Below are 57671 nucleotides of genomic sequence, written 5' to 3' on the forward strand. Positions count from 1 at the left end.
TTTTCTGGGAAAATGGGCATTTCTCCCGTGATCATTTCATACATCATCACTCCCAAACTGTAGATGTCAGAACGACTATCAAGTTCTTTGCCTTCAATTTGTTCTGGAGAACAATAAGCCAAGGTTCCCATAAATGACTGGGTTTGAGCTTCCCCTGACTGAATTAATTTAGCAATTCCAAAATCTAAAACTTTGACTAACTCACCTAAAGCCGGATCTTGAACTAAAAAAACATTACTAGGTTTAATATCTCTATGAATAATAGGACACATTTCTCCTTCAAACATAATGCCTTTATGGGCACATTCAAGACCAAAACAAATTTGCCGAGTGATCTTTAAAAATCTTAATAGAGGTAGAGGACGAAATTTGATCACCTCGCTGAGACTTTCCCCTTTGAGAAATTCCATTACATAAAAGGGTATCTCTTTTTCGTCCACGCCGTAGTCTCGTACTCTTACAATATGATTACTTTTTTCCCCTAATAACGCAGAAACTGTGGCCTCTCGTTCAAACCGCTCTCGCATTTTACTATTAAGTAAAGCTTGAGATAAAAATTTAACCGCAACGGTGACACCACCCAGCAGTTTATCTTCAGCACGATAGACTTGACCCATCGCACCACTGCCAGCAATATCGACGAGTTGATAGCGGTTTGCCAATAAACGACGTTGATGAGGTTCTTTCATGGTAACTGGGGGATTCATAATGGTTCATTAATGGTCGGAATATCAATAAAAAATTAAGGCTTAGGAACAATAAATTTGAGAATAGAAAATAATAATCATAATTGACGTTCAAAAATAGCTTCCATGGTGCTAGTGAGGTAATGGCCACTGAGCAAACCTCCAGAGAAATGATAGGTATTGTTGTTAAGACGGTAAAAGGTTTCAAAACCACTGCGTCTCTGACGATCGCCAAGGACCCAATAACGTTGAATAATCGAGTCGGGTCCGATCCATCCTTCCCCTTCTACTTTCCCTAAAACGCTTTGCTGGAGAACATAGGTATATTCTCGTTCTTCCCCACTGAGATGACCTCGATATTGAAAGGCAATTTCGGGACGATCGCTTCGGGGAAATACCAATTTAGTCACCATAGTGAACCAATTATCATTACTCCAAGCCACGAGACTCTTCCCTTTGACAGGTTGGGGCATTTCATTGCGTTCGAGCCAATTTCCCTCAATTGTCCAGCGTCCGGCTTCGATTAAAAAGCTATGAGCCAAAATACCACTCCTTAATCTCTTTAACTATAAAATTTAAGATCCTAGGTGGGACAAAGTTAGAGTTCAAGTCAGAAATGACTCTGACCTTCGGGTTGGCCAGTTGACGAGGGACATCGGCGAGGTTGCAACCAATCTATGGGGGACGCAGGTTACGCACCCACGCCTCCTTTAATTGGGGAGACCCCAAGTGGAGCAACTGCACTCACCGTATAATGACGGAGTCGGCTCTGACCATTGGTCAAAAATCAAGGAAAAGGCTATGTTTGCACTAACTCATTATTAATAAATGGGTGTGTTTTCCTTTTTATACTCTGACTCTTATCACTCTTAGGTTTCTCTACTTTAGATTTCCCTAAATTTACAGAAAACTAACAGGTCTTTATATTTTTTATGTGTTTGTTTCTGGCTCACTGGTTGATCAATATTTCCCCACCCCATCACCACAGAAATAACTTTAATGTTACCTATTACTTTGAAAGAGGAAGATGAATATCACCAAGTAACCTGGCTCCTTTTGCTCCAGTTACCTGGGGTAAATTGCCTGGTATGTTACTGACATATCGCCAATAGGCTAAGACAGCAAAAGCGATCGCTTCTTTAAAATCACTGTTCATTCCCACGTCGTCAGTGGTTTTCACTATAGTTGTAGACGGCCAATAAGATTGAATGCGTTCCTTTAAGTGTAAATTATGAGACCCTCCACCACATAATAAAATTTCGTCAATGGGGTCTTTTAAAAATTGTTGATAACTATGGGCAATTGACGCAGCAGTTAACTCGGTTAGGGTGGCTAAAAAATCTGCTTCTGATAAGTTATAGATTTGTGCATCTTGCCAACATTGTTGTAAATACTCTTCTCCAAATAATTCTCTTCCCGTTGATTTAGGAGGAATTTCTTGAAAAAAGTCTTGAGTTAACCATTTTTCAATTAAGAGTACATTAGGAGTTCCTTGGGCTGCCCATTCTCCGTTTTTATCATAGGTTTTTTCCCCTTTAGTTAATTGTTTAACTGCTCGATCAATTAATATATTTCCTGGCCCTGTGTCCCACCCCACAATTCTATTTTCCCAGTTTTTTTTGGTTCTCGGCGGTAAATAGGTGACATTACCAATGCCTCCTAGATTTTGCACACAACGATGATATTGAGGATGACTTAATAGATGAGCATCAATTTTAGACACTAAAGGCGCACCTTGTCCGCCGGCTGCTATATCAGCCACGCGAAAATTATTAACGGTGGGAATGTCTGTTAAATTAGCAATTATTTCTCCCCTGCCTAACTGTAGGGTATAACCTAATTTTTCTTTGAGAGGAGGACGATGATAAATTGTTTGTCCGTGAGAACCAATTAATGCTATTTTAGGATACTCTTGTTTGATTTTATTAACGGCTTCTGCAAAACATAAGGCAATTTCTTCATCCAATTTAGCTATTTCTTCAACGGATAAGGGTTGTCCATCAGCCACTTCTAAAATGGTTTGTCTTAATTGTTCTGGATAATAATGATTGATTCCAGACAATAGTTCAATCTCTAAATTGACGTTTTCCCCTGTAATTTTCACCAGTGCAGCATCGATACTGTCCACAGAGGTGCCACTCATTAATCCCAGACAATACATATTTATGCCCTATTTAATTTTGAACAATTTTTAGTTATAGTTATTAAGGTCAAAGTCTTTATTATAACACCCCTAGACTTATGGTATCTAGGGGTTTATGATTTAGGTAAATTTAGTCAGATCAACCACAAAAAAACTATTGGGAAACGCCAAAATGTCTGTCCCTGAAGAACTCACTACTGAGGTCTCACAACCCGTTGAATCCGAAGAAACTTCAACCAACAATATTGAAGTTGAGGAAAACCCTATTCTTTTTCAAGCCATTGGAACCCTTAAAGGGAAACCAGAACAAGATGAAGAGGGTAACTTTTTTATTCGTTTAGGGGGAAAACGCTATAAATTATTTATTGCGGGCTATCGCTATCAAGCTTGGCTAAAGCAGATGGCCGCTAATCCTGATCAAACCTTATTTTTGCGAGTATATCCCAAATGTTTAATGATTCCTCGCAAAGATCCTCAAATTTACTTTCAAGTGGCCGCTTGGGAAGAGGAAAACCCTTGGGAAGAAGACCCAGGAATGTTTAAATTTAGAGGCGTTTGGCAATTTGTACCTCAAGTACGAACTCCAGTGATTTCAGTCTATCGTAATCAAAATGCTAATGATCCCAAAGGCAAATTTAAAGCTTCCCATCTTCCTGTGTTAATGAGGCGAGAGGACGAAGCTAAACCTTTTCGTTTTAACCCTAAAATAGCAAAGGAAGATTTACCCCCTCGTTGGTTCATTCAAGGTAATTTTAAATTTATACCGTCTCGTAACTGTTGGGGATGGGACAAAGACTTAGAACCCCCGACAAAAAAAATTCCAAGATATAAAAAACCAGTTAAAGCAACCACTGACGGTAAGTTACCCCCGAAAAAACCCTCTAGAAAAATAGAGAAACCTAAAAAGCCTCAATCAGACGATTAAAGCATTGAATCATTGTTTTACTTGACGATAATTGTTCTCTAACCTTAATTTTATCTATAATAAACTGTCTAATTACATTTGGAGAAAAGCCCTATATATACACCCCCTTTAGCACGCTTAATTGAACAATTGCAACGGTTACCAGGAGTTGGGCCAAAAACAGCCCAACGTCTTGCCTTACATATTCTTAAACGTCCTGATAATGAAATTCAAGCCCTTGCTAAAGCTTTAATTGATGCCAAAAAGCGCGTGGGGTTATGTAAAGTTTGTTTTCATTTTTCTGAACAACCCATTTGTGATATTTGTCGTAACCCTAACCGCGACTCCCAAACCGTCTGTGTGGTAGCAGATTCCCGTGATGTTATTGCTTTAGAAAAAACTAGAGAATATCGAGGAAAATATCATGTTTTAGGAGGAGTGATGTCCCCTATGGATGGTATTGGCCCTGAACAACTCTATATTCAAGCATTAGTGAGACGAGTGACTCAAGAGGGGATTAAAGAAATTATTTTAGCTATTAGTCCCACAGTAGAAGGAGAAACCACAACCCTATATATTGGTCAACTGCTCAAACCCTTTACTAAAGTGACTCGTATTGCCTTTGGTTTACCCATGGGAGGAGATTTAGAATATGCTGACGAAGTAACCCTAGCCAGAGCGTTAGAAGGAAGAAGAGAATTAGAATAATTAAGAATATAAGTAAGATGTTTTGATGATCGAATTGCCTAGAGGATACTGTTTACGCCAAGCAACTTCCCAGAATATTTGGATAATTCGCTGGTTAGTGCTGAGGGAATTTCTTGATCCGACCCAGTTGCGACCCGAACAATTTTGGATTATTGAATTAGATAGACAAATTATTGCTTGTGGTCAATTGAGAACGTTTGCCCAAGCTCAAGAATTAGGGAGTATTGTCGTTCAAAAATCCTATCGCAACCAAGGATTAGGGACTTATTTAACGGAACATCTCATAAAAATAAGTCATTATCCACTTTATTTGGAATGTTTAGGGGATCAATTAAAAGATTTTTATCAACGTTTAGGATTTGTTGAGGTAGATTTTGACACAATTTCCTCCTCATTACAGCAAAAATTTAGAGTAACTTCCACCATTGCCAAGTGGTTTCGACTCCCGTTATACATTATGGTTTTGAAAAAGGATGAGTGAGAAATAGCATTCTTCATAATCTCCTATCGACCAGCCAAAATCAAAGATGACGACTCGTACAAGGAACCTTCTACGTAGGTCATAATTTTAAAGGCTTTTTGTTATTCTTACTTAAAATTTGGGAATAGTATAAATAGCGGATCACCATTTAGATATTTTCTGGTACTTATTATCTCTATCAAAAATTGCTAAAGATGCTCAGGGTTAAATTGAACCCTTGAAGTCATTAGTTTTTCATGGGTAGGGAGTTAATTCTGCTATCAATATTTGCATTATAATTTATAGGGTAGGTTGTATGGACAGCAAGCAAAACCGCGAATCTAACTCCATTGCTTCAAATAATGGTCATGATAATAACCAAAATGAAATTATTAATGATCAACAAGACAAGGAGAAAATAATTATTGGTGGATATTCCCAAGTTAATGAGTATCAATCTAATGAAACTGATACCTTAGAAAGGGATGAAAATTTAAGCTCAAACCAGAAAAACATCCCTTTTTGGCAACGATTTAACTTAAAAACAAAAGCCACTTTACTAGCAATTGCTCTGGGTACTGTTCCAGTCCTAGCTATTGGTGGAATTAATTACTATTTAACTGAACAATCGTTAACTAAACAAGAATTAAAGTACCAAAAAACAAGAGCTGTTACTGTTAGTAACGATCTCACACAATTTGCTAAAACTAATTATCAGCAAGTTATTGATTTATCTAATTTGCCTCTTTTAACCAATCCTGAACTTTCCCAAGCACTAACCAAACAAGAAAAGGAGAAAGCCTTAGAAAGCTTTCTAAAAAATGGAATCAATAGCATTGTAGTTATCGATGCTAAGACAGGAAATACACTTTTAGAAGGTAGAGAAAAGGATAGAGAAGAAACTATTCCTAATTATAGTAAGATTGATTATTGGCAAGAAGTTGTTAAAACTAAAGAACCAGTTATCAATCCCTTACGAATATCAAAAGCTAATAATTTATCTTCATTTTTCGTGGCTGCTCCAGTCTTTCATGAAAGAACCGGAGAACTGCTTTATGTTATTCGCACAAGAACCGATGCCAGTTATATTGATAATTTAATTCGCTCAAGCATTAAAAGTCGGTCTCAAGAAGTTGGCGATAAAGACGATCCTAAATACTTAGTTGCTGATAACAACAATAAAGTATTTGTCTCTGAAAATTCCAAAGAAATTGATCAAGAAATTAACAAATTTTTTCCTGAATTTTCTACCTTAAAAACGGATCAAAAAACACAAGTCACTTTTGATGTTAGTACCATTGACAAAGAAAAATATGTGGTGGCTTATTCACCTTTACAAAATATTGACGGTTTACCCACTCAAGACTGGAGTATTATCGTAGCGGATAAAGTGAGTACCGCTTTTGCACCTCAACGTTACCTATTATTAACCTTCACCGCAGGAACTTTATTAACAGCTTTAGGGGTTGCTATCTTAGCAGCCTATTTAGCCAACCGATTCACTCAACCTATTATTAATGCAGCTCAAGCCGTTGAACAAATTGGAGATGGAGAATTAGACACTCGTATTGAAGTTAAAGGAAACGATGAACTTGCTAAATTAGGATCTAATATCAATCGCATGGTTCAACAGATTCAAACCCTATTAGTTGAACAAGAAGAAGCGACCCGTCAACGATTAGAAGCTCAACAAGATAGTCAACAACAACAATTAATCGCTGAACAAGAACGACAACAACAACAACAACTGCAAAATGAATTAATACGCTTGTTAAGCGATATTGAGGAAGCAACCAATGGAAACTTAACCGTTCGGGCCGAAATTTCTGACGGACAAATAGGTATTGTCGCCGACTTTTTCAACGCCATTATTGAAAATTTACGAGACATTGTTACCCAGGTAAAACAAACTACCCAACAAGTGAACTCATCGTTGAGTGGGGATGAAAAATCCATCCAAGAATTGGCCCAACAATCTCAAGGACAAGCCCAACAAATTCAACAGGTGTTAAACTCCGTTGAAGCCATGGCCCAATCCATTCAACAAGTGTCAGCCAATGCTCAAGAAGCAGCCCAAGCAGCTAGAGAGTCCTCCCAAACTGCTGAACTGAGTGGAGACGCGATGGATAATACCGTTAATAGTATTCTTCAATTACGGGATACAGTTGGGGAAACCACCAAAAAAGTTAAACGATTAGGGGAATCATCCCAACAGATTTCTAAAGTTATTTCCTTAATTAACCAAATTGCCCTACAAACTAACCTACTCGCCATTAATGCCAGTATTGAAGCAGCTCGCGCAGGAGAAGAAGGACGAGGTTTTGCGGTAGTTGCAGAAGAAGTCGGACAGTTGGCAGCCCAGTCAGCAGCAGCAACCAAAGAAATTGAGAAAATTGTCGAAACCATTCAACGGGAAACCACCGCAGTGGTTGAAGCAATGGAAGTCGGTACTGCCCAAGTGGTAGAAGGAACCAATTTAGCCGAAAGTACCAAAAAAAGTTTAGGGAAAATTGTGACCGTTTCTCGTCACATTGATGAACTATTACAGTCAATTTCTCAAACAACAGTATCTCAAGCAGATACCTCTCAATCGGTTACTCAATTAATGGAAGAAGTTGCCCAAGTCTCCCAGAAAACCTCCTGTTCTTCTATCGAAGTCTCCCAATCTCTACAAAAAACAGCCAAAATGGCTAATCAATTACAAGACTCCGTTGATACCTTCAAACTGAGTTAGACCACATTAAAAATATCTATAACAGTTAGGAAGGAGATCATGACACAGGATAAGGAAAAAAAAGTCAGGTTACAATTTCTCACAGAAGCCCAAGATTACTTGAACACCCTTGAATCAGGGTTATTGGGGTTAGGGACTCATGGCATTAACCGTCAAGAAATTGACCACCTATTAAGGGCTGCCCATTCCATTAAAGGCGGAGCAGCTATGATGGGTTTCCAAACCCTTTCAAACATCGCTCATCGTTTAGAAGATTTCTTCAAAGTTCTCAAAGCCGGGAAAAATGACAACCTCGATGAACAGCTAGAAGGGCTATTTTTGAGTAGTGTGGATCGTCTACGACAAATTGCTCAATGGAACCGTCAAGACATTGATATCGAAACCACTTGGTTAGAAAAAGAGGTTAATCCTCTCATCGATGCCCTCTACCAACGTCTGGGTGATCCTCAAGCCGAAGATGCGGTTAACCTTCTCTCAGAAGAAGCCGAGGAAGACATGGTGGTAATCATGTTTGAATCGGAAGTCGAAAGCTGTTTACGACGGTTAGAGTCGGTGTTTGCTGATCCCCAGCAGCCTTGTTTACGAGAAGAATTTTTGATTGCAGCACAAGAATTAGAAGGGTTGGGGCAAATGTTAGAATTGCCTCCCTTTTCAGCCCTGTGTCAGTCTATTGTTGAGGGCATCGAAACCTATCCCCAGGATATGCCAACGATCGCTAATTTAGCCCTACAAGCATGGCGAAGATCCCATGCTATGGTTATGGTTGGACAACGGACGATGATACCGACAGAAATTGATTTATCGAGTTTGAGGGTCGCAGAGTTATCAGAAACGTGGGAAGATGAATTCCATGAGTTAGATGATTCGCCTTTATCTTTTGGGATTCCTTCTAATACAGATTCCTCATCCTCATTGACCGAAGGATTAATTCTGTTTAGTGATATGTCCCTAGAGGTAGGCGCAGCCTCGGAGTTAGAAGAACAAGGGGAAACCCCTGAGATTATTATGACTCCAGAGACCTTAAAATCATATCTCACCACTCAAGACTTTACCCAAGAAGCTCAAGACTTTTTAGCGAACTTAAATGATGTAACGCCTCAAACGCCAGAGGATTTGATTATTACCTCTTCTTCTACCGATACAGGAGAGGACAATCAACCCGATACCATTCGCGTTCCTGTAGAACAATTAGAAATCCTTAGCGATCGCTTTGGAGAACTGACCATTGAACGAAACGGCTTAAATTTACAAGTTAAACGCCTTCGTCATCTCATTGAATTATTAAGTGATCGTGTTCAAACCCTAGAACAATCGAATCAACGGTTACGCAATAATTATGATCAGATAACACCTCGAATTCAAAGTAAGGAGTCAGTTTACACTGCACTAAGGGGTAATGGACTGAGAAAAAACTTTACATCAAATTTAGTCGAAGGGAAACAAGGAGAAATTAATGCACTCCTAGAAACGTTTGATTCATTAGAAATGGATCGTTATAGCGATGCTCATCTTGTTTCCCAAGAGATCATGGATACTGTAGTACAACTCCAAGAAGTTACCAACGATCTACAACTGAATTTAGAAGAAACCGAAAGTTCTTCACGGGCTTTTTCTCGAACCTCTCAATTAATGCAGAATACCATCACTCAACTGCGAATGCGTCCTATTTCTGATGTAGTGGGGCGATTTCGTAGGGGGTTACGAGCAATGGAAGTCCAATATGGCAAACAGGTCAATTTTAAGATTAAAGGGGGTGCAACGTTACTTGATCGTACAGTATTAGAAGCCCTCAATGATCCTTTATTACATCTATTACGCAACGCCTTTGATCACGGGATTGAATCCCCAGAAATCCGTCAAACTATGGGGAAACCCCCTACGGGAACTATTTCTATTACAGCAGGATATCGCGGTAATAAAACCATAATCACCCTGCAAGATGATGGCGCAGGCATTGATATAGAAAAAATTCGTCTCAAAGCTTTAGAAATGGGATTACAAGAAGCGGATCTTCAACAGGCCAGCGATCAAGACTTATTAGACTTGATTTTTGAACCTGGGTTTAGTACCGCAGCCAAAGTAACGGACTTATCCGGCCGTGGGGTAGGAATGGATGTGGTTCGCACCAATTTGCGTCAAATTCAAGGGGATATTCATGTTAATACCCAACCTAATAAAGGGACAACCTTTACCATTACGGTTCCTTTTACTCTTTCAGTGGTACGAGTATTGTTAGTAGAAAGTGCCGGAATGTTATTAGCGTTTCCCCATACTGTCATTGAAGAAATCGTTCCTCTTCATCCAGAAATGTTTGTCACTGGTGGGGGTCAAGAAATGATTCACTGGGATGGATCTTTGGTTCCTCTGATTCGTTTAAAACAGTGGTTTGATTTTCCGCGATCGCCTCAAATGATTTCTACTGATGTCACTCCTATCATTAATCAGCCAACAGTTTTAATGATTTCTCATGGTAATCATTATGTAGCTATTGAGATTGATCGTTACTGGGGAGAACAAGAAGTGGCGATTCGCCAAGTTGAAGGGAACTTCGGACTGCCTAAAGGGTTTGGGGGTTGCACTATTTTAGGAGATGGCAGAGTGGTTCCTCTGGTGGATGTGATGGCATTATTGCAATGGCTTAATGATGATCCTACTCAATCTTCTTTTACTCCGAAATTGTCCCTAACCATGAATGATTTGGACGCACAATTTATAGACCATCAGGCTAAAACTATCATGATTGTAGAAGACTCAATTAATGTGCGTCGCTTCTTAGCATTAACTCTAGAAAAAGCGGGTTATCGTGTCGAACAAGCTAAAGATGGTCAAGATGCTTTAGAAAAGTTACAAGATGGTTTAGCAGCGACTGTTAAATTAGTTATTAGTGATATTGAAATGCCCCGTCTTGATGGTTATGGTTTACTTTCTCATCTCAAATCTAATCTTACTTTTCAACAATTACCTGTGATTATGTTAACCTCTCGCAGTGGAGATAAACATCGTCAGTTAGCCATGAATTTAGGAGCTTCTGCTTATTTTTCTAAGCCATTTAAAGAGACTAATTTATTAACTACTATTCAACAGTTAATTAAACCTTAATTAATTTTGATTATTATCGATTATGACTATTTATTCTCATCGTCCTTCCCGTCGTTCCCCAGGAAAAACAACGCAAAACACACAACAAATTATTACTTTTCTCTTAGGGGAAGAATGGTTCGCGTTAGCCATTGATGCCATTCAAAAAGTTCTACAATTAGGTAAAGTGTATGGTGATCCTCAAAGAAAAGGTGTCAGTTTAACTCATTATCAAGGTCAAGAATTATTGGTTATTGATGTGGCTCGTCGTATTTTCGGCACAGAAACGCTTTCCTCCCATCAAAATACAGATCAAACTCGTTTTTTACTAATTATTCACAATAACAATAATGAGATAGTTGGATTACCTATTGATTCATCTCCCTCTATTCTTAGGGTTTCTGAATCAGCTTTTATTCCTCTACCAGATACTTATTTAACTCAGGGTAATATTCATTGTATTAGCTCTACTATTATTCAAGTTAATGAGCAACAATCTTTCTTTTTATTAGATGTTAATCAGTTAATGTCTGTCAACAGTAAGCAGTTATCATTGATTGATTAAATCTGTTAAAGTCGTTAGCATCAAACTCAAACTACTTTTATTGTGTAAACTGGGGTGCTAGGATTCGAACCTAGGGAATGGCGAGACCAAAACCCGCTGCCTTACCGCTTGGCTACACCCCAATATTTTTTATTGCCTCTGTAATTATAACAATAGGCATTGGTGGTTTGTCAAGTATTTTTTTATTAATTTTTTACCAATAGTCTCTGAAACTGGTATGTTGAGTGCTTTTCAATTAAATAGTCAAGAAAAGAATGGTATTCTAGCGGAAGATTCTCTCGATAGTCAGATTCCGTTAAGAGTTCAATAATTAAAGCAGAATGAATGTTATCTATATTAATTTCCTTAGAAGCAAAAGGAATATTATCTAACTCATGAAAAAGCTCTTTCAATTCATATAAAATGGGATTAATACTAATTTTCATATTATTGATGGCTTCTTGAAAAGTAGTATTTTTGTTATCCAACTCAGCTTCAAGTTTTTTCTGTTCTGATTTTAGGTTATCTTCATTGCCAGAAATTTCGGAAGCAATCTTCCAATACTTAATCCCTTTAGCAAGTCCATCAATCCCTGTAAAAATTGCTAAACTAAAAAATATAAAAGAAAGGATTAGCAACAAGAAACATAGTTAGTAATCCTACACCTATATATAATTAGCTACATTTTGGATAGTCAGGAAACAGGAGACTTCAAAGCGGTGCAGCCGCACTCGCTCCCGCGAGACCGCCAAGCGTCCTCCTAAAAATAATCGCAAAATTCAAGATTTAGAGAGATTCAAACAGTTTGTCAGACAACATAAAGATAAAACACAGCAACAAATAGCCGAGAAATGGGGAGAGAATGTCACACAGCAAAACGTGAGTGATGGAATTAAAAAGTTAGGTATAACTAGAAAAAAAACTTAAGGAAAAATATTTGCTCCATTAACTTTTGAGGGGTCGTGTAATCGAGATTTATTTGAAACATGGCTGGAAAAAAGTTTGATTCCTCAACTTCAACCAGGGAATATAATTATTATTGATAACCCTGCTTCAACTCGCTGAAAACCTATCTCCATTGTTTGTTAAAGATGACCTAAAGATTTTTGAATTTGATGGAGTTTAAACCCTGACTTTTACTTCTTCCCCACATTTTATACTAGATCCGTTTTAGATAGTATAGTATTAAGTCTTGAAGCAGGGAGCAGGGAGCAGGGAGCAGGGAGCAGGGAGTAGGGAGTGGGGAGAAAAAACGTTACTCTACTAAAATAAGCGGATTTGGTATGAGTAGAAGAATGAATATAATCCCAGGGTATTTTAATCCCTGGAGAACTCAAATCAAACCTTATCGCATTTGTTTTTCTTTCTTACTTGGAGAAACTTGATAAGATTTTTCTAACAACATTAGTTGCTTAGCTTTTTGGTTAAAAGCTTGACTATCTAACCAGTTCAAGATCAAAGCATCGGTAGAAAATAAACCGGCACCATTAACTAAAAAGAAGAGAAAACAAGCTGCATAAATAGCAGATAGTTCGAGATAAGGAATACTAAATCCTGCTACTAAAACATGATGGTACATAGCAACGATCATCGTTGAAAGTAACCCTAATGCAGCAGGACGAGTAAATAAACCAATGGCAACTAAAGGCGCACCGATTAATTCAGTAAAAGCAGCCACATAGCTAAAGAAAATGGGGAAAGGCAATCCAATATAAGACACATAAGCTTCTGCAAAACTTTCGATATTGCCTAATTTATCGAGTCCATTATGGATCATCATTAAACCGACAACCACCCGAAAAATTGCCCAAGCAGTTTGGGACGCAATGCTAGGGTTAACATTGGGTTTGAAGAGTAAACTAAGTATTGATGTATTCATGATGACAAGACGTGAAAAGATTGAAAAAATTAAGGATTTTACAAAAATTCATTGAGTTTTGTAGATCAATGTTTAGAAATAATCCAGTCGCGTTATGACCCTAATCCCTTAAACGTCCTTGTTTAGGGAACTAAAGCGATAAGGCTCTAGACAATGCTGATGAGTATAGCATTAACATTTCTTAATATCTTAACAAGTTTCTTAAATATTTCAACGTCAGTGGTCAGTAAACAGTTACCAGTGAACAGTTGTCCGCAGACGGTAGGGGCTTAATATTATTAAGTCTCTGTAAGACTCAAGAGGTTGGGTTACTTTTTGAATTGTCCTAAGCTATTATTTTGAAGCCATTTACCGAGTTGATATTGTTGATAGAAATAATCAGAAGACTTTGGAGGTTCAGCCGTAGAATTTTTAGTTGACTCAGCAAAATGATATTTGATCAGATCCTCAAACATTTTTAAAGGTAATAAAACAGCTTCGGTAATCAATCCATCTTCAAATTCAAGTTCTTCAAATTTAAAAGTATAACCCACCCACCAAATTGTAGGTAATCTATTATTAATCATTATTTCACAATTTTTGATTACACAATTATGGATGGGATCTGGATTTTTTCTATTATGAATAATATACCAATATAAATTATGTCGAACATAATATTTATTATTTTCATCTTTACAGATTTCTACTTCAACCTCTTCTATATGTACTAACCAGCGTGTCATCTTTTTAGGTAAAGAAGGTGTCATTAATTCTTGAGATTGGTTTTGTAATTCTTGTTGGTTGTTTGTATTCATGGTGTTTTCTAATAAAGGTAATTTATTTTTTAATTTTTCTTCTATGACTAAATTAGATAAAGTCAGAATTTTTAGGTCTGTTAGCATCAAAACGTTAACGTCTAGAATAGTCTCTTTTTGAAGATAATGACTTCGTTCATCTCTATGAGTTTCTAAATAATTAATAACTTCTAACCCCCCATAAAACTCAAACTGATATCCAGGCATTTTATAAATAGGAGTATCTATCCAAACAACTGTACGATTAGAATGTCGATACAGTCCAGACCAAGTGTTTCTAATTAAACCTCCGTGTTTTTTAGTTGCTGAATTTTGCAATATGTCATAGTCATTCGTAATTGTATATCCTTCGCTTGTCCTACATACCAAACACAATCATCTTTATCTGCAACGATATAGATACCCGAATAGGAGGGAAGACAATCTTTTAACTTGAAGGATGTATGCTGCCATTTTTTCCATTCCATAGAACTAAATCAATGTATCTCATTTGGTACTTTTAAGTAATATGCCCTAATCCTTTAAATAAGTTTTAAACTGCAAATTAAAATCACTAAAATGACATGATTTGGCTCAAATCTGGGTATCCTGTTCATAATCCTATATTGTTGACTCAGAGAAAAGAGAACTTGTGATCTGAGTGAACCCGCTTTTTATTTTTATTTTATTAATTCAACAAAGATGAAGAAAATTATTAGAGTAAACCTTATGTTTTAAGGTTGATATTATCATGCTTTTTTTCAAGATTTTAGTTTCTCTTTATTTATCGAAAGTACCCATTAGTAGTCAAAAAGCAAAAAATTCTGCTCAAGGATTTACTTTACTAGAATTATTAATTTCAGGAATAATTGTTGGAATTTTATCTACTATTGCTACACCTGCTTATATTGCCACTATTGACAAATTTCATTATGGAGAAGCTAAACTTCATATGGGTTGTATTAAACGAGAATTAGAAGCCTTTAGATTGGAAAAAGGCAATTTTCCAGAAGATGTAAGTTCTGATCAAGTACCAGTGGGCATTGAATGTTTTATCAGAAGTAATACCACCTTAACCCCCTATAATTCCAGGTATGATTATGAAAATTGGTCATCTAGTGGAGGTTGTGTGGTGAAAATTAGCTTTTTTGGCAAAGACAAAATAAGACAGTCCCCAGTTAACGGTAGTTTACATCATCAACCAGGTTTTTATAACGACAGAGAGAGAGATAGAAATAGTGATGACTTAATTTTGAGTTTAGGATGGCAACCCCGTGAAGTCTGCAACCACTGAGATAAGAGTAATATCGTTAAAATTGAAAATTAAGGTAATAATATAAGTAAAAGATACTAGGAATAAAGACTAGAATGATTCGCAGGATTTTAAGTTTACTGATTATCTTAGTTATATGGGTAGGGGTCACTCCCATAGGATTAGCACAAACTCAAGAGAATCCTACTATAACAGAAGAACAGCTACAAAAAGGAGAAGCGACCGCTAAAAAGGCTATAGAAGCCACAGAAAATGGAGATTTTGTTCAAGCCGAAGCCTACTGGACCGAGTTAGTTGAAGCGTTTCCCAGTAATCCGGCAGTGTGGAGTAATCGAGGTAATGCCCGTGTGAGTCAAAATAAACTAGAAGCAGCGATCGCAGATTTCAATGAAGCTATTGAACTCGCCCCAGATGCTCCTGATCCTTATCTGAATCGAGGAACAGCGTTAGAAGGTCAAGGAAAGTATGAAGCAGCGATCGCAGATTACAACAGAGTCTTAGAGCTTAACCCTAATGATGCTATGGCTTATAATAATCGTGGTAATGCCGAAAGTGGTCAGGGTGACTGGGAAAAAGCCTTAACCGATTATCAAAAAGCTGTAGAAATTGCCCCTAATTTTGCTTTTGCTCGTGCTAATGCAGCCCTAGTTTCCTATCAAATAGGTAAAAAGGGAGAAGCCATTACAGAAATGCGTAATTTAGTGCGTAAATATCCTATGTTTCCCGATATGAGGGCAGCGTTAACTGCTGTTTTATGGAATATGGGACAACAGGGGGAAGCGGAAAGTCATTGGGTTGCTGCAGTTGGTATGGATAACCGATATCAAGACCTTGACTGGGTTAAAAATATTCGTCGTTGGCCACCGCAAATGGTTGCAGCTTTAGATAAGTTTCTTAACCTCAAATAAAATAAGACAGGAGTTCAATTTTTGAACTCCTGACCAATGCAAATAACTGATTAATGGAAATTCTGACCACTGAGTTTATTATGCAGCTTCTAAACGATAATCAGGTTCAACCCAACAACGGGGAAGTGGTTCACCAGAGGGAAATGTTAATTCTGATTTTGTAAAAGGTTCCGGATCTTGCATTTCTTCTCCGTTATGATATCTTCCCGTAATTTTACTTTCGCAAGGGTCGTAAAGATGGTCAAAATTAAGGACTTCAACCACATCTCCACTAGGTTTATGTTGTAAAAACATAGATTATACCCTCCATATATTTGTTTGTCTTAATTCTGGTATAACATAAATTACATTAGATCCGTATACACTATAGGAATACATTACAAAAAGCTGTTACAAAATACAAAACTTTTTTGACCTGTTAGAAATTAAAACATCATGAGTTTAGATCGTTCTGTTTTTCGTATTTCCCCTTTAATTCGTATTACTTTACTTAGTCTATACATTGCCTTAACTGTTCCTTTGCCCTTTCTAGCGGAAGTAACCAATGCGCCTATTCCTTCTGGATTATTATGGATAGGAATGTTTTTAGGTTTATTAGTTTTAATTGGGGCATTAAGTGAACGAGTTATTATCAATGAAAGTCAGATTAAAGTTGTTTATCCTGTGTGGTTTCCTTCTTTTTTTCGCAAAGGATGGTCATTAAATTGGTCAGATATTAAGGATTTAAAATTACGAACGACAGGACAAGGAGGTTTAGTTTATTATTTTATTAGTGAAAATTCTGAACAAGCTTATTTACTGCCGATGCGTATTGCTGGATTTTCCTATTTAGTTCAGATTGTTACTGAAAAAACAGGGATTGATACCACGGATATTCGTCCCCTATCTCAACCTTGGATGTATTTAATTTTATTGGTTTGTACAGTTTTTTTATTATTAATAGATAGTTGGACAATTTGGACAGCAATGACTGTTTAGTTATTTTAATAGAAAGTTGGATATTTTTATTGATTTTATCCAACTAATCAGCTTTTTTGTATGAAAAAAACTAATTTTACTTTTCAACTTTTATCCCTTTCCAAAAAGCAACATAGTTTTTGATATTTTGTGCTTTTTCTTTAGGTGTAGGATAATACCAGGCTGCATCTTTGTTTTCCTCGCCATTGACTTCGATGGTATAGTAACTTGCTTCTCCTTTCCAAAAACAATTTGTATGAGTATCACTTTCTTTAAAATACTCTTTTTTAATTGAATCATGAGGAAAATAATAATTTCCTTCTACAATTTCACATTGATCACTTTCCGCTAAGATCACATTATTCCAAGTTGCTTTTGTCATATTTTACTCTTCAATTGTTTCATTGTTTATCATAGAGGAAATTAGTTTTGTTGACAAGATTAAAAAATAAAATATTAACCTTACTGAAAAAGATTTCCCATGCTTTTGTTATCTGTAACAGTATCAGTTTATTTTTACTAATTTTGATAATCTTCTATGCTCAAAAATTTGAGCCATCAGTAGAAGGTTTATTTATTCCTCCTCCTACTCCCCCCTATCCCACAGCAGCGTTTTTAACTCATACCTTTGAAATATTATGCTCTATTTCTCCAGTAATTTGTGGGTTTACTTTTGTCATTCTTAGACGTATTAACCCTAATAATAGTAATAATTTTTTCTTATTAGGTTCTACTATTTTAACGGCTGGATTTTTGTTAAATGAAATTTATCGTATTCATATTATTTTACAATATTTCGATATTCCTAAACTAACAACTATTAAGACTTACGGTTTCATTTTATTATTATATCTATTGTTGTTTTGGAAAAATTTAAAATTAACTCCTTATGGGATTATAATAACTTCCTTTTTGTTAATTATCATAGCGGTTTTAATAGACACTTTCTATGAACAGTTTTCCATCAAATCTTTATTAATTGAAGGGATACCTAAGCTTTTAGGCATGATTAATTTTACCCTTTACTTTTGTCTTGTTTGCTATCAAGAAATAATTAAAGAATTTAGCAAGAAATAATTAGTAATAACTAATTATCAATCAAGAAAATTTTTAACTTTTTGCTTCTGACTTTTGAGAATTATCAAGGGTATTTATAGAAGACTCAGACGAAGAATTATCAACGGGATCAGCTAAGGGTACTTCTTCGACTTCTGGTAACCGTTCAGCGGTCAATTCTTTAGACGTTTGACTACCTCCTGAAAGACGCTTGAGTAATTTTGGACGAGGATCATGAAATAGATAAGTTACCTCATCCCCTTCTTGCCAATTTTGACTGGCTTGAACTACTTGTAAACTACCCTTTCGCTTGATCAGAAGGGGTAAAACTTCCCCTTCTCGAATTAAGGCTTGAAAGTGAGCTTGTTTAAAAGAAAGTCCTGGTTCTTGAAAATCTGTAATCCCTAACTTAAATTGACCTTCAGTTAAATATTGATTCCACATTTTAATTAACTGTTGATCCACAAAGGCAGGACTAATATGAGTTTTACTGCCTTTATTAGAGTTGTTGTCTTGAGGCGCATTACTGGGGAAGATAGCAAAGACTCTAGGGGGTTTAAATTCTTCTGTGGCCCGTTGGGCTAAGACTAAATTAACTTGACCATTGCTAGTCAAAGCCATAAATGTCCCCATCGACTCAATGCCGGCTTCTTCTAAGACATCGGGATCAAGCGCACTACTTTGAAACACGGATAAGCCTTCGGCTTCGGCTTGCTGACAGGCTTCTGGATCTGTATCAATTAATACCACTGATTCCCCACGCTGCTCAAATAATCGTCCCATGAGTCGGCCTAAGGCATTACAGCCCACAATAACAGCCCCTGTCGCTTCGACTGCTGTTATTTTTAATCCTTTAGCTACCCAACGGGCCGATAAACCTTGAACAAATACCGTCATCATAATTGTTAAGAAGACCAAGGCTTTGATAGAATCACCACCATTAATCCCTTTTTCAGTCAGTAAAATGGCAAATAAAGAAGCAACAGAAGCTGAAACAATTCCTCTTGGGGCAATCCATCCTAAAAAGAACTTTTGTCGCCAATTGAGGTCACTATTGATGGTACAAAAAGCAATACTAATGGGTCGTACTACCCACATTAAAGCTAGAACTGTTAAAACGCTACCCCATCCCAGAGCAAAAATACTGTCAATGGAGAGATCCGCAGCTAAGAGGATAAATAAGACTGACACACATAAAACCGTAAGTTGTCCCTTAAACCGCCTTAATAGTCGTTCATCGGGAATGGATGAAGCCCTTAACACAATACCGGCAACCACGGTGGCCATTAATCCAGATTCACTACGACTAAGTTGGGCTAAGCCAAATAACCCCCAAACCCCGGCTAATACCACTAAGTTTCTTAAATCCTCTGAAAGAAACGGGGTATTTTTGAGAATAAAACCTAGTAGTCCCCCACTAATGCCCCCAATGATCGCACCGATGGCAAATCTGAGTAGTAAACCGCTAAAAATCTCCACAGGGGTCGCACTACTGTTTAAAATGGTATCGAGAACCACCACCGCTAAAATAGCCCCCACAGGGTCAATGAGAACCCCTTCGCTTTCGAGGAGGGTAGCCAGTTTACGATCAACTTCCACTTGTTTGAGAAGAGGACTAATAACGGTTGGTCCTGTAACAACTACTAAGGCTGCGTAGAGAAAAGCAATAGACCAAGGAAATTCTGCTAACCAATGGGCTGCCATGCCCCCTCCCACTAGGGTAATTAAGGTCCCAAAGGTGACTAAGTTACGGAGACTGCCTGAAACTCGTCCTAAGTCCCGTAATTCTAGATTTAATCCCCCTTCAAAGAGAATAATGGCTACAGAAAGGGCGACTAATACTTCTAAGCCCACTCCTAGTTCATGGGGATGAAGAAAATTGAGGCCATCGGCTCCGAGTATAATACCAAACAGAAGCAGAAAGACAATGCTAGGAACCTTAAAAAATTCGGCAATGACTTGCGCGCTAATGCCTGCAAGGACAGCCAAGACGATTTGCAGGGTGAGTTCAAAGGATGCTTCCATAGGCTTATTGATGGCAAATAACTTTCATAGGATGTGTTAACCAATAACCTCCACAATGAGTTAGTCGAAAATTTGGGTTAGTAGTGGTGGATAGATACAAGGTTATTAAAAATATAGTCTCCCTATGGTAAACATTTTAGTAAAATAGAGAACCCATAGGATAAGTGTACCTATGGGTTAATGCTGATCATAATAATAATTTATTTTATGTTAATTCATCAACTCATAGATTATTGATTATATCTTTCAGTTATCTTATGCTCAGCGCATTCTTGTTCTTTTGATACGGCTTTCTTTGACAGTGTTTCTTGTCATCAAGGTTGTAAGGTACGATATAAGCTTGACCCCTACAATTATTGTTAATTTCAATCTGTCTTAACATAGAATAAAACGAGACCATATTAACTGATTCGATTTAGTCTTTCTGCTTTGGTTTTTCCTTATTCCAACCAATCAAAAATCTTTTCTAATTGAGTCATGTTAATTAAACCATATTTCCATAGTTGCATTGGCACTTGACAGGGAATGGCCTGAGTATCTCGTAAGGCCAAATTGACTTGATCAGCAGGGATATCTAATTCATCTTGTAAAAAAACAATTAACTTTTCTAACATCATTTAACTTTTCCTTATTTCATCATTAACAGGCACTCGAATCATCACGGACTCACTTTTGTTCTGGGATTGATTACTTATAGCGGTCATGACGATGACAGCAACAGTAAGAAGTTCGATGATAATATTACTCATATTTTTGAGCCTCTCGTAAAGTTATGTAAACTATTCTAATCATTTTGTAAAGAAATTGCAAGGAACCTTGCCAGACTCCTTGCGGTATGTTAAGGATTTTTTAATATTTTAGGCAGCCAATAGTTCGGGTTCTACCGGTTGAGATCGCAATAACCGTTCAATAATGGCCTGGGGTTGACGGCCATTAGCGACGATGAGACGATGAGCTAACACATGAGGGGCGACATATTTAACGTCATCCGGGGTTGCATAGTCTCGTTCTTGCAGAAATGCCATTGCTTGGGTGGCCCGTTGTAAAGCGACGGTACCGCGAGGACTTACCCCTAAGCTAATGTCATCATCGGTACGGGTTGCTCGTACAATAGTGAGCATATATTGCTGTAAAGATGGGGTTACTTTTACCAAGCTAGTTAACCGTTGTAACTCTCGTACATCTTCTAAGGAGATACAAGCCTCTAGTTCATCAACCTGAACCCGTTGCAGTTGTTTTTGCAACATTTGCAATTCTTCGGCTTCACTAGGATAACCCATACTTAAAGAAATAGTAAAGCGATCCATTTGTGCTTCTGGTAGGGGGAAAGTTCCCTGGTATTCTACGGGGTTTTGGGTAGCGATAACAAAGAAGGGTTTAGGAACTTGACGCGCTTCTCCATCAACAGTTACCTGTTTCTCTTCCATCACTTCTAAGAGTGCAGACTGGGTTCTAGGGGTAGCGCGGTTAATTTCGTCGGCCAATAAGACGTTTGCGAATACAGGGCCAGGTAAAAATTCAAATTCTCGACTATCGGGGTTCCAGATGTTGGTTCCGGTGACATCAGTGGGGAGTAAGTCGGGGGTACATTGAACCCGTTGAAAGCGTCCGTTAATAGAACGAGCTAATGATTTAGCTAAGAGGGTTTTACCCACACCGGGAACGTCTTCTAGTAATGCGTGTCCCCCACTCAATAAAGCCACCATAACGAGACGAATGGGCTTTTCTTTACCAACAATTGTACGACTTAAATTATCTGTGAGGGCAACAATTTTATCTCTCATAGGAAGTATTGGGGATAACTGAGTTTATGATCCATGCTTAAGTTGCCCATTTTTGTTGTAATACTTTACATTAACCTCTATTTTGAATTTAACAATGCTCATCCTCATTAGTTGTTATAGCTTCAATTAATTCTAGTAATACCAATTTCCGAAACTTAGGCTACACTTGTAGAAATAATTGATTTCAGGCAATCGCAGACAATGTCAGGTAGAGTAAAAATTGAGATAAGTGAATCAGCAGAGTTCCTCAAAATACTTTTAAAAAAGGCGAAAGATCCACAAGAAAAAGAGAGGATTCAAACTCTTTACTGGCTAAAAACTAAAACGGTTACAACGGTTAAGCAAATTGCTATAATGTTGGGGCGTAATCGTGTGACAGTCCAAAAATGGTTACGTAAATATCGTACTGGAGGACTGGATCATCTCCTAGAACCAAAAACAAATTTAGGAGGAAGACCAAGGTCAATTCCTGGATCGATAATCGAGAAATTAAAAGAAGAATTAGAAAAACCAGAAGGATTTCACAGTTATGGCGAAATTCAACAGTGGTTAGCCACTTGTTTTGATATTAATGTGCCTTATAGGACAGTCCACGGATTAGTAAGATATAAATGAAAGAGTAAGTTAAAAGTTCCACGCCCTCAGCATATCAAACAAAATTCTGAACTTAGAGACAACTTTAAAAAAGCGCACCGCCCGCGCTGAGGTTTCCTCAGCGTATAGGACGGAGCAAGAAAACTGTCAGACCTCATAAAAGAAAAAATTAATTACCTCAATAAATATTGCCAAAAGCCTTCTAAAATATGTTATTGGTGTCAAGATGAAACTAGAATTGGACTGACCCTGATAATATTGTTCTACTATTTCAACTGCCGACCCACCTCGAATTCAATTCGAGGTGGAAAGCGGCAGTGCATTCCGCACCCCCTTATTGTCTAGAAGTTAATCCCATTGAAAGATTGTGGAAAGAGGTCAAAAAATTCTTGAAAAACAGAGTCTTTAATTCATTAGATTTCTTACGAAGAATTCTAGCAAATATATTGGCTGGTTTTAGTCAAAAAGATATCGCTTCTATTACAGGATATGATTTTATTCTTGAGGCTTTATCTGTAGTCGGACTTTAGGAAATTGGTATAACTCAGGGATATCTTGTTTAATAACATCCCATAAAGTATTCAAATTAACTCGATTTCTCCAATGATAATAACTTGATAGAGAATAGCTGATTGTTTTTCTTCATTAATAGCTAAGGTTTTTTGATCCATTCCTTCAGAAAATTTTCAAATCTTCTTTCCAGCTTGAATAATATCCAGTAATGAAGCTTTATCTTTGTTCATAAATAATCTGTGCAGTATTTAAAATTTCCTCTTTACGAATCCAATTTTCACTATTTTCGACTGACTCTTGTACAACAATATCGACTGATCTTTGAGTCATATCTTCTAGGTGGTGTTTCAACTTTGCTAAAGTTAATAAACCTTGTCTAGCATAAGGAGCAAATTGAATCAATATGTCAATATCACTATTGTGATTAAAGTCCTCCCGTAAAATTGAACCAAATAAAGACATTTTTTTAATTTTCCACTGTTCACAAATATTAGTAATATCTATTGGTGAAAGCTTAAGTCTTTGCTGAATAAAATTAGAGGATTTTTTTTGTATGTTCATTGATTTTAGATTTAAAATGTTTACTGTTTATCAATTTTCAACCAACTAAAAAATTGATTAAGGGTTAAATTTATGTTAATATTATCGATTAAGGCAATAATGCGATCGCTTCTATAAATATCGGGTTCTTGTTGGGGGAAGAAAACAACAATAGAAGCATCATATATCAGTCATCAGTCATCAGTTTTATAATTCTAAAATTTTAAGCTATCTATTCTGGTAAAAAGCTGGCGTGGGGACAGAATAAACTACAAGCTAGAGTTAATCAGGGATATAGCCCGTCGTTCTTGTCGATAATAGGCACATTTTCCAGGGCTTATTTGCATCAATGCCTGAGATTCAACGGCAAACAAATCGCAATTTACAACCCAATCTTTTCCATGTAGCCCGATATAGAAGTTACTGTGTCTCCGTCGCATTTTCTTATTTTTTCTAACTCTCCCCACATATTTAGCTAATCTTTTATCTTTAATGATTTTTCCCAAAAATGTTGCCATTGAATAGGCTAAAATTATTAATATAATTAAGGAAGTAAGTGGAAAGGGGCGGTGCATTCCGCACTAAGAAGATTTTATAGATTCGGAAAAAATTTTAAAATTGTTAAACGTCTTTTTCAACTTTTTGTTGATTTGAAACTGTTTAATCTTCCTAATTTTAAAAACTACGATGCTTTTTCACAATTCAGTTAGACTGGCTATATTGCAATAGCACCAAGTAACTGAATACATTTTAATAAACCTTCTAAAAATTCATTGATTTGTTTCATTATTTTAAATTCAACTAATTTATAATGGTTATATTAAGATAATTGATTTAGCTTAATTCTGCTACAATTTGATTCTCAACTAAACTGTTTTGAGTCAATAAATCTTTAACTGTTACCCTCAAAAATCGCTGCTCATCTACCCAAAATTGTAACTTAATTCTATCACTTCCCGGCATCCCTAAAGGCTCTAATTTTGCTAAAGTTCTCGCCCCATCTTTATCATTTAAAGCTTGGACATTACTTTGTTCATTTCCTAAAGAACGAGTCACTAATCTATCCCCATCAAAATACACTTCTGTTCCCCCAGTTTCTGACCCTAATTCCCCTATAATTAATTCGATACTCGGTTGATTTTCAATAGATGCACCTAACTTAATTTCAATCGGTTCATTCATCGGGTAAGATTGCCCTGATTTAATGATAGAATGCCAACTATGGCACTTTTTACGACGGTTCCAATATCGCACACCATAACTATGATACAAAAAGTCCTTAACCTCAAATCCTTCGGCTAATTTTAAGGCACCTTCAGCAATAGCAGAAAAGGGGCGATCGCATTTAATCTTTGACTCATCAAAGTATTGTTTCACCCAAGTTCGTACGGCAGGAATTTGTACCGTTCCCCCGACTAATAGAATACCATCAATATCTTTTTTTTCAATACCATTTCGTCTTGCTTGTTGCAAAACTTGAGTCATTAAATCGTCTAATTTAGCAAAAAACTGTTCTTTTTTTAAGATACTTTCAAACTCTTCTCTGTCTAATGCTAATTCGTAACTGTTTAAGGTTTCATCGTTAAAATAAACTTCGTTAGCTTTTGCTTGAGATGATAACTTGATTTTGACTCTTTCTGCTAACCTTAACGTTAAAGAAGAAACGGGTATATTTTTGGTTTTTGTAAAATAATTAATTAGCCAATTATCAATATCTGAACCTCCCAAATTAGCCCCTGCTTTAGCTAAAACACGAGCTATTTTAGGCTTTTGACTTTTACTTTCTCCTAAAAATTTTTGACCCCATTTTAAAATAAAACCTTGATTTTTCTGGAGATTTTCTTTCCCTAATTTAACCAAAGATAAATCTACTGTTCCCCCACCAAAATCTAAGACTAATAATAATTTCTCTTCTGTTGTTCCATATCCTAATGCAGCAGCCGTCGGTTCATCTAATAGTCTAACTTGGTCAATATTCCACCCTTGACAAACATTACCCAACCAGTGGCGGTAAGTTTCAAAACTATCTACAGGAACAGTTAAAACTAATGAATCTAAAGGCATTATTGATTCATTTTTTAACTGTTCAATAACGCGATTTAAAAACCATTCTCCTATTTTTTCAAAGGTAACAAATGTACCATCTAATTCGGGCAAAAATCCTTGAATATTTGCCCCGATTCCCCGTTTAAACTGTCGAAAAAATCTTGAATTATTGGATAAATCTAAACCGTGATCGCGTACGGCTTGGCCTACTAAAATATTAGTATCTTTGGCATTTTCAATATAAACTAAACTAGGAATTAAAGGAGGATTATTCCCTAGTTTTTGAGACAATCCTGGAAGTTTTATGATTTCTGATCGTTGTGTCACTGGGTTGACACGGGTAATGACTGTATTGCTGGTACCAAAGTCAAGGGCGTAAGACACTTTTATTTAAAAGGGATTCTGTAAATAATAGTTAATCCTTTTAAAATAGCAAACACCCTTAACTCATGACAAGAGAACGGTTAAAAAAATTATTAATTAACCTAACTTTCTCAAAACGATTTTTAAACAAGAACGGTTGTAAAAACAAGAAAAATCTTAATAAAGACGACTCAAAACATAATCAACCAGATCTGTTAGGGACTGAGAATATTGAGAAGACTTTAAACAATCTAACTGTTTAAGGGCAAGTTGTGCATGATAAGAGGCTAATTCCCTGGCTCTGGCAATGCCTTGACTTTCATTAATAATAGATAAAGCCTTTTCGATGTCCTCCTCTTCGCTAAACTCTCGTTCAATTAATGTTTTTAAATAGGGGGTTTCTTCGATGGCAAATAAAGCAGGAGCGGTAATATTGCCACTGACTAAATCTGAGCCGGCAGGCTTACCTAAAACTTCTGTAGGTGAGGTAAAATCAAGGATATCATCGACGATTTGAAAGGCTAATCCAAGATACCTTCCGTAAGCGTAGAGACTATCAATCACTTCAGTAGAAGAATCGCTCAAGATAGCAGCAGATTTAGCACTATTAGCGATTAAAGAAGCAGTTTTGTAGTAACTTTTGTCTAAATAAGCATCTAAAGTCAAAGTGGTATCAAAGCGATTAATCCCTTGAAAAATCTCTCCCTCAGCAAAATCACGAATAACTTCTGAGAGTAACTTAACCACTTCTAAATTATCTAGATTAGCTAAGTACCAAGAAGATTGAGCAAATAAAAAGTCTCCTGCTAAAACAGCAATGCGGTTATCAAATAAACTGTTGACCGTGGGTACATTGCGTCGTAAAGCTGCTTCATCCACCACATCGTCATGAACTAAACTGGCAGTGTGGATCATCTCAGTAATTTCTGCTAGTCTGCGATGACGAGGAGTGAGCTCACGATCCAACATAGTGGCCCGTGACACTAATAAAACGATCGCTGGACGAATGCGTTTACCCCCCGCATCAAATAAGTGTTCGGCCGCTGCTCCCAGAATCGGATGGCGCGCCCCAACTAAGCGTTTAAGGTTATCTGTCAAAAGGCGTAAGTCGTCTTCTACAGGGGAAAAGAAAGAAGTTGTTGAGATCATGCGGTTAGTCAAACCTAGTTATTCAGTTACGAAAGTTTACATATTGTTGTATTTATTTTAAGCTAACCTTCCAGACAAGGAAACTTAATTGACCATTTTCTTGCAAACAAGTTGTTAAACTCCGGTAAAATCCCGAAAAAAATTATCCATTTCGGAATTCTTGTGTTAAGTTAATAATAAGGGTTTTAAGAATTTCCCCCTCTGTCCTAAAAGGCTGATAGATAAGCCATTGTTCTTAAGCGAATTTTAGGGATGAGGGAAGGGTTAGCTAGTTATAGCTAACAGCTTATGCAATCACCTGACAGAGAAATTGCTCTGTTTGAATAGAACTAACAGATGTAGAAAACGACTGGCGTTGATCAAAGGTCGAAGTCTGTTATAGTTCTGTTAAAGTGAAATCTTTTAGTTGCAAGTTCATCCAAGACCTTGGTTGTTTCTTGCGAGCTTAGGGCGGTAGGTGTCGTGAAACTGCTGCTACTTTGAGCTACCTGAAAAAAATCTCAACCCCTTTATTATAACACAATGTCCACCTTAGCCATAATAACTTGAAGACAAGAAGATGCCTGTGATCACACTGTTTCTCGCTGCTCTCTATTTGTTAATGATCTACGGATTGTTAATACTTGCTAAACGTACGGGTAAGTGGTTATCCCCACCTCCTCGTGATCTCGGATAGACAATTGTTTAATCAAAATCTAACGATCATAACAACTGTATAATTGACAAGGATAAAGGATTGGTAACGGTGTGAGGAGATTCAGATCAAAACCAATCCTTCTGCTTATTCAAGCACTTCTATTTGTTCCCAGGCAAGGGTAGGACTAAAACTAACGGGTAAAGATACTGACTCAACGAAAGGACAATAACCCAGCCATTGCTGGGAGAGTCTTGAGAAACTCTCTGAGCAACCACTGACAGCAAAGCGAGTCGGTGAAGCAGGAGAAATTTTACTTAATCCCATCAATTCTAACTCTTTTTTAGCAGCTTGTACTACATAACTAGCAGGATCAATCAGTTTGATTGTCCCAGGGATAATGGTTTTAATAAGGGCTTCTAAATGACGGTAATGAGTGCAACCGTAAACCAAAGTATCGATATCGTGGGCAAGTAAGGGGCTAAGATATTCTTGGGCGACTTGCTTGGTATAAACATCCCAAATTCGATTTTGCTCAATTAGAGGAACAAACTGAGGACACCCCACTTGCCAAACTTGAGCCTCAGGATTAATTTCTTGAATAGCTTGACGATAGGCTTGACTTTTAGCCGTTGCTGGAGTAGAGATGACTCCAATGCGCTTACCTTGTTTAACGGCAGCTTTTGCTCCAGGTAAGATCACTCCTAGAATAGGAAGATCAAACTCTTGGCGCACTGCTTCGAGGGCTAAAGCAGAACTGGTATTACAAGCCATGATAACCATTTTGACATTTTGCCCGGTCATCCAAGCCAGAATTTCTCGAACAAACTGTAAAATTTCGGACGCTTCACGATTACCATAAGGAAGTCGCGCTGTATCAGCAAAATATAGGATGGATTCTTGGGGTAACTGTCGGTAAAGTTCCCGTAAAACAGTCAATCCTCCCACACCACTATCAAACACACCAATAGGACTGTTTTGAATCTCTCTCATGTTGTGATTAAGTCAATAAAGGAAAAGTTAACAATTGAACCATGATTTTATAGGTTAGTAACTATATTGTAGAAACAGAAACGAATTTAGAGACCTTTTTGCCGAATATAATCTAAAATTCCTTGAGCGATCGCCCTGGCCATTTGACTACGATAAGCTGGATCACGTAATCTAGCGTTATCGATCGTCCCAGTTACAAATCCTGTTTCTACTAAAGCAGCCGGCATTCTAGAGGTTCTCAGGACGTAAAAACGAGAACTCTTGACCCCGCGATCGTTGGCGATGGTAACATTTCGTAAAATACTACGATGGATTGCCTCAGCTAACTCTCGATTTCCCGTATAAAACGTTTCCATCCCATTGACATTAGACCGTCCACCCCCCACTGCATTGGCATGGATACTGACAAAAATATCAGCCCTTGCTCGATTGGCCATAGAAGTGCGCCCCTGAAGACTGACAAAATAGTCAGCATTTCTCGTGAGCATCACCTCCACCCCTTGCTGTTTAAGCAGTTGACTCACTTCTAAAGAGATAGGGAGAATCACATCGACTTCCCTGAGTCCCCCTAACCCAACCGCCCCTGGATCTTTTCCCCCGTGGCCAGGATCAATGACCACCAGAACCCTTCCCCTAGGGGTTTGATTACCAGGGGGAAGGGGTGTGGGTTGAGACGGGGTGTTCGGGGCAGAAGGAACTGGGATAGCAGTGGGATTATTGGTGATAGGGGGACTACTGGTTTGTAAAGAACGCACTTCGAGGGATAAGGTTTGAGCATTGGGTTGCCGTAACCCCCCAAAACGCACCCCCAATGAAGGGCGAACTTGAATCACCACGGTATCCGTATTTACCTGACTCACCTTCAACTGATAAATAGGACTATTGCGCCCCAGTTGAGGACCTTGGATCGGGTCTGCCAATTGAGCTTGAGGAATACGAATTTCAAAAACCCCTGTTCTGCGATCAATCGTCCCTTGACCTTTGATAGGCCCGTTGGACTGAATCAACAGTTGACTATTGTTATTGGTTAATTCAATGGTGGAAATAGTCGGATTTTGATTTTTGACAGGGCTAACGCTGACCTCTGGGGAAGGCTCAGGGGAAGTTAAATCTTCTACGGCCGATAAACCCCCTTGGGGTAATAAAACCAGTCCTCCTAAACGGGAATAATAAGCTTGCCATCCTGGACTATCTTTGGCTACTCGGAGGGTGAGACGGCCTTGAGAGGGTGATGGTTGTTCAAACTTAACGTCACTGACCCCGTATTTATTAACCGCAAGGGTTTGATCAATTAAAGATTGGGGGAAGGATGCTCCAGGTAAGGTAAATTGTATGGTTTTGACCTCTTCTTGTTCGCGATCTTCTACCTGAATATCCCGATTTTGTCCTTGTTTGTCCAGACGAACAAATAAACCATTACGGGTGACTTGAAAATTATTATTTTCTTGAGAGGAAGAAGGAGACGGATTAAGAGGCCGCTGAGGTAAGGGGTTACTGGTAGGGGGATTGGGACGAGGATTCGGTCTAGAGGTTGTAGAATTACTAATCCGTTGGGGATTTGGCAGTTCTACAGTCCATTGGGTCGGAGAAAGACCCCTAACCTTTACCTGGGTGGGATCAACGGTGTATCCAGGGGCTAATTCAATCACCAAACGAGTGGTTTGAGAATTAAACTGACCCACACGCACACTTTTAATGGTTCCCCCAATCGTTTGATCGACGGTGGAACGGCCTAAGGTGATTCCTGGCAAGTCTAGAACGATACGAGTGGGGTTAGGGATCAACTGGGCCCGAGGTTGAACCCGTGAATCAGTGGTAAAAATTAGGCGATTTTGATTATTTTCATATCGCCAAAAGAGGAGTCTGCCGGCTTGTGCTGGCAGGGCAAACAAAAGGGTGCTGAGGATAGTTAATAGTAGCCAGTGAAATCTCACAATAGTTACTCCTATGGAGAATAACGGTTCTAATACTGATACAGGTTAATAGGAACCGTCTTACTCATCAACTCCAAAAGACGAAAAAATAGGGTTAAGGTTTCGAGAATGCTTCTTTATTGTCAGCAAAGCTTTATTTTTGATGCTGAGCAAAACAGGTGATTCTCATTAGGTACTTTCTTGTTCTTGTGGACTGACAGCCGGTTCTTTAAAGACCATTCGTAACCAGGGGGGAGCTAAAAAAGTGGTCAGGATAACCATCATAATAATGGCTGCTTCGGTGGACTGGGATAAAGCACCACTGGCTGAACCCACACCAGCAAACACTAAACCCACTTCCCCCCTGGGAATCATGCCGACACCGATCGCCAATTTATTAAGGTCAGGTTTTCCTAAAATTGTAAAGCCAGTGACTACTTTACCAATAATCGCTACAACGATTAAAAACAGAGCTAATATTAAGCCTTCTCGGTTACTGGGAACGGTAGGGTTCAGAACACTTAAATCGGTTTTTGCCCCTACACAAACAAAGAAAATGGGGACGAAAATATCAGAAATAGGAGCGATAAGTTCTTCAAGTTCGTGACGTTTCGTTGTTTCTGCTAAAACTAAACCCGCAGCAAAAGAACCGAGAATGCCTTCTAATTGAATAATTTGGGCAATATAGGACAGGACAAAGGCAAAACAGATAGACACCAGTAAAAGTTGCCCTCTGGTCTTCATTTCATCGACTAATTTGACGTACAAAGGACTCAATAGACGACCTAAAAGAATCGCACCGATGAGAAAAATGGCTGCACTGACAATGAGATAAAGAATATTGAAAACTTGAATTTCTCCTGTTTTTACTAAACTGGCTACGACTGCTAAGACAATAATGCCTAAAATATCATCGAGAACCGCAGCCCCAATAATAATTTGTCCTTCTGAGGAACTTAAACGACCCAATTCTGCTAAGACTTTAGCGGTAATACCGATACTGGTGGCGGTTAAAGCAGCCCCTGCAAACACAGCAGGAACGATAGGGACATTGAAACCATAAACTAATCCCAGGGTTCCTAAGGCGAAGGGAGTTACCACTCCTACCACTGCAACGATCGCTGCTTGGGGCCCGACACGGATTAACTCTTTTAAGTCAGATTCTAAGCCAATTTCAAATAGGAGGATAATTACGCCCAATTCTGAGAGAACAGAAACCACTTCCCCTTGAGAGGAAAACACCGCTTCTAAGCCCTCTGGGGTAACTTCGGTGGTTAATTGCAAAAACTGCATCAGAAGGGAGTCTGTGGCACTAAAACCTCCCTCTGGGAAGACTAATAGACCTAAGGCCGATACTCCAACGGCAACGCCTCCGACTAATTCCCCTAATACGGGAGGAAGATTAATGCGAAAACAAAGTTCACCTCCTAATTTACTGGCAAAGTAGATGACTACTAAACTGAGGAGAACACTCGCTAAAACTAAAGCACTATCGGCAGTTTCTCCTTCTGTTGCCGTCGCTAGTAAAGGAACGGGAATATAGAAGTTTGTGAGAGACAAGGTTGACATTAATATATTCATGCAAATTGTTATATCAGCTATCATCTAAAGCAGAAATGACTTTTACTACTTTACAGCTTTCCTTCTGATTGGTGATCGGCGATCGCTTATCAGTGACCAATTATCTAATCATTTCTGTTAATTATTAAATTTAAAGCCAATAAAAATATTAAGATAATATTACTTAAAAACAGATTGACTAATGAAGGCTTATTATTGATATTACTATTCTGTTTGTAAGTAGAGATGACAAAACAAGAAACAGAAGAAATATTATTTATTAAACTGTGTAAAGGGTTAGTAGAAATCTGCGATCGCATCAACAGAGGTGAACCTGCTTATCTTGTTAATGATTATCAGCCATTTCCTCAACCTTTACACGAAGCATTTGAAAAATTAAGTATTAAATGGATATTGAGAGATGGAAAAATCCGTCATCCTTCTATTCTTAATATGGTTCAAGCAGCAAGAGAGTCGATAGAAGCAGTAGACCCCGAATTTTGTCAATGGGTCGATTTTCCTGATGAACCTTTAATTGAGGATATGACGAAACCATCAGAAGAATGTGAAGATTATGCAATTGAGTATAGTTTGAGTTTAGAAATTGATAATAATCAAAGTTATATTCCTCGGTTGATGGAAGAAATTCAAAAAAATGATTTACCTTATAGCACTTATACAGAATTCCGTCGTTTCATAGCAGAAAATCCTTTTCCTTCTGAATTAGATAAAGCATTATTAATAGATGAACATCCTGAAATTGAAAGAGTGAAAGACTTATTAGAAGAAGCTTATCAAGACGTACCTCTGCAGTCTAATGATAAGCAATTATGCAAAAAATGTGGTGGTTATTTAGACTGTGCAGCAAGAGAAATTGAGGGATGTTGTGAATCTTTAGAGGATAAAGTAGATAAAGCCCCTCTTCCTGATACTGTTAGGTGTTTAATTAGACCATCCTTAATTGAATTACGTCTGGAAAAAAAGATTAAGGAAATGGGATTAGAAGTAGAATTATGGCCAGAATTAGATAAAGCGGATCTCAAAGTAACTTTTCCTGATGGTAAAAGTTGGGCAGTTGATGCAAAAGACTGGGTAAATGCGACAAAATTAGCCAGAGAATTAAATGAAGATGGAATACCTGAGATTGGTCAATGTCAATCATTTTTTGTTGTTCCAGATTATCGACTTAAAAAGCTACAAAATCAAGCAATTTTGAAAAGTAAATATCAAGGGAATATTCCAGTAATTTCAGAATCAGAATTAATTAAACGAATCAAAAAGGAATTAAAATGAGAGATTCAAGTAGTTGGCTAAAAAAATTAAGTGAACAGTCTGAAAATTATGTTTCTCAACCAACTAATTTTATTCGCACTGAATTGATGTTATACGCTTTACATACTTATTTCCCTTTACATCCTATCAAAAAAGCTCATTTATTAATGCAAGGTTATCGAGAACCAGGAATAAGTGATTATCAATGGCAAATTATTAAACATTTACGTCATTTAGCCTCAGAATTTCGCAGTTCTATTAGTTGGGAAATTGCTTTAAGAAATTATGATGAACTTACTAAAAATAATAATAGTATTTTAGGGTTTAAAATTGATTATGATCATAATCATATTCGTTTGACTAACGATATGTTCACGAATCGTTATGAGAGTTATAAGGCTGTTTTGACTGAAAAAAACCTTGAATTTGATACAAAAAACTATAATCCTGCACCAAAAGGCAACTATCAATTTAAGATTAATTCAGAGGAAACAAGATTAGTTAAAATTGACGAAGCTATTGCTAATATAGGAATACAATATAATAATAATATTCCGAGTATTAATTTAAGCAATAATCGTGAATCGATTAGAGTAAAAATTAAAGAATTAGTTAAAAAAGGACAAGAGTTAAAACAAGTTTTAAAATATGATGCAGGGGAAATTATTGAAAAGTCTCGTTATTGGGATGTAGAGAATAATAAAGAAACTGACGAAATATATATTGATGGTGAGAGTCATATTTTAGGACCGACTGGGAGCGGAAAATCAACATTAATTGAAAGCTTAATTACTATTTTAATTGAACAAAATAAAAGAATTGCCATTGCAACTAATAGCGTAGGAGAGGTTCAAGATTGGTTGGAATTTGCTCAAAAAACAAACATTAAAGCAGTACCTATTATTGGTAACTCTGAACGACATAAACATCTAAGTCGCTTAAATCAAGCCATTATGTTTGGTAATAAAGATCAATCTTTTACTCATCCAGGGTTTAAATGGTTAAGTCAATGTTGTCCCTTATTCGCATTAGCAAATCCATCAAGTCCACAGTCAACCACAAATAAAAGAAATAAAAAACCTTGTTTTAATCAATTAGAAGATATTAATGATACAAAAAATAAAAAATATGATTGTCCTTTAGTGGGTGTTTGTCCTCAACATATTACTGCTAAAGAGTTAGAAGAAGCGCAGTTAATTGTTGGAACTTTACCAGGTTTTATTCATAAAAAAGTATCGAGTCATACGTTAAAAGAAAACATTACAATTCTGGAATATTTAGCCTTAACTACTGACTTATTTGTAGTAGATGAAGTGGATCTCGCTCAACCTAAATTAGATGAACTTTTTTATCCCATTGTTACCCTTGCCTCTTTTGAGCAAATGCAAGATACTTGGTCACGTAATGAATTTTATCAGCATATAAATAGTGTTTTAGAAGGGGAAGTTGTTGTACTCAAAAAATTTAGAGATTCTTATCTTGAGGAATCAGAAGGATGGAAATTTTTAGCGTGTAAAGCAATCGCAGATATGATGTATTCTCTAAGAGATATTGCTGCTATTTTTCAAGGGAAACAACCAACACAAGAGATTGAAACATTACTGACACAATGTGCAACAGAAGGAAGATTATTTGGTGCTTGGTCTTTATTTGATAGTTTAGCTGAACATCTATCAGGAAAAATAAAAATCCGTTTAGGAGAAAAAATACGCAAACCCACGGCTAATAAATACGAAAAAAGTTATGAAAGATATCGTGAAATCTTTAAACGGATACAAGATAAGATCAGCGATCCTAGTTTAGTCGGATTAGAGAATAAAGATAGCAAAATTGTCACTAAATTAACTTACATAGCAGGGATTTTATTAAATACACCATCGTCAAAAATTCCTCATCCTAAATGCGTTGAATTTATCAAAGAAACGAAATGGGATACAGAACTCAATAAATTAGAATCCGACGAAGAAAAATTTATTAATAATTTAGCAATGTTATTACAATTGTCTATTTATGCTGCTCAAGGGTTAGGAGCATTAGGTAAACATATTTCAACTAGAAAATTATCTAATAGCGAACTTCAATCTAATTTACCTTTGATTCCACCCGTTGATTTTGAAAAGTTGTTACCTGCCTCTCCCGTTGGTGCAGTCACTAGCGCACAATATCAAGATGGACATCTTAAAATACATAGAGGTATTTGTATAGGGCGATCGCTTTTGAGTCAATGGCAAGAAATTTTTACGGTTGATGGGTTAACACCATCTCATTTATTAGTCACTTCAGCTACCAGTTACTCAGGAAAAGAAAAACAATCCTATGGGTTTCATGTTCAACAAAAACCCAGTTTACTAATAGAAACACCAAAAGAAAAAATTGAAAAAGTTACCCAAAAAAGTGAATTTTTCTTTTGTCCTGTAGTCGATAATAGTAATATTCCTGTGAGGATATCTGGTTTCTATGGAGAGCAACGTCACGACAATATAGGAAAGATGGTATCTGGTTTATGTCGTTCCTTTACCCAAGGTGAACCTTTAATTGATCGATTTCAAACCTATTTAAAAGATAAAATAGGAGAAGACCGAAAAAATATCCTATTAATTACTAATAGTTACGCTGAAGCCAAAACCTTCTATACTTGCTTAAAACCACCCTATCAAGAAAAAGCGTCTTTTGTGGTTCGAGATGGAGACAGTGTTTTATGGTCCCCTGATATCAATGTTCCTCGTTCTAAAATGACAGAATTTCCCAGTCAAGGAAAAGAACTATTAATTGCTCCTATTGGTGCTATTTCTCGCGCGGTTAACCTCATGCACCCAGATAATAAAGAAGAGCCTTATTTTGGTGGTATGGTGATATTAGTAAGACAACATCCTCGTCCCGATGATAATCAAATTATTATCAGTGCAGTGAACAAAAACGCCGTTGATAATATGGGTTCTAAACCTGTCACTACCATTCAAAGAGAAGCGAGAAATACAAGAGATGTATTCTTAGCTGTTCCGCAAATTTTCTCTAACCTACCAGACGAAATACAAGGGGTTGCGATGAGAAATCCGCTTGTTTGGACGTTAGCAGTAAATTTAACTCAATTAATTGGTCGTAGCACCCGTGGGGGACGAAATACGGTAGTTTGATTTACAGATGCTGCATTTATGCCACAAACTGCACAAGGTAAGGGTGACAGTGAAACAGAAAAAACATCTCTGTTGTTAGCCGTTCGTCAACTTTTGGGGAATGCTATTAAAGAAGGGGGTTCATCTGGACGTTTAATTGAAACGTTATATGGGCCAGTTTATTATCCTTTGACCCGTTTAACTCACTTTATTAGTGAAGTCCCTCTGTAAGGTGGGCATTGCCCACCCTACCACATCATTTATCTATCTAGCAATTATTTTCAGATCATGGCACCAAGATACAACTATTTTCAACCCATTTATTTTGAATATGATGAAACATTGATTAAAGATATTACGGGTTATGTTATGGCATTTCCTAATCTAGAAAAATTTAAACTACATTATGAGGGAGAACATAAAAATGCACCAACTGACTCTTTATTAGATACGTTACGCTTATTATTACCTCAAATTAGAGTAATTAATAAGCTTACAAGATTTAATAAGATTACTAAAGAGTATGAATCTAACCCCGAAGCTTTTTTAGCTGATGAACCTATTGATCCTAAAGTTTTAGAGTTAATATTTAGAAAATGGGTTGAAGTTTGGTATCCAGAATCAAGTCATGACAAAGTTAAAGAATTATGTACACTAGAACAATTTGAATGGAAAAAAAGAACCCCAGAACAGTTAGAATGGTGGTCACCAGCTTGGGCGATGGGTAAACTATTAAGTGAACAAGAATATGAATTAGGAGATAATAAAGTTAAGTTACTATTTAGTCCTAGTAGAAAAAGTAATACAGTTGAGTTAGTTTCCTGGCCACCGTTGACCACTCCACGTCAATATAAAGCTTCCATTGGTGTTGTTATTTCTACCCAAAGCGATCTAAATCATAAAAGAATCAATATTCATTTTAAAATGAAACGTTGGGTTGTAAAACGAGGGGATCAAGACGAAATTGGTTTACAAAGAAATACCACTCATTGCTATATTCGTAAGCTAAAATCTTGGTCAAGAGAATTGAATTTTATTGAGCCTAATGCGTTTACATTTTTAGAGGCGAAAAACTTTGAAAAAGAAGGCTCAGAAGATAAGAAAAAGGAATTTGAACGTCGCTGGAAAGATAAAAAAATACGAGCAATATTAGACAAATTAGGGGTAAACATTCCTGATATTGAAGATGTACTTTTAAAACCTCTAAACTATTTTGAAAGTGATGATCTAGATATTTTAGTTCCTGCTAGAGCATCACAAAAAGTCGGAGTCGGAACAGGCGTTCCTATTTCTGATATCAGAAGATTACTAAAACAAATTACTAACTTTTTACCAAAGAGTGTAAACTTAAGTCAACCTTGGCAAAAAATATCTAAAATTGAAAATAATGAGATTATTAAACAGCAGTTTAAACAAGCTTCTGAATTAATTAAAGAACAATTTTGTGAACAACCTAAAATCCAAAAACCTTCTAAAGATAAGTTACCTGGAATAACCGAAACTTTAAAAGATTTCTTACAACAAAGAGCTAATAATATAACAGTTTATGTTTCTACTGCGACTAATTCCAAAACAAAAGATGCTATTAAAAAAGTTGCTGATCATTATTTTGGAGATAGTTTAAATTTAAAATTTATTGCTTGGGAAAGTATAGCTGATCCAATAGAATATAAAACATCGAAAAAAGATAAAAATAAAAAGATTCCTCAATTACAACATCTCAAAGCATTCGCTGATAAGTATAAACAAGATTTTTCTACACCGATCATAGTTGAAATATTAGATCAAGATCATCCATCATATAAAGGTAATGCTGATCCAAAATCTTATATTAAATCACTATTACCAAAATATAATTTAATTCCTCAATGTATCGTATCTTATGAACAATGTACCGATAACAAGAAAAAAGAAGAATTAGAAAAAAGTTTATTTAATCGTGCTTTTCAATCAATTTTAGATGCAATAATGCCTTTTGAGCAAAACTATCCGTTATCTACTGCTGAAGATAATAATGTTTATGCAGGATTTCATATAATTTCTCGAAATAAAGCAACATCGAATAAAGCATTTAATGAACCCGTATTAGTTGTTATTTATAAAAATGAGATTAAGGTTTTATTAGTAGCAAGAGATCCAAAATTTAAGTCATTTACTGAAGCAATTAATTATTTAGCCAACAATAATAATGACAATAATAATATGCAGCCTAACGTCATTATAAATAAGATGTTAGACGAACTTACTCTTAACTATTCAAATGCTGAGAATATTTATCTCTATGCTCATGCACAAAATTCTAGAAGATATTGGCCATGGTTACAAGATACATATTTCAACTCTAGTAAGTCACCAACTAAGAAAATTACTATTATTCGTATTCGAGATTTAATAAATAATGAAGTTGCATCGGGATATGGACTACCCATAGAAAATGAAGATTTTTCAGAAGAATTTGACCCAGAAATAGCTTCTTATGCAAATGGAATTTTTATGCCACTCAATTCTAACCCTGGAGAAATACCATTGATAGGATTAACATTACATCAAACTGTATTAAGTATTGCTCAAAAACCACAAACATTAAGTAACCAACCCAAAAATAAAAGTAGAGTTGAACCTTGGACATCACAAGGATATGAAAAAGAAGAAAACGAAAAAGGAGAAAAAGTTTATAAACTTGATACCGAAACTGGAAAACGCATTAAGACTAATGTTACTCGTGATCCAGACTCTTATAAAGATTGGAAAATGCCTCAACCCCGTGCTCATAATATATTAGCTACACCATCCCCGAACAAGTTTATCTTACATCACAAAATTGCTCATGAGTTGCGATCGCGTCATTGGTGGAGTGCAGACGAATGCAAATATCCTTTACCTCTATCTTTGGCAGAGAAACTTAAAGAATGGTGTTTCAGTGACTCAGTTGAGTAAAACTCTTAACGATGGTTTAGGATGAAAGGGTGAAATGGTAACATCCACCCCACCCCTTAATAATTAATGTCAAAGTTTCTCTACTTATTCAGCGGGTAAAATCACCTTATCAATCACGTGAATAACGCCGTTACTGGTCATGATGTCGGCTTTAACGACTGTTGCATCATCCACCATCACCGCTTCCCCTAAGTCAACTTCAAGATCACTACCTTGAACGGTTTTAACTTTACCTGCTTCGAGGTCAGTAGAAGTAACCATCCCAGGAACAACATGGTAAGTTAAAATAGCGGTTAACTTATCCTTGTTTTCAGGTTTCAGTAATTCTTCGAGGGTGTCTTCCCCTAACGCTGCAAAAGCTTCGTCAGTGGGAGCAAATACTGTAAATTCTTGTTCCCCAGATAAGGTTTCAGCTAACCCGGCCGCTTGAACAGCAGCCACTAAGGTATTAAACTCTCCAGCGGCCATGGCGGTTTCCACCAAGTTCATCTCAGCGGTATCGCCTTCTTTTTCCATGGACATTTCTTCATCATCCATGTTGGTTTCCTTGTTTTCAATGGGAGCGGACATTTCGTCGTCATCCATGTCCGTTTCTTTTTCCATCATGGTTTCAGACATTTCATCGTCTTCTTCTTTGTCCATGACTTCTGTTTCGAGCTGAACTTCTTCTTCCGTGTCTTCAATGGGAGCGGACATTTCGTCGTCAGTCATGTCTGTTTCTCTTTCCATCATGGTTTCAGACATCTCATCGTCTTCTTCTTTATCCATGACTTCCGTTTCAGTCTGGGACTCTTCTACTTCCATTTTCTCTGCAACTGCTGGAGAAACAGAGACACCAAGAGCTAGAAGTACCCCTAAGAAGACCGCAAAGGATTTTAATCCTTTTGTTAAATTCAATTGCTTAATCATAGTTTTCCTTATGTTAAATTTTAGTATCAGGACAACTATTAATTAAGTTGACAAAAAAAAGTTAAGATTCAGATAAATCGGGAACTTTTATAGTATTGAGAATTAGTAACAATAAGGAAATCTTTATGCAGCAACTAAGAAGATAATTTTCAAGTTTTTATTTAAGACTCAGAGGCTGTCGTGGCCTTTTCTGTCTCCCGTTTAACGCGACGAATGGGTAAATTAGCGATTAATGCAGTCATCCGTTGATCGCTTTCTAGAGAAAATTCCATTTCATCGGGATCAATATCGACGTAACGGTTAACCACTGCTAAGATTTCTGTACGCATGGCCTCGATCATTTCAGGGTTTAAGCCGGCGCGATCGTGAGCAATAATGAATTTAAGACGGTGTTTTGCGTCCTCACCACTTTTGGTTTGACTTTTCCAGGGAAATATTTTTTCGAGAAGCTCAAGAATCATGGTTTTATGGGATCAATTAAGAGGGTTTACTTTCTGAAAATACTAAGAAGACGAGTGATGAGATTATCATCAGCAGCCATAAAATCAAGGAAAGGAATTTCTTTTCCGTTTAATCGTTGGGCAATATTAGTAAAGGCTAAACCTGGAATAGAAGGGGTTTCTTCTAAAACCAACGGTTCCCCTTTATTAGTAGAAATAATAATCCTTTCATCATCTGGGACAATTCCTAATAAGGGAATCACTAACAAATCTAAAATATCTTCTACCCCAATCATTTGATTGAGTTGGATCATTTTGGGTTTGATGCGATTAACAATAAGGTGAATTTTCTTAATATCTTCGCTTTCTAACAATCCCACAACTCTATCAGCGTCACGTACAGCTGCCATTTCGGGGGTGGTAACAATAATCGCTTCTTGTGCTGGGCAAATAGCGTTACGAAATCCCATTTCAATACCAGCCGGACTATCAATAAAGATGAAATCAAATTGTTTATCTAAGTATGCCACCAGTTTTTTCATATCATCAGGACTAATGGCTTCTTTGGTGCGATTTTGGGCGGCCGGTAATAGCATTAAATTAGGCTGACGTTTATCTTTAACCAAGGCTTTATCAATGGAACATTCCCCAGATAAAACATCAATGGCGGTATAAACCACTCGTTGTTCAAGCCCTAGAAGTAAATCTAAATTTCTTAAACCGAAATCTGCATCCACTAAAGCAATTTTATACCCTAATCGAGCGATCGCTGATCCTAAATTAGCGGTAATAGTGGTTTTGCCTACGCCCCCTTTTCCAGAGGTAATTACAATAACACGACTCATAATGTAAAGCTCAATTATCCAATAGTCTTGAATTAATTATTATGCAGGATTTGGAGTGTTTTTTTGAGTCCATCCCTTTTCCTTGGCCGTAAAAGTGTGGGTTTTATTAAAATTGAGGGCAGACTTTAGTCTAATACCTTCAGTTGTTAAATAAGCTACTTCTGGTTCAAATACTTCTGGACTGTCCCCAGGGGGTCGCGCTACAGCTTCTCCAATGCGTAACTGGGTTGGCTGCATTCGCAACGCCATAATACAACATTCTGGATTCCCTTTTGCCCCTGCGTGGGCAATACCTCGTAAATGTCCCCATATAATAATATCCCCATCAGCGATCACTTCTCCCCCTGGATTAACATCTCCTTGAATAATAATAGTTCCTGGATGACGAATAGCAACCCCAGAACGAACGGTTGTTTTAACATACAAAGGTTCGTTAAGATTGGTTTGACTTGACATCTCTATGGGAAAGAGTTCTCGTTTGGGGGTTTCTTGTTCAACAGAATAGCCAGCTGTCGCTGCAGTAATAGCGGTTTGACGGCGGGTGGTAAAAACACGAGTTAGCTTTAATTCTGCTGCGTCTAACGCTTCACCAATATTGTGAAATTGTCGACTATCAAGTAAACGGTTTTCCACTAATAAATGAACAGGAGTTCCTGGAGTCCAGGTTCCTTTGTGATGGGTTAAACAGTATTTTAAGTCTTGTAATAATTCTATCCAGTCTTTGTTTGCTTCTTTAGGTTCAGTGTCTGGCAAAATTAATAATAGTTTTTTTCCTGCTCTTTTTAGGTGGACTTGGGAATAGGGTTTAGAGGGATTGGCCTTACCATTAGGTAAAGAGGTGGTTGACTCACGACTCATAGACTTAAATCTTTAGACAATCTAAACGTTAAGCTTAACATTATTAGCAAAAAACCGGCGACATTGAAGCAAAGTTACTGGTTACTCACTCTGTTCCGATGCTATCGTGGAGAATTCATTTTTATAATGGGGATTTATTCATCAAAATTTCCTTCTAGCTTAATCTCTTAAAATACCAAATATTATTTGAGTTTAATTTTAAAAAAGGTTCCAAATCCTATGGCAATTGCTGTCCCAAGTAACGTTAAAGGTTCTGGGACAATATGATGGTTAGATGGGGAAGACTTTTTCAGCATTGCTGTCCATTTTCCGTTAAGAGAATTATCAACATCAAAATTTAACACTTGCTTCCAAGTCCCACTATTTTCGCCACTTTGTCCCTCAATAGATAAAAAATTCCTGTTGGAAAATTGATTGCCAAAAAACCATTGCTTATCTACAAATATATCAGGTCCATTAGGAATTGCACCTAAAACGCTGTTTGAGTTTTCATCCCACCAAAGCTGTCCTGATCGATCATTAAATCTCCACTCAGTTCCTAATATATTTGCAGAAAAACTAATTAATTCAGTTTTAACATCACGACCATTAAATTGATCGCATGAGTCACCAAAAGCTGCTGTTTGAATACAAGTAATTGTGTCAGCATCATAAGTAAATTCACCAGAACCAATTTGATTATCTGAGTTATCAAAAAATTTCATATTATATCCTATAATTGCAGCAAATGAAGGATTAATGTTAACGATTCCTCCAATTAAGCTGATAACCGTAGTGGTTGCTAAAATTTTATCTACTAGAAAGTTCATGTTAAACGCTTAATAAAATTTGATTAATGATCAATTTAACCTACGTATATACCGATCGTCATCCCCTTAATAAAATTTCTTAGAGTTAACCTTGAATTAGTTTTTACTCATCACGAATTTTTCGGAAGAATTACTCCATTTTTTCCTAAAGATGGATAATTTTCTCCTTTTTTTTGATAGATTGTGGCTAGGGCTGGATAGCTCCATTCAAATAAGATTTTATGATACCTATCCAAATCTAATCTGCTTGTATCATACATTTTTTGTGCTAGTCTCTGGCGTTGTGCCTCAAATAAAATAACTGCAGCAGCAACGGAAACATTCAAAGATTGTACCATTCCTAACATGGGGACGATGATATGTCCATCCACTAAGTTCGCTGCTTCTTCACTCACTCCCCATTTTTCTGCTCCTAATAAAATAGCTGTAGGTTGAGTATAATCAATCTCTCGATAGTCTAAAGATTGATCGGTAAAATGGGCAGCATATATATTGAAATTTTGGCGTTTTAAATGGTTTATACCTGTTTTAATATTGGGGTGACTATGGAGAAAGACCCACTTATCACTCCCTTGCGAAACTTGCGAAAACGTAGGAAATTCATCGGTTGTATTAATACAATGAACATCTAATATTCCCACAGCATCGCAAGTGCGGATAATGGCTGATAAGTTATGAGGTTTATGAACATCCTCGGTTAAAATAGTTAAGTCTGGTTGTCTTTTTTCAAGAACTTGTCTGATACGATGATAACGTCGAGGAAGCAGATTCATGAAGTCAAAAGCTAGTAAAATTTAGAATTTTTTTGCAAGGATAATTTATACCCTAATCCAAAAATGAATAATATTTATTCATATCAAGATAATTATATCATGACACTATTCCCTATCTTCTAAAATAAGATTAAAAAATTGATAATCAATAAACTAAATTACTAGATTAGCTATTGATGATAAAATAAAGAAAACGAGATAATAAAAATATGAAAAATTTTGATTGGATTGTTGTTGGTGCTGGCATTACAGGAGCAACTCTAAGTTACGAATTAGCTAAACAAGGACTGGCAGTTTTATTATTAGAAAAAGATTCTAATTATACTAATGCAACTCGTTACAGTTATGGAGGTATTGCCTATTGGTCAGGAACCGATAATTTTTCTACCCAGTTATGTAAAGAAAGTCGGGAAATGTATCATCAATTATCAGAAGAGTTAGGACAAAATACGGAATTTAGAGAACTGGATCTAATGTTAACAATTCCGATAGATAAAGATCCAAAAACTATTACTAAAAATTATCAGAAATTTTTTATTAAACCTCAATTATTAAGCCCTCAAGAGTCTACTGAAATCGAACCTTTATTAAACCCTGATACTATCTCAGGCTGTCTTAAACTACCTCATGGACATATTCACCCACAAAAAACAAATAATGCTTACCAACAAGCTTTCTTAAGATTAGATGGAACTATAAAGTATGAAGAAGTGACTCAATTATTATCTGAAAATGAAACCCTAACGGGGGTACAAACAAACAAAGAAAACTACCACAGTAAAAATGTGGTAGTTTGTGCAGGAGGATTAAGTCGTTCTTTATTAAAAACTCTGGGAATTACCCTTAATATTTATTTTACTCATTCTCAGTTAATCTTAACTTCACCTGTAGATACTAATTTAAGAACTTTAGTAATGCCAGCTATTTTAAATCGTCTTGATATCGAAGAAAAATCAGGAAATTCTGAGCTAAAATCTTTATGGAATCGTCCCAATGATGAGATTATTTCCAATGTCATGGAACCCGGTGCAATTCAATTTTTAGATGGTCGTTTTTGTTTAGGTCAAATTAGTCAAATTAGAACTAATCCTTACACTAAACTTGATAGTAAGTCAGCAGAAAAAACAATTCGCCAAGGAGTCGGAAAAGTACTGCCTGAATTACAAGAATTACCGGGAAAATTACACCATTGTTTAGTTGCTTTTTGCCCTGACTCTAACTTTTTAGTAGGTAAAATTGACACATTAACAGGACTTCATGTATTCTCAGGATTTACTAGCACCTTTGTTTTTGCCCCTGCTTTAGCCAAACGTTTCGCTAATTGGGTAATAGAAGATGACAAAAAAATGCCATCTTTGTTATAATAATAATTGATTTATTTTTAGAAAAATTATTGTGAGAATTATGGTAAAAATAGCTGCTATTAATGGAAGTTTACGAGAAGATTCTTATAGTGCGAAAGCCATAGAAATAGCGATCGCAAGAATTGAAGCTTTAGGCGCAGAAGTAACCTTTCTTGACTTACGGAAGATGAATCTACCGTTTTGTGATGGAGGTAAAGAATTTGACCAATATCCCGATGTAGAAAAATTGCGCCAAACTGTTAAAGAAGCCGATGGGTTACTATTAGCAACCCCAGAATATCATGGTAGTGTTAGTGGCGTTATGAAAAATGCTTTAGATTTAATGAGTTTTGATGAGTTATCAGGAAAAGTAACTGGTTTAATTAGTGTTTTAGGGGGACAACCTAATAGTAACGCTCTAAATCATTTAAGATTAATTATGCGATGGGTTCATGCTTGGGTTATTCCAGAACAAGTTGCTATTGGACAAGCATGGCAAGCTTTTAATGAAGAAGGCAAATTAATAGATGAAAAGTTATCGGAACGGTTTGATAAATTTGCTATGAGTTTAGTGGAAAATAGCCAAAAACTAAGATAGGGAAATATCCAAAAAATCGGCAATATATTGATTAACTAAGTCAGGTTGTTCCTGTTGTACCCAGTGACTACAATTAGGAATATATCTAATCGTAAAATCAGTCACATAACCCTCCGTTCCGTAGGTCAATTCTTTCCCTAAAGCGGTATCGTTTTCACCCCAGATCATTAAGGTAGGAACATCTAATTTATTCCATGACTTTTCTGATGTGAAAATTTGCTTCACAAAGCAACGGTAATAATTAATCATAGCAGTTAATGCCCCTGGTTTAGCTGCTGATTTTTTATAAGCTTGTATATCTTCATCGCTAAACGCAGACTTATCGATTGCCATGTTCATAAAAGCGGATTCAATAGCTTCATAATTGTTCCATCGTATTAATAGTTCAGGTAAAAAAGGCAGTTGAAAAAAGAAAACGTACCAGCTTTTTTTCAATTGTTGAGGTGTTCGGAATCCCTCTATCAACTTAGCAGGATGGGGAATATTTAAAACAATTAGTTTCTCCACCATTTCAGGATATTGATCAGCAAAATACCAAGCGATTAAACCACCCCAATCATGAGCAACCAAAATACATTTTTCGTAGCCTAAATTAGTAATAATGCCAGCAATATCTTTAACTAATTCTGAGATATCATATAGCTTAATTGATTGTAATTGATCACTATAATTATAGCCTCTTAAATCAGGAGCAACGACACAATAATTTTTAGAAAAAGCTTTAATCTGATGTCGCCATGAGTACCAAAATTCAGGAAATCCATGTAACATTAACATCAAATTTCCTTCTCCTTCGGAAACATAATGGAGTCTAACTCCATTCGTATAAAGATAGTTATGATTCCAATTTGTGTTAACTAAAGACATAATAATTGTTATTTTAATTTTTCTGAAAGTAAACTTTGTAAGAAATTATCTAATTTCTCTTCTGGACAAGTTTCGATTAACGAATAAAAAGCTTCTAATAATTTAGCGGAAATCTCCCCATGAACAGCACTTAAACCCCAAACATCTTCTACCCAGTCTTGGGGGTTTGTTTGCTCAAAAATCATCCTTTCTAAAAGTTGTTTTGCTTCTGTTTTAGAAATAGTCATAAAATTACTCTTTGTTTACTGCAATTGTAACTAAATTATTGTTCTTCTCTATTAATAGCAGAAAATAAAGCAGAATAATCCTGATCTGATAATCCTAATTCTATTGTTTGTTGAATAATAGTCCTAATTCCTTGTAAAACTTCAGTATTTAAGCCATTTTCTTCAGCTTGATTTAAGAATAAATTGACATCTTTTAATAAATGTTTACTAGGAAAGTTAGGATTTTCAAAATTACGCTGCTGCATTCTATCTAACTTTTTATCAAATGTGGGGGCATACAAAGTGCTTTCTCTTAAAATGCTCATAAATTTATCAATATCAACTCCTTGCCGTTCAATTAATCCTAAACTTAAGGCAAAACCACTGGTTAAGGCTGCAATTAATTGATTCAATGCTAACTTTAAAGCCGATGCTGTGCCAACTTTCCCAATATATTCAGGTTGTGAGCTAAATTGCTGTAAAATTGGCTTAAATTCGTCAAATTGAGACGTTTTAGCACCCACCATGACTAATAATGTTCCATCTTTAACTTGAGGAATACTACCCAATACAGGGGCTTCTAAATATTGTCCCCCCTGCTTTTCTACCACTTCTTGAATGCTGCGGCTTTCATCAGGGGCAATAGTTCCCATTTGGATAATGGTACGGTTTTGTAGCTTATCTGCCGTTTCTGGGCTTAGCAACACCTCTCTAATGGCTGTGGCATCCGTTAACATCAAAATGAGTATGTCTGCGGTTTGGATGGCTTCTAACGGGGTTTGAGCGATTTTAGCCCCTAAAGCTTCTAATTCTTGGGCTTTACTGATGGTTCGATTATAAACAATAACAGAATAATTAGCTTGTAATAACCTTTCTGCTAGGGGTTTACCCATTAATCCTATGCCGAATACACCGATATTCATAAAGTTTATTGCTTGATTTTTTTATTTGCGATCGCTTTTAATTGTAACAGTTTCAAAAGCCAGCCGATACAATCCCCAAACTAAGATAAAATATTACTAATATTTATCAAGTATATTGGTTGATTTTTATGTTTGCGATCGCTTTTAATTATAATAATAAGAGTAAGATAAGCAGTGCATCAGACTACGATATTAATTTCAGATTTTCAAGTATATTTTTAGGTTAATAAATTATGATTAAAGAGACTGCTACTGCGTTAAATATTCTGAGTAAAGTTATTCCTCTATTAACCAAGGAAAGAGATCCGTTAAAACAAGGTTATTATGTTTGTATGTCGGCTTATAATTTTGCTGTAAAAGAAGTATTGAAACAGGCAAAGGAAGACAAAAAAATAGAAGGTGCAGACTTTCGTGTAATTGATGCAACTGATGAATTTATTAATCCTAAAAACCTGAAAAATATTGATATGTCTGGGTTTACTCTGCAAGGTGCGCTGTCTCATTCTTTTACTAACTATGCCGAAGAAACATTAAAGAAAATTGCTCCAGGTTATGGCATTAATAAAACCCAGATTGATAGTTTAAGGGCAGATATTCATTACTCTTTTTTAAGAAATTTACGGTTAGTGTTAACTGATGCTAGAACAGCAGAAAAAGTTGAAGGGTTTAGAAATCTAATTATTTTAGATAATAGTCCGTTGCAATTACAAGAAGTGTTATACGCTCATGGTTATTATCAATCTTGGTTATATAACACCGCTAAAGTGTTTAAAAAAGAAGCATTTTCCTTGAGTGACATTTATTTAGAGACAGATTGTGGCGATTTGAAATGGTCAGAAATTAAACCCCCATCTAAACATAATCAGTCTAATAGATTTTATCAAGAGACATTAACTACTAAGAAAAATCCCTTTTCCGAAACGGATAGTCAGCGTGTTAACCTTTTATCTACTGTTCTCAACTATTTTGAAGATCCTAAATTCAAAGAACCCATAGTCATTCAAGGAATTGCAGGTGCAGGGAAATCTTCCTTTACCTTACATTTAGCCCATATATTAAGAGAAAAAGGTTGTACTCCTATTCGGGTTCTCTTGAAAGATATTATAAATCTTAATCAAAATCTCTTAGAAACTATTCCCAAGTCCTTGAGATTTGGGGAAGAAGAAATGGACAATTTTAAATATGATCCAGAATTTGATCCTGAATGGTTACGAGAGTTAATTAACCGTAATGAAGTTATTTATTTTGGGGAGAAAAGAACGGAAATATCTCCTTATGTATTTATTTTTGATGGATGGGATGAAATTAGGACTGAAGCAAGCCAAGGTTTCAAAGAAAGTATCGAAAAAGTATTAAAAAATATCAGAAATGTGTTTATTGAGCAACGTGGAAAACGTCCCCCTATTCGTATGATTGTAACCGGTCGTCCAAGTCGAGATGTTAGTGATACCGGTTTTCTCTGTGACTCTACTCCTATTCTCACATTGAAACCCTTAACTCATACACAGTTAGACACTTATATTAAGGATTTTCAAGACGCACGTCAAAAGTCAAATGCACCCTATCAAACCTTAGATCCCAAATATATTGATATTATTTTAAACACCTATAAACAAGAATTTGAGCAATTAGTAAAAGAACATGAACGAGGAAATATATCTGATATTAACGGCAGTTTAGCGGTGTTGGGTTTACCGTTACTTGCTTATTTAACTCTGCGTTTATTGTTCAAAGTTGAGTCAGAAGAGGAGTTACAAGCTCTTATTCATAACCCTACTAATTTATATCGTGCCTTAATTGATGAAACCTGTGAAGGGGCAGGAAACCCTAGCTTTACAAAAGATTTATCACAAGAACGTTATCGTTTATCAGGTTATCCCCTCAGACGACTACTTTGGCAAACCGCACAAGCAATAACCGCAATGAGAAAAGAAACCATTTCTCGGAACGAGTTATGGTCACGAATTGATCAAAAAGAATTGAAAGACAATTTAGAGTCCATTGTCAAAAAAATTACCCGAGACAATGTTCTCAGTCCCTTAATTATCAGTTTCTTCTTTAAAGAAAATACAGGAGAAGGGTGTGAATTTGTTCATAAGTCCTTCCGAGAATATCTCTTTGCTGAGGCGATCGTGGAACGGTTAAAAGCTTATGGAACAGATGACAAAGTCATTGAACAATATCAAAATCAAGAAGATTCCAAAAACGGTTTTCCCGAACGAGAGAAATTTTGGCAAAACTTTGAGACTTCTGATCCTCGTTATGATCTTACCCGTGATCTCAGTAAATGTTTCGCCACTGCTTGGCTATCTCCTGAAATTAGAACCCATCTTCTTAATATACTGACTTGGGAAATAAACCGCGCTTCTGACATAACCGCATCATCTTCACCCACTCCCCTAGACAAATGGGGTTATATTCGGGATGCACTGGCCGATATTTGGGACTGGTGGGCAGCAGATATGGTGTTTTGTTCTCAACCCAAAGAACACGACTATCATATCCCTGATTTTCATCCTCCTTATTTAGTGGAACTGGCTAAACTTTGCTCTCCTTTAGATCAACAAGTTTGGGAAAATGGGCTTCCTGAACCAGAAGGAGGTCATACTATTAATGCTAGGTTAGGGGATGCTTTTTTTCATTTAAGTGCGATCGTTCATGGGTTGCTTTATCAGTATGCAATAAAAGAGCTTTCTGAGTCGGTAAAATTTGAGGAACCCCAACACCGACGACGGTATCAAACCCTATGTATTGCTAAAGATGAAAACGATCAAAAGATTTCTTGGATCAGATTTGCTCCCAATGGAAGACTTTATGATCATTTTCAAACCTTAGTCAACCGTATTAATGCAGCAGAAACGCGACCCCAAGAAACATTTCCGAGTTACGTTTGGGGGTTTGGAATTGAACTTTATGAAGCCAAACTCACAGGAGCCGACCTCACAGGAGCCTATCTAGAAGGAGCCGACCTCGGAGGAGCCGACCTCACAGGAGCCGACCTCACAGGAGCCGACCTCGAAGGAGCCGACCTCAGAGGAGCCTATCTAGAAGGAGCCGACCTCGGAGGAGCCGACCTCACAGGAGCCGACCTCGAAGGAGCCGACCTCACAGGAGCCGACCTCAGAGGAGCCGACCTCACAGGAGCCTATCTAGAAGGAGCCTATCTAGAAGGAGCCGACCTCACAGGAGCCGACCTCACAGGAGCCTATCTAGAAGGAGCCTATCTAGAAGGAGCCGACCTCGGAGGAGCCGACCTCACAGGAGCCGACCTCGAAGGAGCCGACCTCAGAGGAGCCGACCTCGGAGGAGCCGACCTCGGAGGAGCCGACCTCACAGGAGCCGACCTCAGAGGAGCCGACCTCACAAAAACCGACCTCAATGAAGCCAGATATCTAACTGTAAAACAGGTACAAGAAGCAAAAAACAACGGGAAAGATGCCATCTATGATGAAGAGATGGAGAAAAAGTTGGGGTTAGGGGACAATTAATAGTCATAGTAGAGATTCCTCGTTCCTCGGAATGACATTTCGTACCCGTCATTTCTTATTAGCATAGTGAGCAAGATGCTCACATTACCTTGTCTCAAACTGATTTGAATTGAATACCGTCATTGCGAGGGGGAAAATTAAAGCTTCAACTAAGCTTTAGTAACAGTTTTATCTATCATTTCTAACCAAAACCAACCCAACAAACAACCTATAACATAATGAGGAAAATCCCACCAAGAAAAAGTAGTCCCTAATAATAACTTACCCAAAATATGAGAACGCATTAAAGCTAAAATAGGAGGATTCCATAATTGTAATATTTCTAGTAAACAAGTAATAATAAAAACATAAATAGGAATTAATTTAATGGCTTTTTTACTAGAAAAGAATAAAAAAAAACAAACACCAAAAAACTTCATACCAAATAGCTGCCCCGTAATCATTGACCCATGTGCTACCAACCCCTTGATAATATTTGGAATATAAACCAAGGGGAACAACAAAAAAGATTGAGAGAAGAATTAAGCTCCTTTTTCTAGTAAAAACTAGCATAGTTTAAGTAGTTAAATTTTGAAAAAACATTTTCTCAAAACTAAACCCTTTAAATGATTTAGCGACTTCTGCAGCTTTTTCTAATTCTGATAATTTTATCTCAATATTACATTCTTGGGCAAAAATAATTAAATCATTCATTGATTTACATTGACGTAATTGTTTATTCAATTTTTCGTCATTATGAACTTTCTCAAAGAAAAGACGAATAGACGGGTCAATCCTAATTAACCATTCGTGATAAGCGTGTTGAGCGAGTTCTTGAAAATCCTCAAGGGTTAATACAAATCCTTCCTCTTTAGCAACATTAATCATATCAAAGGGGGATTTAAGAGACGCTAATTTTGTTTGTAATTCAGGAGATTCAATTAAATATTGATTAAATTCTTGACTGACTTGAGATAGCATAAGTGTTAATTATTATCGGAGATATTTCTAACCTCAATTTTATTGTAAATGATAAGGAACGAAAACCTGCACCTATCTAATTCATTAAACCTTAAGCAGTAGGAAAATGAGTCATTCCTGCTTCAGCTTCTAATTGTAAAGCCCCTTTTTTAATATTAACGTCTTCAACTTTTAAAGATAAACCATCAACTTTGAAATTTTTTAAGTTTAAGATACTTTTGGCTTCTTCTAAAATGGGATTGAGTAAAATTGATGATAAATCAGGTTCCTCTAAATATTCAATGTCATCAATAATCACGCCATTTCCTGCTTGACAAATTTTCGGTTTAATTTCTAAACTAACTTTTTTAACCTCTTTAGTATCTTCTGGTTTAACCGTTCCTTCAATTAATATTTTTCCTGTATCTAATAAATTACAATTAACCTGTTGCAAGCTTACCTTAACAACTTCTTCGGCAATAACAATCTTATGCTGTTTATTCCTCAAAATTGCTCTATCTAATACTCTGGTAATATCTTTTTCAGTTAATAAAACACAAGCTTTTCCTCGACTGGGGTGAGTTAACTGAATGTTACCCATTAATGCTTTAAAAGGACTCACAGCAATGGTATTCAACGTAATATTAATACTTTCCATTCTCAAAGCATTTTCTACCATTAACCCTTGACAATCAATTACCAATGATTCTAGGGTTCCTTTTGCCAATAAGTTGGGGTCAGTTTTAACTTTTACCACTAACTTATCTCTTTTATCTAGCTTAGTGGATAAGGCAACTTCAGCTATTTTATTAATGGTTTTTTCCCCTAAATCATCGAACTTGAAAAACATTGGTTTAAACTGTGTATGTGTGAGTAATTAAAGTTAAAAAGAAGCCCCGCAAAGGGGGCTTTATCTTAAAGGGTTATTAAATAACCGTTATATTCCTTAGAGAGCGTTACCGCGAGGTAATACTTCTTCAGGGAATACAAAGTTTTGATGGGGTTGGTCTTGGGGAGCCATCCAAGCTCTGAGACCTTCGTTTAATAAAATGTTTTTGGTGTAGAATGTCTCAAATTCGGGGTCTTCTGCTGCCCGTAATTCTTGAGACACGAAGTCATAAGCTCGTAAGTTTAAGGCTAAACCGACAATACCGATCGCACTCATCCATAACCCAGTTACGGGTACGAATAACATGAAGAAGTGTAACCAACGTTTGTTAGAGAAGGCAATGCCGAATATCTGTGACCAGAAACGGTTGGCTGTCACCATTGAGTAGGTTTCTTCTGCTTGAGTGGGTTCAAAGGCACGGAAGGTATTAGCTTGCTCACCATCTTCAAACAAGGTGTTTTCTACGGTTGCACCGTGAATGGCACAGAGTAAAGCACCACCTAAAACACCAGCCACTCCCATCATGTGGAAGGGGTTCAGTGTCCAGTTGTGGAACCCTTGTAAGAATAAGATGAAACGGAAAATTCCTGCTACTCCAAAACTAGGTCCGAAGAACCAGCTAGACTGTCCTAGAGGGTACATCAAGAATACACTGACGAATACCGCAATAGGGGCAGAGAAAGCGATGGCGTTGTAAGGACGGATGCCAACTAAACGGGAAATTTCAAACTGACGTAACATGAAGCCAATCAGTCCAAATGCTCCGTGAAGGGCTGTAAATGTCCATAAACCGCCGATTTGGCACCAACGGGTGAAGTCTCCTTGGGCTTCTGGTCCCCAGAGGAACAGTAAGGAGTGTCCGAAGGCGTTAGCAGGAGAAGAAACCGCTACGGTTAAAAAGTTACATCCTTCTAGGTAGGAACTGGCTAACCCGTGGGTGTACCAGGATGTTACAAAGGTGGTTCCGGTTAACCAGCCTCCTAGTGCTAAATAAGCACAGGGGAATAGTAGTAAACCAGACCAACCTACGAATACAAAGCGATCGCGTTTTAACCAGTCATCGAGGACGTCAAACCATCCTCTTTCTGGTGCGCGTCCGACTGCAATAGTCATGGACTTATCTCCAAAATCAATATAAGTACAGAGTTTTTTCTTCTCGAAAATCACCTAGCAAATTCCAACCTTCTATTATGAGGCAGACTGTTAGACGAAATCTAAGAAAACGTTACTTTTCTTAACTTAATTCCTATGTTAATAAAATCTTTCCGAAAAAGCAAACTAGACAACAAATTTCTTCTGGCTTTTGGAAGATGTTTATAGTAGAAGGTCAAATCATTGATGAAACCTTGATCCCAAGGGGATAATTAGAGAGGGGTGATCGGTTATTTATCTAATTTCTTAATTAATTCTTCAACTTTGCTCTTAATTTCATCTCGAACCCGATGGAAGGTTTCTAAGGGTTGTCCGTCGGGATCATCTAGTTGCCAATCTTCAAAAATCTCCCTTGATACCCATTGTTGAGGTAAATTAACCCCGCAACCACATAAAGAAATGACGGCATCATAATTATCGGCATCAAACTCACTTAAAGGATCTGAAGTTTGATCAGTAATATTAATCCCTATTTCTTCCATAACTTTAATGGCAGTGGGATGAACGCGACTGGCTTCTAAACCGGAACTGGTGACTTCGATTTTGTTTTTTCCTAAAGTTTTTGCGAACCCTTCTGCCATCTGGGAACGGCAAGAGTTACGCTTACAAACGAACATAACTTTCTTCATGATGTTTCCTCTAATTTTAATTGTTTTTCTTTGCGTTCACTGTAGCGATCGGTTAAATAGTCGACTTTATCTCGCAGCAATAAAGTAAACTTATAAAGTTCTTCCATTACATCAACAACTCGGTCACGATAAGCAGATTCTTTCATGGTTCCGTCTTCATTAAATTCTTGATAAGCTTTAGCAACCGAAGATTGATTAGGAATAGTAAACATTCTCATCCATCGTCCCAAAATTCTTAGGGTATTAACTGCATTAAACGACTGAGAGCCTCCACTAACTTGCATTACAGCTAATGTTTTACCCTGTGTTGGACGAACAGAGCCAATATTTAACGGTATCCAATCAATTTGGTTCTTTAAAATTCCTGTTACGTTACCGTGCATTTCTGGAGATGACCAAACTTGTCCTTCTGACCATTGACTCAGTTTTCTAAGTTCTTGCACTTTAGGATGAGACTCATCTACTTGTCCCCGTAACGGGAGATCATGGGAATGAAAAAATTTAACCTCTGCCCCCATATTTTCAATAATTCGAGCTGCTTCTTCGGCTAGTAAGCGACTATAAGAACGTTCTCTTAATGATCCGTACAAAAATAAAATACGGGGAGGATGATGGAAATTGGTCATATAATTTTTGAGTTATTTTTAATGCAGAGAATCAATACAACGAGGATCTAATAATGTTGCTTTTTCTGGATCTCTGGGAAACCACGAAGCGGTGTTTTTACAAAATTGAACTAACATTAACATGACAGGAACCTCAATTAAAACCCCTACAACTGTCGCCAAAGCTGCCCCAGAATTTAATCCGAATAACATCACAGCAGTAGCAATAGCAACCTCAAAATGATTACTTGCTCCAATTAAGGCCGCTGGTGCTGCATCTTCGTAGGTTAAATTCAGTTTTAAGCCAGCAACATAGGCAAGTAAAAATATAAAGTTGGTTTGAATAAATAGAGGAACAGCAATTAAGAGAATGTGCAGGGGATTGTTAACAATTAATTCTCCTTTGAAGGCGAATAGTAATACTAATGTTACTAATAAAGCAGCCACCGAAATAGGACTAAGATAGTGTAAAAATTTTCGATCAAACCATTCTTGTCCTTTATGTTTAAAAATCCAATAACGACTATATATTCCGGCTGCTAACGGTAAGCCTACATAAATTAAAACTGAAAAAACAATGGTTTGCCAAGGAACCACTAAACTATTAGCAGAAAGTAGCCATTTTCCTAGGGGTGCGTAGAAAAACAACATGGCTAAAGAGTTAACAGCAACCATGACCAAAGTATGCCCTTGGTTACTATAGGAAAGATAGCCCCACATCAGTACCATAGCGGTACAAGGGGCAATACCTAATAAAATACAACCAGCAATATAAGAATTTGCGAGGGTGACTTCTGAACCTCTAATTATCTCCGTTGCGCTCAAAAATGGAGCAAATAAATAACCTAGAAAAAATTGAGCAAAAATTACCATCGTAAAGGGTTTAATTAACCAATTAATTACTAAGGTTAAGATAACTGGTTTTGGTGTTTTTGCTGCTTGAATGGCTTGAGAAAAGTCAATTTTTACCATGATGGGATACATCATGAAAAATAAGCAAATAGCAATAGGAATAGAGACATTATAGACACTCATAGCGTCTAATGTCTCGGCAATATTGGGAAAGGTTCTTCCTAAAACAATGCCAATAATAATACAAATAAATACCCACAGGGTTAGGTATTTTTCAAAAACATTAAGACTTCCCCCTGCTTTAACTGCTTTGGGGTTGATGCGAGTCGTCATATTACATATCAAAAAAACTTGATATATAAAATATACATCAAAAAAACTTGATATGTCAAGCTTCACAAAGCTTAAAGTAAAAACTTAATTTTGTTGCTAAGTGTCCACTGTCTTATCGAGTTTTAAGATTATAGGACAGATAAGCCATCCGTTTAACTTCTCGACGGCCACGGGCAACAGAGTCTAAAATCAAGCCACAGGTGAAACTTAAGAAAGCCAACAACATAATTGAAGCAGCTAAAATAGCTGTGGGGAATCTAGGTACTAATCCTGTGTTTAGATAGGTCATAAAGACTGGCAAACCGAAACCTAAAGAAAGTAGTGCCAAGACAAGAGAAATAAGACCAAAAAAGAGAAAAGGACGGACTTCTTTGAACAGTAATACTGCTGTTCCTAGGACTCGCCAACCATCGGTAAAGGTTTTCAGCTTACTTTCTGAACCTGGTGGACGCGAACCATAGAGGATATATTCTTCAGTGAAAGGAATCTTGAGTTCTAGGGTATGTACGGTTAATTCTGTTTCGATTTCAAAACCACTAGAAAGGGCAGGAAAAGACTTGACAAAACGACGAGAAAAGACGCGATAGCCGGAAAGCATATCTTTAAGTTGTGCGCCAAAGAGAAATTTAACTACTCCTGTTAAAAATAGATTACCACTACGATGGCCTAAA

General features: G+C 36.8%; 55 protein-coding genes, 1 tRNA gene and 1 pseudogene (2 of these 57 only partly in view). 20 read left to right on the forward strand and 37 right to left on the reverse strand.

From position 1 onward, the window contains the following. The 3 genes from CY0110_RS05740 to CY0110_RS05750 all read right to left on the reverse strand — a co-directional run. Positions 1-707, reverse strand: partial view of a serine/threonine-protein kinase gene (locus CY0110_RS05740; protein WP_008274376.1) — the 5' portion only. The gene continues 850 nt to the left of window position 1, outside the view; only the first 707 of its 1557 coding nucleotides appear in the window; its start codon is at positions 705-707; the stop codon falls past the left edge of the window. Positions 708-784: 77 nt separating this feature from the next. Further along, entirely contained in the window at positions 785-1228 is a 444-nt protein-coding gene (locus tag CY0110_RS05745; protein ID WP_008274377.1) for a hypothetical protein, read from the reverse strand. Between the two features lie 467 nt (positions 1229-1695). Then, positions 1696-2847, reverse strand: a complete 1152-nt coding sequence (locus tag CY0110_RS05750) for an anhydro-N-acetylmuramic acid kinase (RefSeq protein WP_008274378.1) — start codon at positions 2845-2847, stop codon at positions 1696-1698. A 154-nt stretch (positions 2848-3001) separates the two neighbouring features. On the opposite strand from CY0110_RS05750, the gene CY0110_RS05755 reads away from it, so the two are divergent. The 6 genes from CY0110_RS05755 (at position 3002) to CY0110_RS05780 (ending at position 11278) form a co-directional block, all read left to right on the forward strand. After that, the gene (locus tag CY0110_RS05755; RefSeq protein WP_008274379.1) at positions 3002-3754 is read left to right on the forward strand and encodes a hypothetical protein; all 753 of its coding nucleotides are present in this window, start codon (positions 3002-3004) and stop codon (positions 3752-3754) included. A gap of 78 nt (positions 3755-3832) precedes the next feature. Continuing rightward, positions 3833-4441 carry a recombination mediator RecR gene (gene recR / locus CY0110_RS05760; protein WP_008274380.1) on the forward strand — a complete coding sequence of 203 codons (609 nt, stop codon included), beginning with the start codon at positions 3833-3835 and terminating at the stop codon, positions 4439-4441. Between the two features lie 25 nt (positions 4442-4466). Continuing rightward, complete coding sequence (locus CY0110_RS05765) at positions 4467-4922, forward strand: GNAT family N-acetyltransferase (RefSeq protein WP_008274381.1); 456 nt, start codon at positions 4467-4469, stop codon at positions 4920-4922. Positions 4923-5217: 295 nt separating this feature from the next. After that, positions 5218-7635 carry a methyl-accepting chemotaxis protein gene (locus tag CY0110_RS05770; RefSeq protein ID WP_008274382.1) on the forward strand — a complete coding sequence of 806 codons (2418 nt, stop codon included), beginning with the start codon at positions 5218-5220 and terminating at the stop codon, positions 7633-7635. Positions 7636-7674: 39 nt separating this feature from the next. After that, the gene (locus CY0110_RS05775; protein ID WP_008274383.1) at positions 7675-10734 is read left to right on the forward strand and encodes a hybrid sensor histidine kinase/response regulator; all 3060 of its coding nucleotides are present in this window, start codon (positions 7675-7677) and stop codon (positions 10732-10734) included. A 22-nt stretch (positions 10735-10756) separates the two neighbouring features. Continuing rightward, a complete protein-coding gene (locus CY0110_RS05780) occupies positions 10757-11278 on the forward strand; it encodes a chemotaxis protein CheW (RefSeq protein WP_008274384.1) in 522 nt (173 codons plus the stop codon). A 49-nt stretch (positions 11279-11327) separates the two neighbouring features. Here the strand turns inward: CY0110_RS05780 and CY0110_RS05785 are convergent. The 4 genes from CY0110_RS05785 to CY0110_RS05800 all read right to left on the reverse strand — a co-directional run bounded on the left by CY0110_RS05785 (position 11328) and on the right by CY0110_RS05800 (position 14251). Beyond that, positions 11328-11400: transfer RNA gene (locus CY0110_RS05785), tRNA-Gln, on the reverse strand. 63 nt (positions 11401-11463) lie between these two features. Then, positions 11464-11898, reverse strand: a complete 435-nt coding sequence (locus tag CY0110_RS05790) for a hypothetical protein (RefSeq protein ID WP_232285689.1) — start codon at positions 11896-11898, stop codon at positions 11464-11466. Positions 11899-12602: 704 nt separating this feature from the next. Continuing rightward, positions 12603-13136, reverse strand: coding sequence for a DoxX family protein (locus tag CY0110_RS05795; protein ID WP_008274387.1), 534 nt, complete (start codon positions 13134-13136; stop codon positions 12603-12605). A 308-nt stretch (positions 13137-13444) separates the two neighbouring features. Continuing rightward, the gene (locus tag CY0110_RS05800) at positions 13445-14251 is read right to left on the reverse strand and encodes a hypothetical protein (RefSeq protein WP_008274388.1); all 807 of its coding nucleotides are present in this window, start codon (positions 14249-14251) and stop codon (positions 13445-13447) included. Positions 14252-14663: 412 nt separating this feature from the next. On the opposite strand from CY0110_RS05800, the gene CY0110_RS05805 reads away from it, so the two are divergent. Both CY0110_RS05805 and CY0110_RS05810 read left to right on the forward strand, forming a co-directional pair. Continuing rightward, positions 14664-15206 carry a type II secretion system protein gene (locus tag CY0110_RS05805; protein ID WP_008274389.1) on the forward strand — a complete coding sequence of 181 codons (543 nt, stop codon included), beginning with the start codon at positions 14664-14666 and terminating at the stop codon, positions 15204-15206. Between the two features lie 74 nt (positions 15207-15280). Further along, the gene (locus CY0110_RS05810) at positions 15281-16093 is read left to right on the forward strand and encodes a tetratricopeptide repeat protein (RefSeq protein ID WP_008274390.1); all 813 of its coding nucleotides are present in this window, start codon (positions 15281-15283) and stop codon (positions 16091-16093) included. A gap of 78 nt (positions 16094-16171) precedes the next feature. Here the strand turns inward: CY0110_RS05810 and CY0110_RS05815 are convergent, their stop codons facing one another. After that, positions 16172-16387: a hypothetical protein gene (locus CY0110_RS05815; protein ID WP_008274391.1), complete on the reverse strand. Its 216-nt coding sequence runs from the start codon at positions 16385-16387 to the stop codon at positions 16172-16174. Between the two features lie 141 nt (positions 16388-16528). Between CY0110_RS05815 and CY0110_RS05820 the strand changes: the two genes are divergently transcribed. After that, the gene (locus CY0110_RS05820) at positions 16529-17071 is read left to right on the forward strand and encodes a hypothetical protein (protein ID WP_008274392.1); all 543 of its coding nucleotides are present in this window, start codon (positions 16529-16531) and stop codon (positions 17069-17071) included. A gap of 76 nt (positions 17072-17147) precedes the next feature. Here CY0110_RS05820 and CY0110_RS05825 read toward each other — a convergent pair whose 3' ends face one another. Continuing rightward, positions 17148-17432, reverse strand: a complete 285-nt coding sequence (locus CY0110_RS05825) for a DUF427 domain-containing protein (protein ID WP_008274393.1) — start codon at positions 17430-17432, stop codon at positions 17148-17150. Between the two features lie 47 nt (positions 17433-17479). Between CY0110_RS05825 and CY0110_RS05830 the strand changes: the two genes are divergently transcribed. After that, positions 17480-18127: a hypothetical protein gene (locus CY0110_RS05830; RefSeq protein WP_157464540.1), complete on the forward strand. Its 648-nt coding sequence runs from the start codon at positions 17480-17482 to the stop codon at positions 18125-18127. 33 nt (positions 18128-18160) lie between these two features. On the opposite strand, the gene CY0110_RS05835 is transcribed toward CY0110_RS05830, so the two are convergent. The 4 genes from CY0110_RS05835 to CY0110_RS05840 all read right to left on the reverse strand — a co-directional run bounded on the left by CY0110_RS05835 (position 18161) and on the right by CY0110_RS05840 (position 21915). Then, positions 18161-20131, reverse strand: coding sequence for a cation:proton antiporter (locus tag CY0110_RS05835; RefSeq protein WP_008274395.1), 1971 nt, complete (start codon positions 20129-20131; stop codon positions 18161-18163). Positions 20132-20571: 440 nt separating this feature from the next. Next, positions 20572-20745: a DUF2949 domain-containing protein gene (locus CY0110_RS28420; protein ID WP_071943785.1), complete on the reverse strand. Its 174-nt coding sequence runs from the start codon at positions 20743-20745 to the stop codon at positions 20572-20574. Positions 20746-20748: 3 nt separating this feature from the next. Then, positions 20749-20880 carry a hypothetical protein gene (locus CY0110_RS31335; RefSeq protein ID WP_269719914.1) on the reverse strand — a complete coding sequence of 44 codons (132 nt, stop codon included), beginning with the start codon at positions 20878-20880 and terminating at the stop codon, positions 20749-20751. 108 nt (positions 20881-20988) lie between these two features. After that, complete coding sequence (locus CY0110_RS05840) at positions 20989-21915, reverse strand: AAA family ATPase (protein WP_008274397.1); 927 nt, start codon at positions 21913-21915, stop codon at positions 20989-20991. Positions 21916-22116: 201 nt separating this feature from the next. Between CY0110_RS05840 and CY0110_RS05845 the strand changes: the two genes are divergently transcribed. Then, positions 22117-22530 carry a helix-turn-helix domain-containing protein gene (locus CY0110_RS05845; protein ID WP_008274398.1) on the forward strand — a complete coding sequence of 138 codons (414 nt, stop codon included), beginning with the start codon at positions 22117-22119 and terminating at the stop codon, positions 22528-22530. A 296-nt stretch (positions 22531-22826) separates the two neighbouring features. Further along, positions 22827-23039 (forward strand): transposase, encoded by a 213-nt coding sequence (locus CY0110_RS30350; protein WP_008274399.1) that lies wholly within the window; start codon positions 22827-22829, stop codon positions 23037-23039. A 199-nt stretch (positions 23040-23238) separates the two neighbouring features. Here CY0110_RS30350 and CY0110_RS05855 read toward each other — a convergent pair whose 3' ends face one another. After that, a complete protein-coding gene (locus tag CY0110_RS05855; protein ID WP_008274402.1) occupies positions 23239-23583 on the reverse strand; it encodes a nucleotidyltransferase family protein in 345 nt (114 codons plus the stop codon). A gap of 248 nt (positions 23584-23831) precedes the next feature. After that, entirely contained in the window at positions 23832-24080 is a 249-nt protein-coding gene (locus CY0110_RS05860; protein WP_035798635.1) for a hypothetical protein, read from the reverse strand. 63 nt (positions 24081-24143) lie between these two features. Between CY0110_RS05860 and CY0110_RS31620 the strand changes: the two are divergent. Continuing rightward, positions 24144-24272, forward strand: a pseudogene (locus CY0110_RS31620) (IS630 family transposase); the annotation flags it as partial. Between the two features lie 124 nt (positions 24273-24396). On the opposite strand, the gene CY0110_RS05865 reads toward CY0110_RS31620, so the two are convergent. From CY0110_RS05865 to CY0110_RS05885, 5 genes are all read right to left on the reverse strand, one after another. Then, the gene (locus CY0110_RS05865; protein WP_008274403.1) at positions 24397-25992 is read right to left on the reverse strand and encodes an Hsp70 family protein; all 1596 of its coding nucleotides are present in this window, start codon (positions 25990-25992) and stop codon (positions 24397-24399) included. Positions 25993-26148: 156 nt separating this feature from the next. Further along, a complete protein-coding gene (gene sds, locus CY0110_RS05870) occupies positions 26149-27120 on the reverse strand; it encodes a solanesyl diphosphate synthase (protein WP_008274405.1) in 972 nt (323 codons plus the stop codon). A 781-nt stretch (positions 27121-27901) separates the two neighbouring features. Beyond that, positions 27902-28747 (reverse strand): glutamate racemase, encoded by an 846-nt coding sequence (murI, locus tag CY0110_RS05875; protein ID WP_008274406.1) that lies wholly within the window; start codon positions 28745-28747, stop codon positions 27902-27904. Positions 28748-28833: 86 nt separating this feature from the next. After that, the gene (locus CY0110_RS05880) at positions 28834-30681 is read right to left on the reverse strand and encodes an N-acetylmuramoyl-L-alanine amidase (RefSeq protein ID WP_008274407.1); all 1848 of its coding nucleotides are present in this window, start codon (positions 30679-30681) and stop codon (positions 28834-28836) included. A 168-nt stretch (positions 30682-30849) separates the two neighbouring features. After that, a complete protein-coding gene (locus CY0110_RS05885; RefSeq protein WP_008274408.1) occupies positions 30850-32229 on the reverse strand; it encodes a cation:proton antiporter in 1380 nt (459 codons plus the stop codon). Positions 32230-32466: 237 nt separating this feature from the next. Between CY0110_RS05885 and CY0110_RS05890 the strand changes: the two genes are divergently transcribed. The 4 genes from CY0110_RS05890 to CY0110_RS05900 are packed head-to-tail and all read left to right on the forward strand — an operon-like array spanning position 32467 to position 39542. Next, positions 32467-33513, forward strand: a complete 1047-nt coding sequence (locus CY0110_RS05890; protein WP_008274409.1) for a restriction endonuclease-related protein — start codon at positions 32467-32469, stop codon at positions 33511-33513. After that, positions 33510-36626, forward strand: a complete 3117-nt coding sequence (locus CY0110_RS05895) for a pPIWI_RE_Z domain-containing protein (RefSeq protein WP_008274410.1) — start codon at positions 33510-33512, stop codon at positions 36624-36626. Before CY0110_RS05890 ends, CY0110_RS05895 begins: the two co-directional genes overlap by 4 nt. Positions 36627-36644: 18 nt before the next feature. Next, a complete protein-coding gene (locus CY0110_RS30355; RefSeq protein ID WP_008274411.1) occupies positions 36645-36836 on the forward strand; it encodes a hypothetical protein in 192 nt (63 codons plus the stop codon). Between the two features lie 57 nt (positions 36837-36893). Beyond that, complete coding sequence (locus tag CY0110_RS05900) at positions 36894-39542, forward strand: pPIWI_RE module domain-containing protein (RefSeq protein ID WP_008274412.1); 2649 nt, start codon at positions 36894-36896, stop codon at positions 39540-39542. Positions 39543-39626: 84 nt separating this feature from the next. Here the strand turns inward: CY0110_RS05900 and CY0110_RS05905 are convergent, their stop codons facing one another. From CY0110_RS05905 to trmH, 6 genes are all read right to left on the reverse strand, one after another. After that, positions 39627-40451, reverse strand: a complete 825-nt coding sequence (locus CY0110_RS05905; protein ID WP_008274413.1) for a fasciclin domain-containing protein — start codon at positions 40449-40451, stop codon at positions 39627-39629. A 161-nt stretch (positions 40452-40612) separates the two neighbouring features. Beyond that, complete coding sequence (minE, locus tag CY0110_RS05910; RefSeq protein WP_008274414.1) at positions 40613-40912, reverse strand: cell division topological specificity factor MinE; 300 nt, start codon at positions 40910-40912, stop codon at positions 40613-40615. A 26-nt stretch (positions 40913-40938) separates the two neighbouring features. Then, complete coding sequence (gene minD / locus CY0110_RS05915; protein ID WP_008274415.1) at positions 40939-41736, reverse strand: septum site-determining protein MinD; 798 nt, start codon at positions 41734-41736, stop codon at positions 40939-40941. Positions 41737-41775: 39 nt separating this feature from the next. After that, the gene (minC, locus tag CY0110_RS05920) at positions 41776-42594 is read right to left on the reverse strand and encodes a septum site-determining protein MinC (protein ID WP_008274416.1); all 819 of its coding nucleotides are present in this window, start codon (positions 42592-42594) and stop codon (positions 41776-41778) included. Between the two features lie 182 nt (positions 42595-42776). Next, on the reverse strand, positions 42777-43403 hold the full coding sequence (locus tag CY0110_RS30785; protein WP_008274417.1) for a PEP-CTERM sorting domain-containing protein: 627 nt from the start codon (positions 43401-43403) through the stop codon (positions 42777-42779). Between the two features lie 110 nt (positions 43404-43513). Continuing rightward, complete coding sequence (trmH, locus tag CY0110_RS05930) at positions 43514-44176, reverse strand: tRNA (guanosine(18)-2'-O)-methyltransferase TrmH (protein ID WP_008274419.1); 663 nt, start codon at positions 44174-44176, stop codon at positions 43514-43516. A gap of 209 nt (positions 44177-44385) precedes the next feature. Between trmH and CY0110_RS05935 the strand changes: the two genes are divergently transcribed. After that, positions 44386-45540 carry an NAD(P)/FAD-dependent oxidoreductase gene (locus CY0110_RS05935; RefSeq protein ID WP_008274421.1) on the forward strand — a complete coding sequence of 385 codons (1155 nt, stop codon included), beginning with the start codon at positions 44386-44388 and terminating at the stop codon, positions 45538-45540. Positions 45541-45580: 40 nt separating this feature from the next. Further along, the gene (locus tag CY0110_RS05940) at positions 45581-46117 is read left to right on the forward strand and encodes an NADPH-dependent FMN reductase (RefSeq protein WP_008274422.1); all 537 of its coding nucleotides are present in this window, start codon (positions 45581-45583) and stop codon (positions 46115-46117) included. Here the strand turns inward: CY0110_RS05940 and CY0110_RS05945 are convergent. Genes CY0110_RS05945 through CY0110_RS05955 form a run of 3 tightly spaced genes read right to left on the reverse strand, consistent with a single transcriptional unit; the run spans position 46109 to position 48113 of the window. Next, positions 46109-46984, reverse strand: a complete 876-nt coding sequence (locus tag CY0110_RS05945; protein WP_008274423.1) for an alpha/beta fold hydrolase — start codon at positions 46982-46984, stop codon at positions 46109-46111. The two genes, CY0110_RS05940 and CY0110_RS05945, sit on opposite strands and share 9 nt — an antisense overlap. Before the next feature lie 8 nt (positions 46985-46992). Further along, positions 46993-47211, reverse strand: a complete 219-nt coding sequence (locus tag CY0110_RS05950; protein WP_008274424.1) for a hypothetical protein — start codon at positions 47209-47211, stop codon at positions 46993-46995. Positions 47212-47246: 35 nt separating this feature from the next. Then, positions 47247-48113, reverse strand: coding sequence for an NAD(P)-dependent oxidoreductase (locus CY0110_RS05955; RefSeq protein ID WP_035798640.1), 867 nt, complete (start codon positions 48111-48113; stop codon positions 47247-47249). 233 nt (positions 48114-48346) lie between these two features. On the opposite strand from CY0110_RS05955, the gene CY0110_RS30790 reads away from it, so the two are divergent. Then, on the forward strand, positions 48347-51601 hold the full coding sequence (locus CY0110_RS30790) for a pentapeptide repeat-containing protein (RefSeq protein WP_008274426.1): 3255 nt from the start codon (positions 48347-48349) through the stop codon (positions 51599-51601). A gap of 149 nt (positions 51602-51750) precedes the next feature. On the opposite strand, the gene CY0110_RS05965 is transcribed toward CY0110_RS30790, so the two are convergent. The 8 genes from CY0110_RS05965 to CY0110_RS06000 form a co-directional block, all read right to left on the reverse strand. Then, complete coding sequence (locus CY0110_RS05965; RefSeq protein ID WP_232285690.1) at positions 51751-52020, reverse strand: ribosomal maturation YjgA family protein; 270 nt, start codon at positions 52018-52020, stop codon at positions 51751-51753. Between the two features lie 136 nt (positions 52021-52156). Continuing rightward, entirely contained in the window at positions 52157-52561 is a 405-nt protein-coding gene (locus CY0110_RS05970) for a Nif11 family protein (protein WP_008274429.1), read from the reverse strand. A gap of 91 nt (positions 52562-52652) precedes the next feature. Then, entirely contained in the window at positions 52653-53390 is a 738-nt protein-coding gene (locus CY0110_RS05975) for an LmeA family phospholipid-binding protein (protein WP_008274431.1), read from the reverse strand. 96 nt (positions 53391-53486) lie between these two features. Beyond that, positions 53487-54542 carry a photosystem II D2 protein (photosystem q(a) protein) gene (gene psbD, locus CY0110_RS05980; protein ID WP_008274432.1) on the reverse strand — a complete coding sequence of 352 codons (1056 nt, stop codon included), beginning with the start codon at positions 54540-54542 and terminating at the stop codon, positions 53487-53489. 269 nt (positions 54543-54811) lie between these two features. Beyond that, positions 54812-55210: an arsenate reductase, glutathione/glutaredoxin type gene (arsC, locus tag CY0110_RS05985; protein WP_008274433.1), complete on the reverse strand. Its 399-nt coding sequence runs from the start codon at positions 55208-55210 to the stop codon at positions 54812-54814. Next, complete coding sequence (gene arsH, locus CY0110_RS05990; RefSeq protein ID WP_008274434.1) at positions 55207-55836, reverse strand: arsenical resistance protein ArsH; 630 nt, start codon at positions 55834-55836, stop codon at positions 55207-55209. Before arsH ends, arsC begins: the two co-directional genes overlap by 4 nt. Before the next feature lie 18 nt (positions 55837-55854). After that, positions 55855-57000, reverse strand: coding sequence for an ACR3 family arsenite efflux transporter (gene arsB / locus CY0110_RS05995; protein WP_008274435.1), 1146 nt, complete (start codon positions 56998-57000; stop codon positions 55855-55857). A gap of 112 nt (positions 57001-57112) precedes the next feature. Continuing rightward, positions 57113-57671, reverse strand: partial view of a glycosyltransferase family 2 protein gene (locus CY0110_RS06000; RefSeq protein ID WP_008274436.1) — the 3' portion only. The gene runs 410 nt beyond the window's last position; only the last 559 of its 969 coding nucleotides appear in the window; the start codon falls outside the window, past its right edge — the gene reads right to left on this strand; the stop codon is at positions 57113-57115.

Source organism: Crocosphaera chwakensis CCY0110 (assembly GCF_000169335.1).
Classification (GTDB): Bacteria; Cyanobacteriota; Cyanobacteriia; order Cyanobacteriales; family Microcystaceae; genus Crocosphaera; species Crocosphaera chwakensis.

Coding starts and splice junctions, on each gene's coding strand:
- CY0110_RS30355 (WP_008274411.1), top strand. CDS start 36,645: ATGCCACAAACTGCACAAGGTAAGGGTGACAGTGAAACAGAAAAAACA.
- CY0110_RS05835 (WP_008274395.1), bottom strand. CDS start 20,131: ATGGAAGCATCCTTTGAACTCACCCTGCAAATCGTCTTGGCTGTCCTT.
- arsC (WP_008274433.1), bottom strand. CDS start 55,210: ATGAAGAAAGTTATGTTCGTTTGTAAGCGTAACTCTTGCCGTTCCCAG.
- CY0110_RS05905 (WP_008274413.1), bottom strand. CDS start 40,451: ATGATTAAGCAATTGAATTTAACAAAAGGATTAAAATCCTTTGCGGTC.
- CY0110_RS05795 (WP_008274387.1), bottom strand. CDS start 13,136: ATGAATACATCAATACTTAGTTTACTCTTCAAACCCAATGTTAACCCT.
- CY0110_RS05755 (WP_008274379.1), top strand. CDS start 3,002: ATGTCTGTCCCTGAAGAACTCACTACTGAGGTCTCACAACCCGTTGAA.
- CY0110_RS05900 (WP_008274412.1), top strand. CDS start 36,894: ATGGCACCAAGATACAACTATTTTCAACCCATTTATTTTGAATATGAT.
- CY0110_RS05860 (WP_035798635.1), bottom strand. CDS start 24,080: ATGGCAACATTTTTGGGAAAAATCATTAAAGATAAAAGATTAGCTAAA.
- CY0110_RS05895 (WP_008274410.1), top strand. CDS start 33,510: ATGAGAGATTCAAGTAGTTGGCTAAAAAAATTAAGTGAACAGTCTGAA.
- minD (WP_008274415.1), bottom strand. CDS start 41,736: ATGAGTCGTGTTATTGTAATTACCTCTGGAAAAGGGGGCGTAGGCAAA.
- arsB (WP_008274435.1), bottom strand. CDS start 57,000: ATGACGACTCGCATCAACCCCAAAGCAGTTAAAGCAGGGGGAAGTCTT.
- trmH (WP_008274419.1), bottom strand. CDS start 44,176: ATGAATCTGCTTCCTCGACGTTATCATCGTATCAGACAAGTTCTTGAA.
- CY0110_RS05885 (WP_008274408.1), bottom strand. CDS start 32,229: ATGTCAACCTTGTCTCTCACAAACTTCTATATTCCCGTTCCTTTACTA.
- murI (WP_008274406.1), bottom strand. CDS start 28,747: ATGAGAGAGATTCAAAACAGTCCTATTGGTGTGTTTGATAGTGGTGTG.
- CY0110_RS05780 (WP_008274384.1), top strand. CDS start 10,757: ATGACTATTTATTCTCATCGTCCTTCCCGTCGTTCCCCAGGAAAAACA.
- CY0110_RS05805 (WP_008274389.1), top strand. CDS start 14,664: ATGCTTTTTTTCAAGATTTTAGTTTCTCTTTATTTATCGAAAGTACCC.
- CY0110_RS05750 (WP_008274378.1), bottom strand. CDS start 2,847: ATGTATTGTCTGGGATTAATGAGTGGCACCTCTGTGGACAGTATCGAT.
- CY0110_RS31335 (WP_269719914.1), bottom strand. CDS start 20,880: ATGAGTAATATTATCATCGAACTTCTTACTGTTGCTGTCATCGTCATG.
- CY0110_RS05845 (WP_008274398.1), top strand. CDS start 22,117: ATGTCAGGTAGAGTAAAAATTGAGATAAGTGAATCAGCAGAGTTCCTC.
- sds (WP_008274405.1), bottom strand. CDS start 27,120: ATGATCTCAACAACTTCTTTCTTTTCCCCTGTAGAAGACGACTTACGC.
- CY0110_RS05815 (WP_008274391.1), bottom strand. CDS start 16,387: ATGTTTTTACAACATAAACCTAGTGGAGATGTGGTTGAAGTCCTTAAT.
- CY0110_RS05825 (WP_008274393.1), bottom strand. CDS start 17,432: ATGACAAAAGCAACTTGGAATAATGTGATCTTAGCGGAAAGTGATCAA.
- CY0110_RS05965 (WP_232285690.1), bottom strand. CDS start 52,020: ATGAAGTTTTTTGGTGTTTGTTTTTTTTTATTCTTTTCTAGTAAAAAA.
- minE (WP_008274414.1), bottom strand. CDS start 40,912: ATGATTCTTGAGCTTCTCGAAAAAATATTTCCCTGGAAAAGTCAAACC.
- CY0110_RS05890 (WP_008274409.1), top strand. CDS start 32,467: ATGACAAAACAAGAAACAGAAGAAATATTATTTATTAAACTGTGTAAA.
- CY0110_RS05765 (WP_008274381.1), top strand. CDS start 4,467: ATGATCGAATTGCCTAGAGGATACTGTTTACGCCAAGCAACTTCCCAG.
- CY0110_RS05840 (WP_008274397.1), bottom strand. CDS start 21,915: ATGAGAGATAAAATTGTTGCCCTCACAGATAATTTAAGTCGTACAATT.
- minC (WP_008274416.1), bottom strand. CDS start 42,594: ATGAGTCGTGAGTCAACCACCTCTTTACCTAATGGTAAGGCCAATCCC.
- CY0110_RS30790 (WP_008274426.1), top strand. CDS start 48,347: ATGATTAAAGAGACTGCTACTGCGTTAAATATTCTGAGTAAAGTTATT.
- CY0110_RS28420 (WP_071943785.1), bottom strand. CDS start 20,745: ATGTTAGAAAAGTTAATTGTTTTTTTACAAGATGAATTAGATATCCCT.
- CY0110_RS05770 (WP_008274382.1), top strand. CDS start 5,218: ATGGACAGCAAGCAAAACCGCGAATCTAACTCCATTGCTTCAAATAAT.
- CY0110_RS05950 (WP_008274424.1), bottom strand. CDS start 47,211: ATGACTATTTCTAAAACAGAAGCAAAACAACTTTTAGAAAGGATGATT.
- psbD (WP_008274432.1), bottom strand. CDS start 54,542: ATGACTATTGCAGTCGGACGCGCACCAGAAAGAGGATGGTTTGACGTC.
- CY0110_RS05970 (WP_008274429.1), bottom strand. CDS start 52,561: ATGCTATCTCAAGTCAGTCAAGAATTTAATCAATATTTAATTGAATCT.
- CY0110_RS05945 (WP_008274423.1), bottom strand. CDS start 46,984: ATGTCTTTAGTTAACACAAATTGGAATCATAACTATCTTTATACGAAT.
- CY0110_RS05955 (WP_035798640.1), bottom strand. CDS start 48,113: ATGAATATCGGTGTATTCGGCATAGGATTAATGGGTAAACCCCTAGCA.
- CY0110_RS05775 (WP_008274383.1), top strand. CDS start 7,675: ATGACACAGGATAAGGAAAAAAAAGTCAGGTTACAATTTCTCACAGAA.
- arsH (WP_008274434.1), bottom strand. CDS start 55,836: ATGACCAATTTCCATCATCCTCCCCGTATTTTATTTTTGTACGGATCA.
- CY0110_RS05855 (WP_008274402.1), bottom strand. CDS start 23,583: ATGAACATACAAAAAAAATCCTCTAATTTTATTCAGCAAAGACTTAAG.
- CY0110_RS05975 (WP_008274431.1), bottom strand. CDS start 53,390: ATGTTTTTCAAGTTCGATGATTTAGGGGAAAAAACCATTAATAAAATA.
- CY0110_RS05935 (WP_008274421.1), top strand. CDS start 44,386: ATGAAAAATTTTGATTGGATTGTTGTTGGTGCTGGCATTACAGGAGCA.
- CY0110_RS30785 (WP_008274417.1), bottom strand. CDS start 43,403: ATGAACTTTCTAGTAGATAAAATTTTAGCAACCACTACGGTTATCAGC.
- CY0110_RS05820 (WP_008274392.1), top strand. CDS start 16,529: ATGAGTTTAGATCGTTCTGTTTTTCGTATTTCCCCTTTAATTCGTATT.
- CY0110_RS05810 (WP_008274390.1), top strand. CDS start 15,281: ATGATTCGCAGGATTTTAAGTTTACTGATTATCTTAGTTATATGGGTA.
- CY0110_RS05940 (WP_008274422.1), top strand. CDS start 45,581: ATGGTAAAAATAGCTGCTATTAATGGAAGTTTACGAGAAGATTCTTAT.